This window comes from Nostoc sp. (assembly GCF_036917535.1).
Lineage (GTDB): Bacteria > Cyanobacteriota > Cyanobacteriia > Cyanobacteriales > Nostocaceae > Nostoc.
Genome location: NZ_JBALDA010000061.1, coordinates 1 through 57,671, shown reverse-complemented (window position 1 = coordinate 57,671; position 57,671 = coordinate 1). Strand labels below are relative to the sequence as shown.

The 57,671-nt window shown below is 43.6% G+C and carries 46 protein-coding genes and 1 CRISPR repeat array (1 of these 47 running past the window's edge); of the genes, 31 read left to right on the top strand and 15 right to left on the bottom strand.

Features of this window, described 5'->3' with window-relative positions; genetic code table 11:
• The 3 genes in view from V7K56_RS19860 to V7K56_RS19850 are tightly spaced (each overlapping or abutting the next) and all read right to left on the bottom strand, a layout consistent with a single transcriptional unit that may run on beyond the window.
• Positions 1–2,018, bottom strand: the 5' portion of a protein-coding gene (locus V7K56_RS19860) for a polynucleotide kinase-phosphatase (RefSeq protein ID WP_334912777.1). The gene continues 559 nt to the left of window position 1, outside the view; only the first 2,018 of its 2,577 coding nucleotides appear in the window; its start codon is at positions 2,016–2,018; the stop codon falls past the left edge of the window.
• The gene (locus V7K56_RS19855; RefSeq protein ID WP_334912775.1) at positions 2,018–2,812 is read right to left on the bottom strand and encodes a HEAT repeat domain-containing protein; all 795 of its coding nucleotides are present in this window, start codon (positions 2,810–2,812) and stop codon (positions 2,018–2,020) included. The genes V7K56_RS19860 and V7K56_RS19855 overlap by 1 nt, the downstream gene beginning before the upstream one ends.
• Positions 2,809–4,191, bottom strand: coding sequence for a 3' terminal RNA ribose 2'-O-methyltransferase Hen1 (locus tag V7K56_RS19850; protein WP_334912773.1), 1,383 nt, complete (start codon positions 4,189–4,191; stop codon positions 2,809–2,811). The genes V7K56_RS19855 and V7K56_RS19850 overlap by 4 nt, the downstream gene beginning before the upstream one ends.
• 189 nt (positions 4,192–4,380) lie before the next feature.
• Here V7K56_RS19850 and V7K56_RS19845 point away from each other — a divergent pair, with 189 nt between their 5' ends.
• The gene (locus tag V7K56_RS19845) at positions 4,381–10,263 is read left to right on the top strand and encodes an AAA family ATPase (protein ID WP_334912771.1); all 5,883 of its coding nucleotides are present in this window, start codon (positions 4,381–4,383) and stop codon (positions 10,261–10,263) included.
• A 227-nt stretch (positions 10,264–10,490) separates the two neighbouring features.
• Here the strand turns inward: V7K56_RS19845 and V7K56_RS19840 are convergent, their stop codons facing one another.
• On the bottom strand, positions 10,491–11,618 hold the full coding sequence (locus tag V7K56_RS19840) for an ABC transporter ATP-binding protein (RefSeq protein WP_334912769.1): 1,128 nt from the start codon (positions 11,616–11,618) through the stop codon (positions 10,491–10,493).
• A 308-nt stretch (positions 11,619–11,926) separates the two neighbouring features.
• On the opposite strand from V7K56_RS19840, the gene mrdA reads away from it, so the two are divergent.
• Positions 11,927–13,774, top strand: a complete 1,848-nt coding sequence (mrdA, locus tag V7K56_RS19835; RefSeq protein ID WP_334912767.1) for a penicillin-binding protein 2 — start codon at positions 11,927–11,929, stop codon at positions 13,772–13,774.
• A gap of 37 nt (positions 13,775–13,811) precedes the next feature.
• Positions 13,812–14,861, top strand: coding sequence for a serine hydrolase domain-containing protein (locus tag V7K56_RS19830; RefSeq protein ID WP_334912765.1), 1,050 nt, complete (start codon positions 13,812–13,814; stop codon positions 14,859–14,861).
• A 132-nt stretch (positions 14,862–14,993) separates the two neighbouring features.
• On the opposite strand, the gene V7K56_RS19825 is transcribed toward V7K56_RS19830, so the two are convergent.
• Complete coding sequence (locus tag V7K56_RS19825) at positions 14,994–15,797, bottom strand: M15 family metallopeptidase (protein ID WP_334912764.1); 804 nt, start codon at positions 15,795–15,797, stop codon at positions 14,994–14,996.
• 102 nt (positions 15,798–15,899) lie between these two features.
• On the opposite strand from V7K56_RS19825, the gene V7K56_RS19820 reads away from it, so the two are divergent.
• From V7K56_RS19820 to V7K56_RS19810, 3 genes are all read left to right on the top strand, one after another.
• The gene (locus tag V7K56_RS19820) at positions 15,900–16,817 is read left to right on the top strand and encodes an AEC family transporter (protein WP_334912870.1); all 918 of its coding nucleotides are present in this window, start codon (positions 15,900–15,902) and stop codon (positions 16,815–16,817) included.
• A 171-nt stretch (positions 16,818–16,988) separates the two neighbouring features.
• Positions 16,989–17,348 (top strand): DUF6972 family protein, encoded by a 360-nt coding sequence (locus tag V7K56_RS19815; protein ID WP_334912762.1) that lies wholly within the window; start codon positions 16,989–16,991, stop codon positions 17,346–17,348.
• Entirely contained in the window at positions 17,311–17,568 is a 258-nt protein-coding gene (locus V7K56_RS19810; protein WP_334912760.1) for a hypothetical protein, read from the top strand. The genes V7K56_RS19815 and V7K56_RS19810 overlap by 38 nt, the downstream gene beginning before the upstream one ends.
• A gap of 217 nt (positions 17,569–17,785) precedes the next feature.
• On the opposite strand, the gene V7K56_RS19805 is transcribed toward V7K56_RS19810, so the two are convergent.
• From V7K56_RS19805 to V7K56_RS19790, 4 genes are all read right to left on the bottom strand, one after another.
• Positions 17,786–19,204 (bottom strand): DUF3370 domain-containing protein, encoded by a 1,419-nt coding sequence (locus V7K56_RS19805; RefSeq protein WP_334912758.1) that lies wholly within the window; start codon positions 19,202–19,204, stop codon positions 17,786–17,788.
• A 234-nt stretch (positions 19,205–19,438) separates the two neighbouring features.
• On the bottom strand, positions 19,439–20,098 hold the full coding sequence (gene tsaB, locus V7K56_RS19800; protein ID WP_334912756.1) for a tRNA (adenosine(37)-N6)-threonylcarbamoyltransferase complex dimerization subunit type 1 TsaB: 660 nt from the start codon (positions 20,096–20,098) through the stop codon (positions 19,439–19,441).
• Positions 20,099–20,164: 66 nt separating this feature from the next.
• A CRISPR array of direct repeats spans positions 20,165–20,640; the repeat unit is 36 nt; unit sequence GTTTCCATCCCCGTGAGGGGTAAGTGATTGGAAAAC.
• 304 nt (positions 20,641–20,944) lie between these two features.
• Positions 20,945–21,562: a 6-aminohexanoate hydrolase gene (locus tag V7K56_RS19795; protein ID WP_334912755.1), complete on the bottom strand. Its 618-nt coding sequence runs from the start codon at positions 21,560–21,562 to the stop codon at positions 20,945–20,947.
• A 216-nt stretch (positions 21,563–21,778) separates the two neighbouring features.
• A complete protein-coding gene (locus V7K56_RS19790) occupies positions 21,779–22,027 on the bottom strand; it encodes a Ycf34 family protein (protein WP_190893341.1) in 249 nt (82 codons plus the stop codon).
• Between the two features lie 86 nt (positions 22,028–22,113).
• On the opposite strand from V7K56_RS19790, the gene V7K56_RS19785 reads away from it, so the two are divergent.
• Complete coding sequence (locus V7K56_RS19785; RefSeq protein WP_334912752.1) at positions 22,114–23,418, top strand: CCA tRNA nucleotidyltransferase; 1,305 nt, start codon at positions 22,114–22,116, stop codon at positions 23,416–23,418.
• A 386-nt stretch (positions 23,419–23,804) separates the two neighbouring features.
• Positions 23,805–24,185: a response regulator gene (locus V7K56_RS19780; RefSeq protein WP_334912750.1), complete on the top strand. Its 381-nt coding sequence runs from the start codon at positions 23,805–23,807 to the stop codon at positions 24,183–24,185.
• Here V7K56_RS19780 and V7K56_RS19775 read toward each other — a convergent pair.
• The gene (locus tag V7K56_RS19775; protein WP_334912748.1) at positions 24,166–24,324 is read right to left on the bottom strand and encodes a Na-translocating system protein MpsC family protein; all 159 of its coding nucleotides are present in this window, start codon (positions 24,322–24,324) and stop codon (positions 24,166–24,168) included. The two genes, V7K56_RS19780 and V7K56_RS19775, sit on opposite strands and share 20 nt — an antisense overlap.
• A 16-nt stretch (positions 24,325–24,340) precedes the next feature.
• A complete protein-coding gene (locus V7K56_RS19770; RefSeq protein WP_334912746.1) occupies positions 24,341–24,559 on the bottom strand; it encodes a Na-translocating system protein MpsC family protein in 219 nt (72 codons plus the stop codon).
• Positions 24,560–25,261: 702 nt separating this feature from the next.
• On the opposite strand from V7K56_RS19770, the gene V7K56_RS19765 reads away from it, so the two are divergent.
• The 13 genes from V7K56_RS19765 (at position 25,262) to V7K56_RS19710 (ending at position 42,672) form a co-directional block, all read left to right on the top strand.
• Complete coding sequence (locus V7K56_RS19765) at positions 25,262–25,744, top strand: tetratricopeptide repeat protein (RefSeq protein ID WP_334912744.1); 483 nt, start codon at positions 25,262–25,264, stop codon at positions 25,742–25,744.
• 777 nt (positions 25,745–26,521) lie between these two features.
• Complete coding sequence (locus V7K56_RS19760; RefSeq protein WP_334912743.1) at positions 26,522–26,767, top strand: hypothetical protein; 246 nt, start codon at positions 26,522–26,524, stop codon at positions 26,765–26,767.
• A gap of 509 nt (positions 26,768–27,276) precedes the next feature.
• Complete coding sequence (locus tag V7K56_RS19755; RefSeq protein WP_334912741.1) at positions 27,277–31,518, top strand: ATP-binding protein; 4,242 nt, start codon at positions 27,277–27,279, stop codon at positions 31,516–31,518.
• Positions 31,519–32,230: 712 nt separating this feature from the next.
• Entirely contained in the window at positions 32,231–32,461 is a 231-nt protein-coding gene (locus tag V7K56_RS19750; RefSeq protein WP_334912739.1) for an SDR family oxidoreductase, read from the top strand.
• A gap of 134 nt (positions 32,462–32,595) precedes the next feature.
• Positions 32,596–33,573: a proline iminopeptidase-family hydrolase gene (locus tag V7K56_RS19745; RefSeq protein ID WP_334912737.1), complete on the top strand. Its 978-nt coding sequence runs from the start codon at positions 32,596–32,598 to the stop codon at positions 33,571–33,573.
• A 208-nt stretch (positions 33,574–33,781) separates the two neighbouring features.
• Positions 33,782–34,048, top strand: coding sequence for a hypothetical protein (locus V7K56_RS19740; protein WP_334912735.1), 267 nt, complete (start codon positions 33,782–33,784; stop codon positions 34,046–34,048).
• A 170-nt stretch (positions 34,049–34,218) separates the two neighbouring features.
• Positions 34,219–34,371 (top strand): hypothetical protein, encoded by a 153-nt coding sequence (locus tag V7K56_RS19735; RefSeq protein WP_334912733.1) that lies wholly within the window; start codon positions 34,219–34,221, stop codon positions 34,369–34,371.
• Positions 34,313–34,492 (top strand): BBE domain-containing protein, encoded by a 180-nt coding sequence (locus tag V7K56_RS37170; protein ID WP_442940112.1) that lies wholly within the window; start codon positions 34,313–34,315, stop codon positions 34,490–34,492. The genes V7K56_RS19735 and V7K56_RS37170 overlap by 59 nt, the downstream gene beginning before the upstream one ends.
• Before the next feature lie 9 nt (positions 34,493–34,501).
• The gene (locus V7K56_RS19730) at positions 34,502–34,861 is read left to right on the top strand and encodes a nuclear transport factor 2 family protein (protein ID WP_334912731.1); all 360 of its coding nucleotides are present in this window, start codon (positions 34,502–34,504) and stop codon (positions 34,859–34,861) included.
• 159 nt (positions 34,862–35,020) lie between these two features.
• Positions 35,021–35,497, top strand: a complete 477-nt coding sequence (locus V7K56_RS19725; RefSeq protein WP_334912729.1) for a hypothetical protein — start codon at positions 35,021–35,023, stop codon at positions 35,495–35,497.
• A gap of 95 nt (positions 35,498–35,592) precedes the next feature.
• Positions 35,593–41,568 carry an AAA family ATPase gene (locus tag V7K56_RS19720; RefSeq protein ID WP_334912727.1) on the top strand — a complete coding sequence of 1,992 codons (5,976 nt, stop codon included), beginning with the start codon at positions 35,593–35,595 and terminating at the stop codon, positions 41,566–41,568.
• 33 nt (positions 41,569–41,601) lie between these two features.
• A complete protein-coding gene (locus tag V7K56_RS19715) occupies positions 41,602–41,970 on the top strand; it encodes a four helix bundle protein (RefSeq protein WP_334912725.1) in 369 nt (122 codons plus the stop codon).
• A 42-nt stretch (positions 41,971–42,012) separates the two neighbouring features.
• A complete protein-coding gene (locus V7K56_RS19710) occupies positions 42,013–42,672 on the top strand; it encodes a response regulator transcription factor (protein ID WP_334912868.1) in 660 nt (219 codons plus the stop codon).
• Between the two features lie 143 nt (positions 42,673–42,815).
• Here V7K56_RS19710 and V7K56_RS19705 read toward each other — a convergent pair whose 3' ends face one another.
• Entirely contained in the window at positions 42,816–43,712 is an 897-nt protein-coding gene (locus V7K56_RS19705) for a LysR family transcriptional regulator (protein ID WP_334912865.1), read from the bottom strand.
• Between the two features lie 156 nt (positions 43,713–43,868).
• Here V7K56_RS19705 and V7K56_RS19700 point away from each other — a divergent pair, with 156 nt between their 5' ends.
• The 4 genes from V7K56_RS19700 (at position 43,869) to V7K56_RS19685 (ending at position 47,921) form a co-directional block, all read left to right on the top strand.
• Positions 43,869–45,251, top strand: a complete 1,383-nt coding sequence (locus tag V7K56_RS19700) for an amidohydrolase family protein (protein ID WP_334912723.1) — start codon at positions 43,869–43,871, stop codon at positions 45,249–45,251.
• A gap of 115 nt (positions 45,252–45,366) precedes the next feature.
• The gene (locus tag V7K56_RS19695; protein ID WP_334912721.1) at positions 45,367–46,134 is read left to right on the top strand and encodes an SDR family NAD(P)-dependent oxidoreductase; all 768 of its coding nucleotides are present in this window, start codon (positions 45,367–45,369) and stop codon (positions 46,132–46,134) included.
• Between the two features lie 103 nt (positions 46,135–46,237).
• A complete protein-coding gene (locus V7K56_RS19690) occupies positions 46,238–47,002 on the top strand; it encodes an SDR family NAD(P)-dependent oxidoreductase (protein WP_334912719.1) in 765 nt (254 codons plus the stop codon).
• Positions 47,003–47,054: 52 nt separating this feature from the next.
• Positions 47,055–47,921, top strand: coding sequence for an NmrA family NAD(P)-binding protein (locus V7K56_RS19685; RefSeq protein WP_334912717.1), 867 nt, complete (start codon positions 47,055–47,057; stop codon positions 47,919–47,921).
• Between the two features lie 824 nt (positions 47,922–48,745).
• Here the strand turns inward: V7K56_RS19685 and V7K56_RS19680 are convergent.
• Genes V7K56_RS19680 through V7K56_RS19670 form a run of 3 tightly spaced genes read right to left on the bottom strand, consistent with a single transcriptional unit; the run spans position 48,746 to position 51,497 of the window.
• Positions 48,746–49,396: a hypothetical protein gene (locus V7K56_RS19680; RefSeq protein WP_334912715.1), complete on the bottom strand. Its 651-nt coding sequence runs from the start codon at positions 49,394–49,396 to the stop codon at positions 48,746–48,748.
• 8 nt (positions 49,397–49,404) lie between these two features.
• Positions 49,405–50,280 (bottom strand): hypothetical protein, encoded by an 876-nt coding sequence (locus V7K56_RS19675; RefSeq protein WP_334912713.1) that lies wholly within the window; start codon positions 50,278–50,280, stop codon positions 49,405–49,407.
• A gap of 2 nt (positions 50,281–50,282) precedes the next feature.
• Complete coding sequence (locus tag V7K56_RS19670) at positions 50,283–51,497, bottom strand: AAA family ATPase (protein WP_334912711.1); 1,215 nt, start codon at positions 51,495–51,497, stop codon at positions 50,283–50,285.
• Between the two features lie 569 nt (positions 51,498–52,066).
• Between V7K56_RS19670 and V7K56_RS19665 the strand changes: the two genes are divergently transcribed.
• The 6 genes from V7K56_RS19665 to V7K56_RS19640 all read left to right on the top strand — a co-directional run bounded on the left by V7K56_RS19665 (position 52,067) and on the right by V7K56_RS19640 (position 57,482).
• Positions 52,067–52,624: a DsbA family protein gene (locus V7K56_RS19665; protein WP_334912709.1), complete on the top strand. Its 558-nt coding sequence runs from the start codon at positions 52,067–52,069 to the stop codon at positions 52,622–52,624.
• Positions 52,625–52,856: 232 nt separating this feature from the next.
• Positions 52,857–53,669 (top strand): alpha/beta fold hydrolase, encoded by an 813-nt coding sequence (locus V7K56_RS19660; RefSeq protein ID WP_334912707.1) that lies wholly within the window; start codon positions 52,857–52,859, stop codon positions 53,667–53,669.
• A gap of 222 nt (positions 53,670–53,891) precedes the next feature.
• On the top strand, positions 53,892–55,463 hold the full coding sequence (locus V7K56_RS19655) for a GMC family oxidoreductase (protein ID WP_334912705.1): 1,572 nt from the start codon (positions 53,892–53,894) through the stop codon (positions 55,461–55,463).
• Between the two features lie 216 nt (positions 55,464–55,679).
• Positions 55,680–56,207, top strand: a complete 528-nt coding sequence (locus V7K56_RS19650; protein ID WP_334912703.1) for an SgcJ/EcaC family oxidoreductase — start codon at positions 55,680–55,682, stop codon at positions 56,205–56,207.
• Positions 56,208–56,296: 89 nt separating this feature from the next.
• Entirely contained in the window at positions 56,297–56,560 is a 264-nt protein-coding gene (locus V7K56_RS19645) for a hypothetical protein (protein WP_334912701.1), read from the top strand.
• A 172-nt stretch (positions 56,561–56,732) separates the two neighbouring features.
• Positions 56,733–57,482, top strand: coding sequence for an SDR family oxidoreductase (locus V7K56_RS19640; protein ID WP_334912699.1), 750 nt, complete (start codon positions 56,733–56,735; stop codon positions 57,480–57,482).
• Positions 57,483–57,671 lie beyond the last annotated feature (189 nt).

The window sequence follows — 57,671 nt, the reverse complement described above, 5'->3', positions numbered from 1 at the left end:
GCACTGACGTACTGATGTGCCATATCTGCTCGTTGTTGGTAATGATTGAGTTGGGTGTTAATATCTACGCCGCGATCGCTTGCTTGTTGTAAACAGCTAACAGCATCATTGAGGGCAAGGCGTGATGCCAGGCCAACAGGTGCATACTGTTCTCGTAGTAGTCCCTGTGCTTTGGCTGACCACGGCATCAATTCACAGTCTAAACACACCCAGTCGGTTTGAAATTCTGACCAAAACCCCCTCTGGGAGAGGGCAAGATTCAGCCGTGCCAAAAATTCTGTCTCTAATCCTAAATCATCGAAAAACCTCCGTCCTGTGCGCGTATAGCAGATACCAATTCCCTCATTTACTACACCAAATCGTTTCTCGGCAGCTGCTAAATCTCGGCAAATAATCACAACCGCCCGCGAACCCATGTGTTTTTCTTCGCATACGACTTGTGTAACTCCCGCATTTTGGTAGTAGGCAAAAGCTTCGGCTGGATGTTCCAAAAATCCCGGCAATAAGGATGTTCCTACGGGGGACATCGTAGGGGGTAAATAAATCAGCCATTTGGGATTGGTGGCAAAACGGCTCATCACTTCTAAAGCAGCGATCGCATTTTCTTCCCGAATGGTAATGTTGGACTGAAGTCGGGTGTTAACGATCCGCTTACCCACAACGTCCTCAATGTACAAAACATCATCCAATTCCTGTTGGGATGTGCGTGTTGCGGTGTTTTGTAGCAAAGGTTTCACAGGTTCACAGTAGACGCGGGCAGCAGAAATGCTTACCAGTTCCTTTTCTGGATAGCGGAGAGCGGTGAGTTTGCCGCCAAAGACGCAGCCTGTATCTATATCAATAGTGTTATTTAGCCATTCTGCTTCTGGCACGGGGGTATGTCCATAGACCACCATCGCTTCACCGCGATACTCACCTGCCCAGTTGTAGCGGACGGGTAAGCCAAATTCATCAATCTCGCCAGTGCTTTCGCCATAAAGAGCAAATTCGCGCACAGCACCAGACCCTCGTCCTTGCATTTCCTGTTTCATCCCAGCGTGAGCCACCACTAACCGCCCATCATCTAAGAGGTAATGACTAATTAAGGAATCGAGAAACTTTTGCAGTTCTTTGGTGAAAGGTTCGCGCACCTCATCGGGTAAAGCCTCAATCTCAGTCAAAGTTTGCTCTAACCCATGATTAATCCGAACATTTTTACCCCGTAGTTTCCGCAATAGTTTGTTTTCATGATTACCAGGAACACAAAAAGCCGTACCTGCGGCAACCATGTTTTGTACTAGCTTGACTGTATCCAGGATACGCGGCCCTCTGTCCACTAAATCACCAAGAAACACAGCCCTGCGTCCTTCGGGATGGTGGTAGGTTGGGTAGTCCCAAGGTGGAGCAGAGGGAAATGAGGAGATTTGATAGCCTAGCTGTTGAAGTAATGCTTCGAGTTCATCACAACAGCCGTGAATATCCCCAATAATGTCAAAGGGGCCGTGTTCGTGTTTGAGGTTGTTCCAAAGGGGTTGGCGTTCGATTTCAATGGATTCAATTGCTTCTAAAGAGTTGAGAGTGTAGACATAGCGAAAGCCTTCCTTTTCTAAACCCCGCAGAGAACGCCGCAACATTTGACTATGGCGACGCACTACATGGGGGCCAAAGGAGCGATCGCTTCTTTGTTGATTACGTTCGTGGCATAATTCTTCTGGGAGGTCGAGGACGATGGCGATCGCAAAGCAGTGATACTGCCGTGCCATTTGCAGTAGGGGTTTGCGGTCTTCCATCTGCACGTTGGTAGCATCAATTACTGTTAGTTTACCTGCTGCTAGCCGCTTATCAGCAATGAAGCGCAGCACCTCAAAGGCATCTTTAGTAGCAGACTGGCTATTTTCCTCATTTGACACCAACCCGCGACAAAAGTCGGAAGACAGCACCTCAAAAGGTTGAAAGTGCTTATGAGCAAAGGTCGATTTACCGGAACCAGAAGCACCGATAAGGACAATTAAGGATAGTTCAGGAATAGTCAGCTTCATTAAGTTTGCTCCTGGCAATTATTTATAGCTCTTTCTAGCAAGTCATCATTTTTAGTCCACCACTGTTTTAATTGCATCAAAGCTGGATAAAGTCTTGAATCGGCGAATTCTTCTGCTGCTTCAACGGCAACTACACCAACATAGTCAGACAATAATTCTTCTATCAATCTAGTTAATATTCGTGAGTCTTTTCTTTTGGCTAAACCAACTAATGCTTCTCCATAAATTTCATAGTTTTCATCTGTATTTTCATTAATAAAACGCTGATAAAGTGCTTCTCGAATAGCTGTTGTATCAGTTTCAATTTGCGAACCTAATCCAAAAGTTGCCCAATTTCGCACTTCATAATCTTGATCTGAAGACAATTCAATGAGAGTGCTGATTGCTAATTCATCTTCATATCCCAAAAGACCAAAAACAACTCCATAACGTACAGATGAGCTGGGGTAGCTTTTCAGTCGAATTAATGGGGCGATCGCTCTAGGATCGTGCAGATGTCCTAGTGCAATTCCAATTGAGTTAAGGACATCAGCATTTTGCTCATATTCCAGCAATCTGATTAAAATCATTAAAGACTGATCGGGAAAAGTCCGATGGGGTATTCCAAGCTGACCTAATATATCAGCGCCTAATTGTCTTTCTCGTGGGTTTTGACTGTTGCACAACTCTGCCGCAGCAGCAAAAACTTCCTGATTGCCGCGAAAGTGCAAAATTCCAACTACATCGTCATTTTCTTCCTTGAGAGCCAGTTCTATCAGTTCTTGGGTAGACCGAGAGTCACTTTGCCAGTTCATCTTCTAAACACCGCCATTTGTGTGGGTGAACCGACTTCTGAATCTTCCGTCCCTATAGGTTGAAATTCCACAGTGTAGCCAAAGCCTTCTGCTACTTGGTTTGCCCAGTTTTGAAACTGCGATCGCGTCCATTCAAAGCGGTGGTCTTGATGCCGCAGTTTTCCCGCCGGGAGGTTCTCAAATTTGATATTGTATTCAATATTGGGTGTTGTTACTACCACCGTTTTAGGTTGGGCAAACTCGAACAAAACTCGCTCAAACGCTCCCAGTCGCGGCAAATCAAGATGCTCAATCACCTCAATTACTGTCGCCGCATCGTAGCCACTAAAGCGTTTATCCTGGTAAGTGAGTGCGCCTTGAATCAGTTGTATGCGTTCCCACTGGTTGCGCGGCAGGTGCAGACGGTCTAATCTTTCTTGGGCAACTTCTAGTGCCCTGTAGGAAACATCGACACCTGTAATCTGTTCAAAAAAGCCGTCTTTGAGAAGTATTTTCAGCAGATTGCCTTGACCACAACCTAAATCAATCACCCGCCTTGCATTGCTTCGTTTTAGAGCCGCAATCACCGCATCCAAGCGCTGCTGATTCAGACTAATCGGCTTTTCTACCGCCGCTTCTTCTTTGGCATGACTTTCTTCAACGCTATCGACATCGGCATTGTCTTCTTCTACTAGTTGAGCTAAAGCTAGACGAGTTAAACGTTGCTGTCGTTTCAGGTAACGTCTGGTAATTTGTTCTCGCGCTGGATGGCTAGTTAACCAGCCTTCACCATGCCGTAGTAACTTTTCGATTTCTTCATCGCCTACCCAGTAATGCTTATCGTCATCCAACACCGGAATTAGGACGTAGAGATGACTTAACAAATCACTTAAAGGTAAAGTATGCTGAAGTTCGATGGTAAAGTAATGGCTCTGACCCCAATCAGGGAATTTTTCATCTAAAATATGACCTGCGGCACTGACACTATAGCCCAACGGTTCAAACAATTGCCGCAGAAACTCTTCACCACCGCGACAAGGTAAAACCGACAGTTTTGCTATCAAAGGAATAGGCGTTTGCGCTAATTCTGGTAAGTCTTTGCAGCGACCTCCTAAAGCCGTGCTAAACACCTGAGCGATCGCTACACTCAAAAAAGAAGAAGCAACATAAGGGCGATCGCTGACATACTGTTCTAGCCTTGCACCGCGTCCCCGCACCAACTTCACAGGATCGACATCTAACAACAACGCCGCCGTACATCGCTCTATACTAGCTTCTGGGTAGAAGATGTGCGCCTTTCCAAAACTTAGGGCAAAGGACTGACAACGGTCTGGGTGTTTATGCAACAAATAGCCTAACTCCGTTGCTGGGGAGTGTGTCGTTGTGATTGTCAGTAGCATTTATTTACTTGTAAAAAGGTTTAGGGTAAAGAAATAATTAATAAATATCAAGGATAACTCGGATTTCTCACAAGTGAGAGATCCGGGCTTAGTACCAAAGACTAATGATTAAATTTTTGCTCTTGTTTATAAACAACTTCACTATATATCTGGGAACACTATATCGAGAAGTCTTAAAGATTTAGCAGTATGGTTAGTACGATAGTCAATATTCCCGGATATAAAGTAACCGAAGAACTCTATAACGGTTCTAGAACTCTGGTTTATCGAGGGTATCGAGAGACTGACTTATTACCTGTAGTGATTAAACTGCTGAAAAATCCTTATCCGAGTTTCAGCGAACTCTTGTTGTTTCGGAATCAGTACACCATCGCTAAAAATCTCAACTCACCTCTAATCACCCAAACCTATAGCCTAGAACCGTATCAAAATGGCTATGCGTTGGTAATGGAAGATTTTGGGGGGATTTCTCTCAAGGATTGGGGATTAGGGAATAGAGAGTGGAAAGTTGGGCGAAACCTAGAATCCTTGATGGAGTTTTTAGAAATAGCGATCGCACTGTGCAACACCTTAGATATATTGTATCGCGATCGGATTATTCATAAAGATATTAAACCTGCCAATATTTTAATTAATCCAGAAACCAAACAAGTTAAATTAATTGACTTCAGTATTGCCTCCCTACTACCACGGGAAACTCAAACACTGATGAATCCCAATGTCTTAGAAGGGACACTTGGTTATATTTCTCCTGAACAAACAGGAAGAATGAATCGAGGGATTGACTACCGGACTGATTTCTATTCTTTAGGTGTAACTTTTTATGAACTACTTACGGGTGAGTTACCGTTCCATTCAAACGATTCGATGGAGTTGGTACATTGTCATCTAGCAAAACTTCCATTATCCCTTCGGGAAGTTAAAAGTGAAGAGATTCCGCAAGTATTGTCAGATATTGTAATGAAATTGATGGCAAAAAATGCTGAAGACCGCTATCAGAGTGCATTGGGACTGAAATTTGATTTAGAAATTTGTTTATCTCAACTCCAAGAAACTGGTGAAATTAAGCATTTCCCAATTGCTCAACGGGATGTGTGCGATCGCTTTATTATTCCTGATAAACTTTATGGCCGAGAAACAGAAGTAGAAACTCTACTGCAAGCATTTGAGCGCGTTAGTACAGGTGCGGCAGAAATGATGCTGGTAGCTGGTTTTTCGGGTATTGGTAAAACCGTTGTAGTTAACGAAGTTCATAAACCAATCGTCAAAAAACGCGGTTATTTTATCAAAGGGAAATACGATCAATTTCAACGAAATATTCCTTTTAGTGCTTTTGTGCAAGCCTTCCGCGATTTAATGGGGCAATTATTAACAGAAAGCGATGCTCAAATCCAGCAATTTAAAACCAAGATTTTAGCAGCTGTAGGTGATAATGGACAGGTAATTATTGAAGTCATTCCTGAATTAGAAAGAATTATTGGTCAACAACCACCTGCTATAGAATTATCAGGAACTGCCGCCCAAAATCGATTTAATTTATTATTTCATAAATTTACCCAAGTCTTTACCAGTGAAAAACATCCATTAGTGATGTTTTTAGATGATTTGCAATGGGCAGATTCAGCATCATTGATGTTAATACAGTTATTAATGGCTGATACAAAACATCTTTTCTTAATTGGTGCTTATCGTGATAACGAAGTAAACCCAGCACATCCATTAATGTTGACTCTGAACGATATTCAAAAAACAGCAGCCACAATTAATACGATTACTTTAGTGCCTCTGAGTCAATGGCAAGTGAATCAATTAGTTGCTGAGACACTTAAATGTACAAAAGATTTGGTATTACCTGTTTCTCAATTGGTATTTCAGAAAACTCAAGGTAATCCGTTTTTTGCTATACAGTTTCTCAAGGCATTACACCAAGATGGATTAATTAAATTTAACTACCCGCCTCTGTCCCACGCCAGTTGCTACAACGGGGGAGACCCCCGCAACGTACTGGCTCCCCTTAGTAAGGGGGGAAGTGAAGGGGGGTGGCAATGTGCTCTCACCCAAATAAATCAGCAAGCGGTAACAGATGATGTTGTTAAGTTCATGGTATTTCAATTACGAAGACTACCTCAATCAACTCAAAATGTGTTGCAGTTAGCCGCTTGCATTGGTAATCAATTTGATTTAGCAACTTTGGCGATTGTTTGGGAGTCATCAGAAATTGAAACAGCTGCTAGTTTATGGAAAGCTTTACAAGAAGGGTTAATTTTACCAATTAGTGATGTTTATAAGTTTTATCAGGGAGAGGATAATGATAGATTTGTGCAGTCAAATGAGAATACTAGTAAACAAATAGCCAAATATAGATTTTTACATGACAGAGTTCAGCAAGCGGCTTATTCCCTGATTCCAGACGACCAAAAGCAAGCAACCCATCTCAAGATTGGACAGTTGCTTCAGCAAAACTCTTCAGAAATAGAACGAGAAGAAAAACTGTTTGATATTGTCGGGCATTTAAACTTAGGAATTAAGTTAATCACTCAACCAAGTGTTCGCGAAGGATTAGCGCAATTAAATTTAAAGACCGGACGCAGGGCAAGAAATTCTACAGCATACAGTGCAGCAAAGGTGTATCTGCAAACCGGGATTGAGCTACTACAGACAAACTGCTGGCACAATCAGTATGAATTGACCCTAAACCTCTATGTTGCGGCTACTGAAACTGCCTATTTGAATGGCGAATTCCAGACGATGGAACATCTAGCAGCACAGGTGTTGCAAGCAGCACAGACAATTTTAGACAAAATTAAAATTTATGATTTAAAGATTCAATATTTGGCGACACAAAACCGATTGGCAAATTCCCTAGAATTAGGTTTGCAAATTCTAGATGAATTAGATGTTCAGATTGCCAGTCCAGAATCGGTAAAAAAAGGTGTAAAATTACCTATACTTTCTCAGATTGAAAGTATGGAAGAAATGACCAATTCCTATAAAATTGCAGCAATGCAAATGTTGATCAGTGTTCTGCCAGCAGTATTTTTGACTACGAACAGATTTGGAGAATTTGTACTCACACTGATTAACCTGTCCTTAAAATTTGGCAGGTCAGAACTTGCTTGTTATGCCTATGCTGCTTACGGTTGGCTCAAGTGTGGTCAAGGAGAGATCAAAGATGGGTATCATGCTGGGAAAATTGCGTTAAAACTCCTAGAAATTTATGATAGTCGGGAGTTTAAGTGTAAAGTTCATCTCCTCTTTGCAGCCCATATACAGTATTGGAACGAACATTTAAAAAATACAATACCATCATTATTAGAAGCATTAAAAGATGGATTAGATAATGGTGATATTGAATATGCCGGCTATGCCACAATGCATTTATGTCATCATCCCTTATGGGTAGGTGAATACTTACCAGAAGTTCATCGAAAACAAGAGAAGTACATTCAGATTTCTGGTAAAGAAATCGCACAGGAGTTTAGCAGTGAATTAGGTAATATTTGGAAACAGTTCACGGACAATTTACTGGATTTAGGAAAAGACCTAGTAAGTTTGAACGGTGAGAGTTTTAATGAACAAAAGAGACTACCTCAACTAATCCACGACAACAATCATAATTCTCTGGTTGCAGTTTATGTATCGAAATTAATTCTTCACTATCTTCATGGTGAATATAGTCAAGCTCTCGAAAATGGGAATTTAGCATACCCGCATACCTTGGAAATTCCTGGTGTATTTTCAGTGTTTATACACAATTTCTTTTGGTCATTGTCATTATTGAAATGTTGCGAAATTGTTGATATAAATACACAAAATAATTACTTTCAGCAGATAGAATATAATCAGCAAAACCTCCGCCTTTGGGCAGATTGCGCTCCGATAAACTTTCTGCACAAATTTCATTTGGTAGAAGCAGAACGCCACCGAGTAATAGGTAATAAAACTGAAGCAATAGATTTGTACGATCGCGCCATCTCCCTCGCCAAGGAAAATGAATACATCAACGAGGAAGCACTTAGCAATGAACTGGCTGCTAAATTCTATCTGGAATGGGGTAAAGAAAGAGTTGCTCAAGCATATATGCAAGAAGCATACTACTGTTACGCTCGTTGGGGTGCAAAAGCCAAAATACAAGACCTAGAAAAACGCTATCCCCAGCTACTCCAATCCATTCTGCAACAGCAACGAATCAACCTCAACCCCCTAGAAACTATTAGCTTTCGTAGCATTTCTTCATCTACTCGCACTTCTACCACTGATAGCACCAGTATTTCCGATGCACTAGATTTTACCTCTGTCCTCAAAGCTGCTCAAGCTATTTCCAGTACTCTAGAATTAGATCGACTCATTGTCAGCTTGAGCCAGATTATTCTAGAAAACTCTGGTGCAAAAAAAGCTGTACTAATTCTTCCCCAAGATGATACTTGGCAAGTTAGGGCAATTACTTTTATCAATCATGAAGCAAATTCCCATAATATCCAAACTATTCTTGAATCACAATTAATTGACACTTGTCAAGATATTCCTGTAAAAATTATTCATTACGTTAAAAATACTCAACAAACAGTTGTTATAGACAATTGCAAAACAGATATTATTGGGTTGATTGGGGAATATATGCACCGAACACAACCCCAAAGTGTATTATGTACCCCGATTATTAATCAAGGGCATTTAGTAGGGATTCTTTACCTAGAAAATAAACTGACGCAAGGGGTATTTACTAGCGATCGCCTTTCTATTATAAATTTCCTCTGCACTCAAGCCGCGATTTCTTTGGAAAATGCCCAATTATATAATCATCTTCAGGAGCGAGGAAAGTTCCTTAGCAGTATTTATGAAGGTGTTGGCTGTCTAATCTTTGTGACTGATATTCGAGATAATGGTAGGCTTGAGTACACAGGATGGAGTAAATCTTGCGAATTAGCAGTTGGTATACCTGCTTCCCAAGCACTCGGTAAAACTCCGCAAGAAGTAATAGGTGCTAATGAAGGTGCAGCAGTAGAGCAAAAATATCTGCATTCTTTCCAAACCGGAATACCCGTCACTTATGAAGAATGTCTAATATTTAATGACCAGAAAACTTGGTGGTTAACCACGCTCAGTCCATTAAAAGATGAGACGGGCAAAGTTTATCGCATAGTCGGGACAACTATTAATATTAGCGATCGCAAACAAGCTGAATCAGCGGTTACAGAAAAATCTCAAGCACTCGGAACAGCCTTAGAAGATTTACAACAAGCCCAATTACAAATTGTTCAAAATGAGAAAATGTCTGCACTGGGTAATTTAGTTGCTGGGGTAGCCCATGAAATGAATAATCCTTTGGGCTTTATTGCTGCAAGTCTCAAACAAGCTAAACCTACTATTGCTGATGTTGTGCAACACTTGAAACTTTATCAAGAAAGTTTACTTAATCCGGGTGCTGAAATTATTGACCATGCAGAAGAAATTGACTTAGATTATAGTTTAGAAGATTTACCCAAGGCAATAGATTCAATGGTAATGGCGTGCGATCGCCTCAAAAATATTAGCACTAGTTTAAGAACTTTCTCCCGTACCGATCAAGATTACAAAGTGCCATTTCAAATTCATGAAGGGATTGAAAGTACGATTTTAATTCTCAAGCATCGCCTCAAAGCCAATGAGCAACGTCCAGCAATTGAAGTAATAACTGATTATGGTAGTTTGCCCCAAGTTGAATGTTTTCCTGGACAATTAAACCAGGTATTTATGAATATCTTAGCGAATGCCATTGATGCCTTAGATGAGTCGAATACTGGGCGAAATTTTGCAGAAATCAAAAAAAATACTAACAAAATTACAATTCAAACCTCATTGAAAGATAATCAGGTGGAAATAACTATTGCTGATAATGCTAGAGGGATAAATGAAGAAGTAAAACAAAAGATATTTGATCATTTATTTACTACAAAATCTGTGGGAAAAGGAACGGGTTTAGGATTAGCGATCGCCCGTCAAATTGTTGTGGAAAAACACGGGGGTTCAATACACTGCAACTCTTCCCCAGGAAAAGGTACAGAGTTTGTGATTGCAATTCCAGCGCGGTAATAAACAGTGCTGAGTAGACCAACTTTAGCCAAGAAGATTCTCTCACGCTACTTGCTCATCGGCGTGTATCGTTCGCGCAGGAAAGGCGTTTTTTCTACCAGACGCTACACGTTGGCGGAAGCCTCTTGCAGAGAAGGCGGTTTGAGAAATAAAGTAAATCGGAGTTGAATGCCTGACTTTTGACTTTTGCCTGGCGGTACTGGTTTGTTACCGCGTATGACCATTAACTATTGACTAATAGCTAAACAATCAGTTTCTGCCCACCAGGCGTAAATAGGTGTGTCACGGTCAGGTAAAGTACCAAAAGTATTAGGTTGCAACACATTAATACTAATGCCATTTGTTAATTCCATAACATAATTAACGTGTGTGCCCAAATACATAACGTTGACAAGCCGTCCTTCAAAGCAATTAACTGGCAAATTGGGTGGATAAAGCGAAAGCTGTATTTTTTCTGGACGCACACTCACTACAACAGCTTGTGATAATTCAGATGGTGTATCTTCAGCGCGGCTAATAACAATTGAGAGTCCCATTTTTGTTGAGATTTTAATACTAGAGGAGTCTACCGCAACGATTTCACCACTAAATAAATTAGTATCACCAATAAAATCAGCAACAAAGGATGTGCAAGGACGTTCGTAAATTTGGCTGGGAGTGCCAACTTGTTCAATTTTGCCTTGATTCATCACGGCAATGCGATCGCTCAAAGACAATGCTTCTTCTTGGTCGTGTGTCACCATCACAAAGGTTAACCCTAAGTCTTTGTGTAAATTTGATAACTCAACCTGCATTTCCTTACGTAGTTTTAAATCTAACGCCCCTAGAGGTTCATCCAGTAAGACAACGGTAGGATGGTTGACTAAAGCCCTTGCTAAAGCGACTCGCTGCTGTTGACCACCAGAAAGTTGACTGGGAAAGCGCGATCGCAAACTTTCCATTTTCACAAGTTTTAAAGCTTGTTCGACTCTAGCTTCAATTTTCGATTTGGGTATTTTTTTTAACCGCAGTCCAAAGGCAATGTTATTCCAGACATTCAGGTGATTAAATAGAGCGTAACTTTGAAATACAGTATTGACGGGTCGGCGGTAAGGAGGCACATTAGTCATGGACTGACCCTGAATAAACACCTTACCAGCGTCAGCAATTTCAAATCCAGCAATTAAGCGTAGTGTTGTTGTTTTACCACAACCGGAGGGGCCTAAAATACTAAAAAATTCTCCTTGTCTGACATCCAAATCAATGCCATTTACTGCTGGTTCTTGGTTAAAAAACTTGAAAACGTTACGCAGTTCAACATCAAGTGGCTGAAAACTTTTTATCCCCCTTTGATTTTGCATGACAATTTGAGCCATAATCCTTAGTAGAATGCCGCGATCTTACATTATTTTGTCAATTGCTCTAGTCTTTTGGGCAGACTATATTTGACACTTTGGTTTATTGTATCCGCCAAAAACAATTGTTCAAGAATATACTCGCCTGATTATTTCATACTCAGTAATAAAATAGAAATTTAGTAAATTTTTATACTTGATGTATTATTTAAATAATCTGTGATTAAGTTAACATGTCTTAAAATTGCATATTAGCAATTACTAAAAGGCTGGCTGGAATTGCATTTATTCATTTTGAATTTTGAATTTTGAATTTTGAATTGATACCTATGTCTTTATTCCCATTACTTGGCAACAAAAAAGATACACGTACAGTTGGACGTGGTTTCCAATCAATATTTTTAATCGTATTTACCCTATTAATGACCACTGGGATTGAGGTTCGTTTGGCTTACTTGCAAATAGTTGAAGGACCAAAACTCCGAGAACGAGCCGAAGCAAACCGAATTCGGATGATTCCCAAACAACCAGAACGGGGCAATATTTTTGACCGGAATGGCAAACTTTTAGCCAGTACTCGCTATCCTAGCTCTGTATACTTGTGGCCGATGGCACATACTAAGCCTTCCTGGTCTGTAGTCGGCCCGCGTCTAGCACAAATTCTCAACATTCCCCAAGATGAGATGGAAAAGAAATTAGAACAAGCAGGTGCTAATTCTTCTTCACTCATCCGGGTTGCTCGCGATTTAAATGAAGCAGAAATCACGGCATTAAAAGAGTATAAAAATGAACTTCCAGAAGTGGAAATAAATACAGATTCTGTACGTTATTATCCCCACGGCAAGGAATTAGCGCACGTATTAGGTTATACGCGGGAATTGACTGCCGAGCAGTTAAAGGGCAAAAAGGAGGAAGGCTACCGACTGGGAGATGTAATCGGCCAGATGGGCGTGGAAAAGGCTTATGAGAAAGCTCTACGGGGCGAATGGGGTGGTCAGCAGGTAGAAGTGGATGGTGCGGGTAGACCAATCCGGGTTATCGGAGAGAAACAGGCAAAAGCTGGTAATGATTTGCACCTAACTATAGATTTAGATGTGCAAAAGGCAGCCGAAAAAGCTTTGGGAAATCACCGAGGTGCGATCGCAGCACTCGATCCGAATAATGGTGCTGTTTTAGCGTTGGTATCTTATCCCACTTTTGACCCGAATATCTTCTCTAAACAAAAACTCTCTCAGAAAGATTGGGAAAGCGTGCAAGGTAAAGATCATCCCTTGGTTAATCGTGCCCTGAGTGCCTTTCCGCCCGCCAGTACTTTCAAAATTGTTACTACAACAGCTGGACTTGAATCAGGTGAATTTTCTCCTGATTCAATACTACAAACCTTTGGTTCTCTTACCGTGGGTGGGGTGACATTTGGTGAGTGGAACCACGCTGGATTTGGGCCATTAGGATTTCCAAGAGCGATCGCTATGAGTAGTGATACTTTCTTCTATCAAGTTGGTAGAAAAGTTGGTGGCCCAACTTTAATCAAATGGAGTCGCAAATACGGGTTTGGTCAAAGAACTGGTATTGAATTTCGTGATGAAGAATCAATAGGCTTGGTTCCAGATGAAACATGGAAGCAGAAAGTTTTGAAAACGCCTTGGACTGTTGGCGATACGATTAATATGTCCATTGGTCAAGGCGCTTTGCAAGTGACACCTCTGCAATCGGCGATTATGTTTTCTGTTCCTGCTAATGGCGGGTATCGAGTTCAGCCACATTTGCTTAAAGATAACGAAGAAGCAAAAAGTTGGCGAGAATCCTTAAATATGAAGCCGACAACTATCAAAGTTCTCCGCGACGGACTGCGGAAGGTGGTGAGTGAAGGCACTGGTAAGCGCTTGGACGTGCCGACAATTGCCCCAGCGTCCGGGAAGAGTGGCACAGCCGAAGCTGGTGTTGGTCGCCCAAATCATACATGGTTTGGTGCTTATGCCCCCAGTAATAAACCAGAAATTGTGGTTGTGGCCTTTGGGGAAAATACTGGCGAACATGGCGGTACTATTTGCGGCCCGATGGTTTTACAAGTACTAGAAGCTTATTTTCAGCACAAATATCCAGGTAAGTATCAAAAACCTCAGCCTGACCCATCAGAAGCTAAAACTCAAAGTTCAGGACATGGCACTGGAGACTAGAAGAAGGCAGGGGGAAGGAGGCAGGAGGTTGGAAATCGTGATTGATGACTATATTCGAGCTGCAATGACTAAAAACCAGATTCCTGGACTTTCTGTTGCAGTGGTGCAGTCAGGTGAACCTGTTTTAGTTAAGGGCTATGGACTGGCGAATATTGAACACTCTGTTTTAGCGACTGAACATACAGTTTATGAAATTGCCTCTGTAGGTAAAACTTTCACCGCTACAGCCATAATGATGCTGGTGGAACAAGGGATAATTTCGTTAGAAGATGCGATCGCAAACTATCTCGATTGTCTACCCCTAACATGGCAAAATGTCACAATCGGGCATATTTTGTCTCATCAGTCTGGAATTCCCAGCTATACCGATGCCCCAAACTATTGGGAAATTACCCATCTTGATTTATCTAAATCTGAAATTTTGGCTTTAGTTACTCACCTACCCCTCAAGTTTCAACCGGGTGAGTTTAGCGCCTATGACAACACAGGCTACTATTTACTGGGTTTGCTCCTAGAAAAGGTAACTGGACAATCTTATGGAGATTTGTTACAAGAGCGCATTTTTGCTCCTTTGGGAATGAATGCAACCGTGATGAATAATCCCAGTGATATAGTGCCAAACCGGGCTGCTGGCTATCGGTTGACAAACAGCAAACTCGTTAACAAACCTTACTACAGTCCTTCTGTTACCTATTCGGCTGGAGGTCAACTTTCCAGTGTAGAAGATATGGTGAAGTGGGAACAGGCACTTTGTGGTGCAACTCTGTTAAAACAATCAACCCTGGATTTGATGTGGACTCCTCATCCTCCAAATCAGGGTGATGATTGGGAAAAGTTAAGATATGTTGCAGGTTTAGGCTGGTGGGTATTCAATTATGGCGATCGCCGAGTAGTTGGTCATAATGGTTCAATATTAGGATTTGCAAGTAACATTACCCGCTTTATTGATGACAAAATTACCGTGATTTTACTTTGCAATTTAGATAAAATTTCTCGACCAGATGCGATCACTAAGAAAATTGCTGAATACTATTGTCCAGTTCTTACAGAACTAGTTCTTCAGCCTCCATTAGCACAGAGAGAGTAAAACTAATTACTTCTGATCGAATTATTTTGACCAAAACAGACTTATGATACAAGTCCCTAAATTTATGAGGATAAGAATTTTGAATTTTGAATTTTGAATTTTGAATTCCCCAAAGGGGCTGACTGCTGTCTTTTATGGCGATATCTTAGCGGGTTTCAAGTTTCTGGCTTTGTAAAACATTTCTAAACTATCGCGATCGCCTACAAAACGCCAGTGCCAAGGTTCATAACTTACACCTTGAACATTATTTTTGGGAAAAGACATTTCAAAGCTAAAACGCGCTGCATTTGCTTGCAGCCATCGATAAGCCTTGGTATTGTCAAAGTTAATTTGGAGATTAGTTGCTGGTACTGCTCCGTCTCCAACATCCACAGCATAGCCTGTGTGATGTTCACTATGACCAGGAGGAGCGCTGAGAGCAGCTCGTACTGCTGGCGTTTGATTTCGCTGTGCGCCGACAGCAAAAAACAACTGCTCCTGGTCTTTGATGGAGCGAAAGCCAGAAATCGGCACTAAAATTATACCTGAACCCCGCGCTGCTGCTACCATCTCCTCAAACTTTTGGGCAGCAGCTTTTCGCATTCTAATGCCCCTATTTGCGGAGATGGTTACTAGTTCTGACTCAGGGGCTTCTGGGTATGGAAAATGCCCTAACACAGTATCGCTGGAATTATTAGATGCTGTTGGAGTTGTAGGAATAGAAGTAGCTGGTAAAAGTTGAGAATCGGCAGTTTTTTTGGATGCTCTGACGAAAAACAAAAAACCGCTAATTAAAGCCAGCAAGACAAATCCTGCAATTCCCCCAATAAAGATAATTCGGGGTTGCAACCAAATTTTAGGTGCTGCAACAGGGGTATCGCGTACAGCCACTGGAATATCATCGTCAAGGTCATTCGATGAGTTTTGCGGTTTTCCAGAAAACCCTGCCTTATTCAAAGGTAAACTCCTGTTTTTGTGGAATAGCCATAACAGATTTTGCACTGGACAAAAGTAAACGTAACAGGTAGCATTTTACATCTGTGGTTCTTAGGCACAACCTTGACAAACCTTTTAGAACTATACGTCAAGCTGGGAGGATTAGTCCTAGTAGGTTTTATTCTGGGACGCAAACTACCTGTAACAGTTCCTACACGTTTAGGACAGTTTCTTTTTTGGGTGGGAGTACCCATAAGCATAGTATCGTTTTTGCGTCAATCTAGCTTGTCGGGGCAAATTTGGATTGCACCTGCGCTCGCTTACCTGGCCATTTTACTAGGAGCATTTTTAGCTTGGTTAGGGATTAAAGCACAAGCCTATTTTAAAAAGACTGTTCCTCAACCACCAACTCAAGCTAGCTTGATATTAGCTGCAATGTTGGGTAATACTGGTTATCTTGGTTTTCCTATTACCTTAGCAATGGTAGGCAAGGAATACTTTGCTTGGGCGCTATTTTACGATTTGCTAGGTTCATTCCCAGGAACTTATGCCCTGGGTGTGTTGCTAGCAGCTAGTTTTGGTGGCAGTATCCAGAATTATTGGCAGATTACTAGGGCGATTTTAATTAATCCTGCGCTGTGGGGTTTCGGATTTGGCTTGCTGTTTCGGCAGGTGACAATTCCCACAGTTGCGGAATTCTGGTTAGAAAAATTTGCTTGGAGTAGTGTAACTTTATCCCTGGTGTTAATTGGAATGCGACTGGCGCTGCTCAAATCTTGGCGTAGCTTACCACAAGTAGGGATAAGCTTAGGAATCAAAATGCTGCTAGTTCCCTTGATATTGGGTAGCATCTTACCCCTATTTGGATTAACTGGAGCAATTGCAAAAATAATCGTCCTACAAATGGCCATGCCTCCAGCTTTCGCCACACTGGTAATTGCTGAGACATTCAATCTTGATCGCGATCTGGCAGTTACTGCCTTAGCTGCTGGGGCTATAGTATTGTTGGTTACTCTCCCGGTTTGGCTGTGGCTGTTTTGATTTGGGATTTATGCACTGTGATGCAATCTTTAAGGACGTAGGAGGCAGCTATGCTATCTTGCTGGAGGGAAGAGGTAGAAACTCTTTATATCTGATCATTATCTTGCCAGTTATAAGCACAAGCGATCGCTTACAATAGCGATTTTGATATAGTGTGGGATCGCCCAACCTATGAGCGGAATTGACCGAGATATCACCCTAGATCCCCGACCAAGCTTAATTGATCGCCATTTGCCTAATACCCCTCAAGTCCAACGACTGCTGCACAGAGAAGGCAGAGCGCACATATATAATGATCGCGAAACCCTAGAACGAGTCACACAAGCTATTATTGCAGGGGGAGAGCGAACTGGAATAGATGATGAAGAGGACGATTACGAACGATATGGACTCTACTTTTCAGAGCCTATCGGTTACATAATTAAAGCAGATGGGAGCCAAATCCCACTTTACTACGGTGAGATCAAAATCGTGAAGACAACAGGTGAGTATCATGCAATCCCACGCACCAGACCTCGCAGAACAAGCTAAAACCTGGAAGTTTCTAGAACTGTGGGTTGATCCAGTTCTTTTTCCACCTAAGATTCTCATGTTAGTTGGCGATCAAGATGGCACTTGTCGTATTTTTAACCCTGCATCTGACTATAAACTTATAGTCACTCACTCTAACTATCAAGCCGCCCAAGAATGGCTTCTTGAAGATGAATATGAACGAGTCAAGGGGCAACTTTTGGCTAAAGAAGTTCTTTAATCATGGGCGAATGGTACTAAGAAAACTCGAAAAACTTATGAGTTAAGCCGTTTGCAATTGTTTGCGTAATTCATGCCGGGGTTTTGTCGGCACAGCGATACCTACGGCGGCAAGCTACGCAGCAAGATTAAAAGCTTGATGGACAAAGCTCTTGACTCGCCAAGTCAGCGTCTACGCAATTAAGCAAAAATTCTTGACAGTGCTGAAGAAATATCTCTCACTTTTCTAAAGTTCTTACACTCAGTACTTGCGGTGGTGTTGAATCTGGCGGATAAATCACATCTACTAGTACTATCCGCTTAGTCGAAGGTGGAAGTACAAGCTGCACCAATGGTTCTAATACCTGACCAGTTCTGTGCCATAGATGTATGTAGCGCGTCTTTTGTTGACCTTGGTCATCGAAATAGCGTAGCCGCACTGTACCACGGAAGAAAGGAAAATCTAGGGATGGTTTGCGGAAACGCACACCACCTTGGGATAATTTATCTTCCTTCAAAGGTGTTTCCAAAGTAACAGTCACAGTCTGGTTTTGGTTGGTATTGTTGTTTAAGGGTAAGGTGAGTTTATATTCCACCCCATAATTGCCATGTGCTTCGTATGCCGTATCGGGATAACGTACCAGCATTTTGGCTGTTTGGATTTGTTGAGTGCCCAATCGACCACTTACCAATGTGTCTAAAGCATAGGAAATAGCTTTGCCACGCTGGGGAATAGTCAGATTTGTGGTTTGGGGATTATCCACCAACTTTGCTCGCCACTCGGAACCACTAGACACACCAGCTACACGTCCATAAATCAGTGCGCCACTGGTAGCATTTGGAAGACTAGGGGTTTTATCTCGCGGACCGGCGAAGTTCCTGGTATCTAGTAAAGCTTGCCATTCTGCAAGAGTCGGTGGGCGTTCTGTATTATCAGAATTTTTCTTGGCAAACATTGCTAAACTTGCTGCATAAACTTGATCGCTACTACGCAGCCGCATAAAGGTAGAGCGACCATTCACCGGCTTTTCTAGATTTCGTACAGGAATCGGATGATTTAGCAACATCTGGCTTTGTCCTGGGGGAATTATCAGCTTTGCCTGAATATCAGCTTGTCGAACACCTCGGAGTACATCACCAACAGCGCGATCGCCTGGCCCTGAGTAAGCCTTACCATCGTTATTTTCTATGTAAGGGGGTAAGGTGACAAAGGGTGCATCCTGCATCAAATAACTCGCTGCTTGCAATACATCTACTGTTACAGGTTTTTTACCAGGGTTATGCACAATTACACCCAGGTATAGGGTTTGTAAATTCTTAGGAGTGTGGGTGTAGTGGTGGGCAAATAAGTCAAAGCGCCCCTGAAAGGGAAAATTGAGGTGCGCTGCTGGAAATTTTTTCCGATTTGCAGGAAAGGTAGAAAGTAAAATACCCTCAGTTTTAATCCATTCTGGGCTATTGCTGTTAAAAACGGGTATTGTATTCAACTTGCCTGGTAAAGCCAGAACTTCTCCTGATTGCACGATTTCTTGGGGTGCTGGCTGAGATGAAGTTTGAGCGATCGCTAAATTATCTTTATGAGTTGTGCATCGAAAGGTTTGAGTTATGGCAAGTCCTAATATAAGTATGAATACAGATGATGGTAATTTAACTAGCATAAATTTGAACAAAACAAGCTGTGGTGTCAAATATAACTTACAAGTTCCTAGAAGCGGATTTCTAAAAATGCGTAGGCATAGCCCGCCGCAGGCATCGCTGTTTGTAGTATTTGTTATGCTCGTCCTTGGTCATTTGTCCTTTGTCATTTGCAATTTACTTAGGACAAATGACTAATAATAGCCAACTCCAAAAATATTTCACAAATGATTTAGGACTGCTATAGTTTAGAAGCATTATGCACCCTGCACTGGATGCTGCCCATAATATGGCAAAGCCTCTGACCAATTAGGAAATTTGCCCTCTTGCCAATCGAGATTAGCTAGTTTTAAAATACTTGTCACCGTCGCTGCTAGCCCAGATTGAGCTTGAATCAACTGATAATCAGTGTTCCAATTCGCTAAAGTTTCTTGCCATGCTTCTGGTGTCAACACTCTATCTGAAAAACACACTTTTAGTTTATAAGTATCTGGCTCAAACTGATAAATAGCAGTACAAATTTGACCTCGTTGGGCTGGCATTTCCACAGCAATAGTTTTTGGGTTTTGACTTTTGCTTGCTTCTGACCAAGCTACCGCAGCTAAAGTTGAAATCGCAAATACAGGAATATCTAACTGTTGTCCTAAAGTACGAGCAGTAACAACGCCAATACGAGTTCCCGTGAAGCCGCCAGGGCCTTTTGCAACTGCGATGAAGGACAAATCTGCCCAAGTTTGCGGTTTGATAAATTCAATTAAATATTGATGCACTAAGCTAGATAAATCACGCCCCAAGTTCCAAACTTGAGAGCGAGTATCGTCTGCAAAATTACTAATTGCTAGTCCTAATTCGGGAGTGGTGGTGTGTAGTGATAGAGCGTATTTTGTTGTTGTGAGGTTTTTTAGTTCAGTGGTCAAAGTTAATTAAAATATTGATTTTTTTAGAGTTGACTTAATTTATCTATTCAACCATATCATAGTCAAGTTTCCATCCCCGTGAGGGGTAAGTGATTGGAAAACAAGTTCTGTAATGAAGCACTTGAGTATGCTTGATGGAGTTTCCATCCCCGTGAGGGGTAAGTGATTGGAAAACGTTTCAGGCAAGAGGGTTTGAGTTTAGGCGCGTGAATGATAAAGTTTCCATCCCCGTGAGGGGTAAGTGATTGGAAAACTTCAGCTGCTACTCGTTCAACTATTTCTGCCAAGTGTTTCCATCCCCGTGAGGGGTAAGTGATTGGAAAACACAATTAGAAACTTATTATATTGACCCAGACCTAGAGTTTCCATCCCCGTGAGGGGTAAGTGATTGGAAAACAATTATCAACGAGAAATGGAAATTCTTTATGCAAAACGTTTCCATCCCCGTGAGGGGTAAGTGATTGGAAAACCCAAGCATCGGAAGGTATTTGAAGCTTTGGGAAGTAGTTTCCATCCCCGTGAGGGGTAAGTGATTGGAAAACCCCACCCTTCTACAACCCTTACTGAGACTGACCTTGAAGGGTCATTTTCGAGGGGTTATAATTTACTTGTCAATAAGCCAAAATTATTGATAAAAATATAAAAGTAAACCCCCTCAAACGCTTACACAGCAGCTTTTCGAGGGTATCAACGAAAGAATAAGGGTTTGAGCGATCGCTATAATCCCTCGCAAAACTTACATGTGCAAAGTCAAAATAAATACTTTTGCTTTCACTAGGAAACTTGGTATTGAATTGTCAAGGTTCTGTTATTCGCTTGCTGTTGACTCTCTAATAGCGATCGCGGCTAGGATGAGGGATTTTGATTACCGCCTTGCTGTCTCAGTAGATAGTCTAAAACTCGGTCAATTCGCTCCAAGGCAGCACCCGTAGTAAGTTGAAACTCCTGAAACTGAGATTTTTGTTCCTCAAAACTTCGGTCAAGCTTTAGCATGAGTGCTTCTAATCGCTCAGTTCGTGCCTTTGTTTCCTCGATCTCACTGCCTGCCTTTGTAAATAGGCGTTGCGTGTGAGTGATAAAATTATCAACCCTATCAGAAACTTGGTCAACCTTTGTCCCTACCTGGTCAATACGTGCCCCTAGTTGATCGAGGTGAGATTGAGTATGGTCTTGTTTTATGGTCAACTCATCAAGGTGAGATTGAGTACGGTCTTGTTTTATGGTCAACTCATCGAGGTGAGATTGAGTACGGTCTTGTTTTATGGTCAACTCATCAAGGTGAGATTGGGTATGGTCTTGTTTTATAGTCAACTCATCAAGGTGAGATTGGGTACGGTCTTGTTTTATGGTCAACTCATCAAGCCGCCTGTTTGCTGATTCGGTATAGCTAGCAGTAGACACTAGCAATCGTTTTACAGTTTCGAGTTCATCTTCTACATGGTCTAGTCGCTGTGCGTTGGTCATGCTGTTTTCTCTTGGCTAGCTTTTTTATCTTCTGCGATCGCTTTCCTGACATCTCCTCCCTTTACCATGAATTTGCGATCGTTGAAGGACAAAATCTCATTACAGTAATTTTCATGTATTTAAAGCACATCTGTTGTAAGGGCACAGCATTGCTGTGCCCCTACCGTGTGGTCTATTTACCTGAAAGTAGCTGTAAGATACACCAATCATTTTTTATCAAGTAGGCACTAATTCACCAGGACGCAATTTTGACCACTTACCTGTTTCCCGCTTAAAACTCAGACAACCAACAACATCCCATTCCATTTCAATCACATCCTCTTTAGTCCGAATGTTGACATTGATAGAAGGTTCATTCGGATCAAAATTTGGTGTTTCGGTCAAGTGAGGCTGTTGGTGCTGCCCTTCTACGGCATGATAGGTAACACATCGGTCTACATAGTGGCAGTTCACGCAAATACACATAATAGAACCAACTCCAGGGGCCTTTATTGTTAATCTAACTTAAGCCCAACTGTTATTCATGAGTTGCTGGGTTGATTTTTATTACAATGCACGAATCAATTCCTTCTACCCTCGCTCCCGAAAATTGGCCTTTCAGCTTGGAATTCTTGCCAGAACCAGCTTACATAGTAGGTGGGGCTGTCCGAGATGCTATCCTTGGCAGAACTCGCGAATATCTGGATCTAGATTTTGTTATACCATCCAAAGCGGTAAAGGTAGCAAGAGCGATCGCTGATCATTACAAAGCTGGTTTTGTGTTACTCGATGCCGAACGACAAATTGCACGTGTGGTTTTTCCCCACGCTACAGCTGACTTTGCCCAACAGGAAGGAAATAGTTTAGAAGTTGATTTGCACAGACGGGACTTTACAGTAAATGCGATCGCCTATAATCCCCATACGCAAGAGATTATCGATCCTCTGCAAGGTTATGTAGACTTACAACAGGGCATTTTGCGAATGATATCATCCGCGAACCTAGAAGATGACCCTTTGCGGTTAATGCGAGGTTATCGCCAAGCCGCCCAACTAGGTTTTACTATTGAACCAGCTACCCAAGCCGCAATTCGTTCTTTGGCATCGCATATCAGCAAAGTTGCAGCCGAAAGAGTTAGGGTAGAAATTGGCTATCTACTCAGCAATTCTCAAGGTACTCCTTGGATCACAACAGCTTGGGAAGATGGTTTACTTACTCCTTTCTTCAAAAATGCCACCCGTGAAAGCTTACTCAAACTAGCAGCAGTTGACACAGCCGCCGCCTTACTCACAGAAAAGTGGCAACAACTGGGTGTACAACTGCAAAAATATGTCCGCGATAGTATTAAAACTACTTGGCTAGCTATTGCCAAACTTGCTTGTCTTGTCAACCAAAATTCAGAATTAGCAGAAATAGAGTTACAGGAACTAACTTATAGTCGTGCAGAAATCCGAGGTGTAACTACTGCTCTGAAACTGTTACCGCAATTTCAAGTAGTTGATATGTCCTTGCGAGAACAATACTTTTTGTTTCATGACGCAGATATTGTGTTCCCCGCTACCGCAGTGCTAGCTGTAGCAATTAATAATTTGGTAGAGGTAATATTTGGTGACAAACCACTACACACAGCAGTGGAAACTAAAGCAATGAGCTACCAAGTCTTAGCACCTTTGATCGACCGCTACCTCAACCCTGATGATGCGATCGCTCATCCCACTCCACTAGTAAGCGGGAAGGAGTTGATTATAGCATTGGATATTCCAGCTTCGCCAATCATCGGTCAACTGTTGACAGAAATTGCCGTAGCACAAGCTGAGGGGAAAGTTTCAACATTTACAGAGGCGATCGCTTATGCACGTCAGTTAATTGATGGTTAAATATACTTAATTAATTTATGGTAATGTAACAAAGGCAATATCTAAGTAATTTTGGCACTCCTGCCTAAGGCTGGTAAATCTGCAACTTCAAGTACTTTAAGTATCCCCTACTTACCATAAAATACCGATCTTTATAATAAATCCTAGCAATTACATTCATCACTTATGATAGTATTTGCTTGATGTTATGACTGCTTTGCTATGTTATATCCTAAAATTTAGCGCCGATGGATAACCGAATGAACTATACACTAACCTATTCATTTTTATGCCTGAGTTGGTCGTTCGTATATTGAATTAAACACATATTATAAACAAAGACTTTCAGGTTTTCCTGATGGATAGAGTTTTTATGCCCAACTTTTCTTGGACAGGACTAACTGCTTATGAATGGACAGCCTTTAATTTTGGTTGTAGAACAGAGTTTACATGATTTAGAGCTACTTAATTCTCATCTAGGAATATTAAATTTTTCATGTATTTGCACCAAACAAGGGGTGAGGGCTGTGATGTTGGCACAAACTCATCAACCAGATTTAATCCTGCTAGATATGAAGCTATCTAATTTGAGTGCGAACCAAGTCATTGACGATCTCAAACATGACTCAAAAACTGCTACCATTCCAATTATTGCAGTCACACCTCTAACAACGGTACAAGATGATCGCTCCACGATGCTCACAGCAGATGATTGCATTACTAAACCTTATGATTTTAATCAATTAGAAGTAGTAATCAGTCGCCACATCAGTCAGCTAAATTCCTAACATTTATCTTGGAAATAGATTCGGGATTACGAACTTCAGATAATTCCTTGAGAATTACAACAATCCCAGAACGATCTGTTGTTAGATTTGTGTTTGTCATCAGGTAGAGGACAGGTTGACCAATAATTTCCTCAATCAAATTTTTTAAATCTGATTTAATTATTTTCTCTAAATATAATCGTACTTGCTTCAGCTAAAGTATTATAACCTCCTTTTAATAAAGTTTGTTCAGCTTGGGTAACAGAGTTTTCTATAGAAATTACGATTTCAGTATCAAAAAAATGACAAATGATTTGGCTAGGGGATTTTCCTAGTCTATCATTATATAAATTTATAATCTGCTGTGATATTTCTGTTTTTACAGCAGTTTTCATTTGCATGAAGTACAAAGTTACGGGTTTTGAAGGCAGAAGGCAGGAGGCAGGAGGGAAGAGGTAGAAACTCTTTATATTTGATAAATCAGTCCTGGATTTTGTACCTCACTTACTTGCAATCTACTGTAATTGTCCGATAGTCGGTTGTATCATTAGTACTTACTATGTAATATTTATTGTTCTCATCGGGGAATTGAAGCATCCAACATTATAGTAGATGATTATGGAATAGCTGAGAAATTTAATCACTATTTTATATGATGTATTTAGTATGTATTTATTTAAAAATATTTCCAAATTTGATGAAGTAAAATTTGTTAACTCACAATTTGTGCAGTATTAAGTTAATAACTGAATTTGATTGTCATTTGCTCATGGCTAATCGGCTTATTTTATGCTACATCAGCTTAGGCGTAGCCCACCGTACCTGTATTTCACAATCCAATACTTAATTAGCCATGTTCATGCAAATGGTCATCAATGACAGACGCATACAGTGCCACATCAGAATGTAATGTACATTACAAGACTCTCTAAACCTCCCGGTGCAGCTAGTAAGCAGATAAATTTAGGTTCTAATAAAGACTATGTTAGCCACTAAGACATTAATCACGCCTAATTTAAAGATGACTTTAAAAATGATTTAATCGATATATTTTGTGAGAAAGTTAATACAAAGGTATATTCACTGATCTTAAATTCATGGATTCTTTATTTATCAATTCCTTACTTGAAGAGTTGAAAAACCCAGATCCTACAGTGCGCGACAACGCAACCAGAAAAATCTGGCGAATCTGGTTTCAGCAAAAGGGAATCTATGGGCTGGAAATAATTGACCGCAGTCAAAAGTTACTGGATGCAGGTGAAATTGCTGAAGCTGAAATAGCGCTGACGGCATTAATTAAAGACCAGCCAGATTTTGCCGAAGCTTGGAATCGTCGGGCTTTCCTCTATTACAGTATTGGTGATTATCAAAAGTCTCTGGCAGATTGTCAGATGGTTATACAGATAAATCCAATACATTTTGGGGCGCTTCATGGTATGGGCTTATGTTATGCAGCAATAGGAGAGTATGGTCAAGCTATCCGAGCTTTTCAACGTGCTTTAGAAATTCAGCCCTATTCGCTAGTGAATCAAAAGTTGATTCTAGAATGTACATTTAGATTCAGCTACAACCACAGATAGGAGAGAGCATCATACTGTTTTATGAATCCGTTATCATCCTCATCAACAACAATTCATCGCCTTAGTCGTCATAGTTTTTTTCAATACGCTTCTATCTGAATTAATAGCAGCGTCATTGCTGCTTGTATTAACACCAACCAACCGTCAACTAGCAATTCTCGGTTGAATAAAGCTAACTTTAGTACAAACTAGATAGCACAAGCTGAACACGGTGGATTTTACGAAGCGATGTCTACGACGGGCTGCGCCTACGTTACTGATATTTACAAAGACTACAGTTTAGATGTAACTATCAAGGAGGAGTGGTTTTTAGGTTCTCAGTAGTACTCAATTGTTGATGGGGGGTACGGTAGATTTCTTTATGATTTATGGCATAGATGCCGTAAATGCCATAGCCACAGTTACTGCAATTTTCAAGAAAGACCCCTGGTGTCTGATTGCACATCCCAACTCAGCAATTAAAATTCTTGCCGATTTTATTTTTTACTCTCTTAAACTAAAGGTTTTTCTAATACCAATTCAATTAATGATTGCAACACATCCTTGGGTAAAGACGCGATGAATCGCGTCTCTACGAATGGTCTATTTGTCGCATTCTTTTTTCAAATTGGTATAACTATAGCAAAGTGCTGTTAGCGGAAGCGGGCGTTTAGCCCGTGCTGAGTGTTGAGCAAAGCCGGAGACTCCGAAGCTCCGGTCTGAATATAAACCCACTGAAATCAAGGCTTTGAGCAATCAACATTGTCCTAACCTATGTAACTACGGCTATATAAGCCATTGGCACGGCTGACAGGGGTAAAAACAGAATTGCCAAAGCTGCTTGAGAAGGGCAATACAAACAATCTCAAGGAAGCATGTATAGTTGCACAGAACCATATCAAAGATTTAGAGGAAGCTGTCATTAGCGGACAGTTTTTGCAAGAAACATACTATTTTGAACCTAGCCTTGTGAATAAACCTCCCTTCTTTACCCCTGAAGAAGAAGAGTTTGCCCGAACGGGTATGTTTACAGAAACGATTTAAATAACTAGGTGGGTGTAAATATTTGTCGTTGGGATAAGGCAGGATAGCGCCGCGTTAGCGAGTCCGCGTACTCTGTAAGAGTTGCAAGCTACGCGCAGCGTCTCGTAGAGAGCGTCGCCAGAAGGCAGGAGAGAAGAGGGTTTTAGCCTTATTCATTATACCAGTCCCCAGTCATTCTTTCATCCAAAGCTTTTGAAACTTGTTTTATAGAGACTGCCTCCTGCATTTCTTCGGATATCCCTAATGAGAATCGCCCTTGGTAGTTTGAAATATCGATGATATAAAGGAGACTATAAAAATAGCAAAAATAGAAACTTGCCCCGAAAAGGCAGTTTCAATGCTTTGAAAAGTCACAGCAGAGTTGGCATCTTACACTGTATGTATGTGCCTTTGAATATCCTCTAAAATGAATGTATATAAGCGTAAAGGTCTAATTTATAGAGGATTTTTCCTAACAGACAACCACCGATGTAGCCTGTAACCAACACATGACCAATCGAGAGGAATTAATGAAACACGAATCAACGTTAGCAAGCAACGCCGACGTAAATTTCCTTATCGGTGGCGGTGAAATGGGTGCCAGGATGCGAGAATATGATTGGTTAAAAACGTCCCTTGGCCCAACACAGCAGTGGCCACAGAGTTTGAAGACTGCCGTGCGAATTATGCTAACTTCCCGTCAACCTATGTTTGTTTGGTGGGGCAAGGAACTGATTAACCTTTACAATGACGCTTACAAAGCAATTATTGGCGGCAAACATCCAGAAGCGCTTGGGCAGCCAGCTTCCTACGTATGGCGGGAAATATGGGATCAGGTTGCACCTCGAGCCGAATCGGCGATGCTGAAAAACGAGGGGACTTACGACGAAGCCCTGCTGCTAATTATGGAGCGCAACGGCTATCCAGAGGAAACCTATTATACTTTTTCATATAGCCCGGTTCCTAATGACCAGGGCGACACAGGTGGGATCATCTGCGCTAACACAGACGACACGCAGCGGATTATCAGTGAGCGTCAGTTGGCACTTTTGCGCGAACTTGCAACGAGGACGGCAGACGCGCGGACATTCGATGAAGCCTGTACGTTGAGTGCGAGTTGTCTGGAGAGTAACCCTTACGATCTCCCTTTCGCCATGATTTATCTGGTCGATCCAGATCAGCAGCAAGTTTTTTTGGCTGGAACGTGCCGCATCGGGCAAAATCATGTAGCAGTTCCAGAAACAGTGGCTCTCGATGCTGATTGCGTTTGGCCCTTTGCGGAAGCGATCAAAACCCATCAGCCAAAACTGATTTCTGATTTGGAAATGTCTTTTAATAATCTACCTTGTGGTGTTTGGCAGCGATCGCCCCATCAAGCGATCGCAGTACCCATCGCCCCATCTGGTCAAACTGGAAAAGCTGGTATATTAATCGCTGGTTTGAATCCCTTCAGGCTATTCGACGACAATTATCAAGGATTCATTGATTTAGTTGCGGCTCAAATTGCAGCCAGTATCGCTAACGCCCAAGCTTACGAGGAAGAACGCAAACGCGCTGAAGCCTTAGCAGAAATTGATCGCGCGAAAACCGTCTTTTTCAGCAACGTCAGCCACGAGTTCCGTACCCCACTTACTCTCATGTTGGGGCCATTAGAGGACACCTTAACCACTTGTGCTACTCTGCTTCCAGCGAAAGAACGAGAGCAGCTAGAAATGGTGCAACGCAACGGACTTCGGCTGCTGAAACTGGTCAACAGCCTACTAGATTTTTCACGCATTGAAGCCGGAAGGGTTGAAGCATCTTATGAACCCACCAACCTTGCCACCTTCACCGCAGAACTAGCTAGTGTATTTCGTTCAGCGATAGAACGGGCACAGATGCAGTTATTAGTTAATTGTCCTTCCCTGCCAGAACCAGTGTATGTAGATCACCAGATGTGGGAAAAGATTGTTCTTAATCTGCTCTCGAATGCCTTCAAGTTCACAATGGCTGGAGAAATTGCGGTTAGTTTGCAGTGGTCAAATGACCATATTGAGTTTGCAGTCAAAGACACAGGCATCGGTATCCCAGCAGAAGAAATCCCCCACCTTTTTGAACGATTCCACCGCGTTAAAGGGGCGCAAGGACGCACTTTTGAAGGGTCAGGAATTGGATTATCACTGGTGCAAGAATTGGTGCAAATGCATGGTGGAAGAGTTGATGTTACCAGTCTTCTCGGAGTAGGCAGTTGCTTTACTGTGTCAATTCCAACAGGATATGCTCATTTGCCTCCAGACCGGATTAGTGCCCCGCGAACTTTAGCTTCAACCGCATTAGGGGCAACACCCTATCTAGAAGAAGCCCTGCGGTGGCTACCACAAGGAGCAGGGGAGCAGGGGAGCAGGAGAGCAGGGGAGAAGGAAGTATTTTCTGCTTTGCCCCTTTGCTTCTCTGCATCTTCTACTCGGATTCTCCTGGCTGACGACAATGCAGATATGCGCGATTATGTCAAGCGATTATTAAGTCAGCAGTATGAAGTGGAATCAGTGCCGGACGGTTTAGCTGCTTTGGATTCTGCTCGTGAGCGTGTTCCAGACTTGGTACTGACAGATGTAATGATGCCTGGATTAGATGGCTTTGGACTGCTGCAAGCATTACGAGCCGATCCGCAGACGCAAAAAGTTCCAATCATCCTGTTGTCAGCACGGGCAGGGGAAGAAGCACGGGTGGAAGGGTTAGAAGCGGGAGCCGATGATTATCTAATTAAACCGTTCTCTGCCCGTGAATTGTTGGCGCGGGTAGAAGCAGCCCTAAAAATGGCTCGTCTCCGCCAAGAAGCAATGGAACGTGAGCAAGGGCTGCGAATCGAAGCTGAGCTAGCAAAAGCACACCTAGAGACTGTCATCGCTGGTATCCAAGACCAGTTCTTTGTGTTGGATCGAGAGTGGCGTTATATCTTTGTCAACGATCAAGTAGCGGAAGTTGTTGGCATCCCAAAGGAAGAGTTGCTAGGTAGGATCGTTTGGGAAACACTTCCCGATCTGGTTAACAGCGAGTTTGATACCCAGGTTCATCGGGCGTTTGCACAAAACACTGTTGTTCAGTTTGAATACTTTTATGCGCCTTGGCAGCGCTGGTTTGAGAATCGCATCTACCCCTTTGCAGAAGGAGTCAGCATTTTTGTTACAGATATTAGCGATCGCAAACAAGCAGAAAAAGCACTTCGTGAAAGCGAAGAAAAGTTCCGCAACATGGCTGATAATGCCCCCTTTATGGTTTGGGTAACAGACACCAATGGCCACTGCACTTACCTCAGTCAAAGCTGGTACGATTTTACAGGTCAAAGCGAGGAAATGGGTCTAGGATTTGGCTGGTTAAATGCTGTGCATCCAGAGGACAGTAATTATGCTAAGAATGTTTTTCTGGAAGCTAATAGGAGTTACTCGGCCTTTTGTTTGGAGTACCGCTTGCGGCGCAAAGACGGTAAATATCGCTCTTGCATCAATGCCGCTAATCCGTGGTTTGGGGTGGACGGTCAGTTTAAAGGTTACATCGGTTCAGTAATTGACATTACCGAACGCAAAGTAGCAGAAGCCGAACGCGATCGCCTCCTAGAACTTGAGCAAGCTGCCAGAACTGAAGCCGAAAGAGCCAACCGGATTAAAGATGAGTTCCTGGCGGTACTTTCCCATGAATTGCGATCGCCTCTCAATCCGATTCTTGGTTGGGCAAAACTCTTGCAGACTCGTGAGTTTGAACCAACAGCGCTGAAGAAAGCGATCGCAACTATCGAGCGGAATGCTCAATTACAAGCTCAACTAATTGAAGATTTGCTCGATGTCTCTCGGATCTTACAAGGCAAGCTCAACCTGAAGATGTTACCTGTCAACCTAGTACTTGTGATTGAGGGGGGATTGGAAACAGTCCGTTTGGCAGCAGAAGCTAAAAATATTCAAATTCAGACGCTGCTGAATGCTTCTTTTGGGCAAGTTTTGGGTGATTCCGGTCGTTTACAACAAGTTATTTGGAATCTCTTATCGAATGCTGTTAAATTCACTCCTGAAGGAGGAAAAATTGATATTCAATTAGAGTGCGTTGACGCTCAAGCTCAGATTACCGTCAGCGACACAGGTAAGGGAATCAGCCCTGAGTTTCTGCCTTATGTGTTTGAATATTTTCGTCAGGCTGATAGTACAATAACCCGAAAATTTGGTGGCTTGGGGTTAGGGTTAGCAATTGTTCGTCATTTGGTAGAATTACATGGCGGCACGATTCGGGCAGAAAGTTTAGGTGAAGGGCAAGGAGCTATTTTCCGAGTCAGGCTACCATTAATTAAAAAAGATTTAACTCCAAAACAAAACATAGAGATTGCGGCATTAAATACTTCTCCTGGGGCTGAAATCCTTGCAGGCATCCAAATCTTAGTTGTAGATGATGACAATGATACCCGTGACTTCCACACATTTGTACTAGAACAGGCTGGAGCAATGGTGACAGCAGTGACATCAGCAAAAGAAGCATTGCAAGTTTTGGCAGAGTCAGAACCAAATATGCTCCTCAGTGATATTGGGATGCCAGAGATGGATGGCTATATGCTAATGCGCCAAGTTAAAGCATTGCAGGCAAACCAAGCCAAACAAATTCCGGCGATCGCTTTAACTGCTTATGCCGGAGAAGTCAATCAGCAACAAGCACTTGAATCAGGGTTTCATAAGCATCTGTCCAAACCTGTCGAACCAGATGAGTTAGTCAAGGCAATTGCAACTCTAATTGGTAGAAGTGGGAATGTCTGAGTATTCAGTTGCACAGTTGCGGTGCATAAACTGTATAAACCTGAGTTCGACGTAACTGGACTTTAATTTTGACTTTTGACTTCCCCGTTCGCATAGCGTCTCGCAGAGAAGGGGCTGACACGTGGCACATGGACTTATTTACTATTCATGCTGAAACAATAAGCAAAGGGGCTAGGAAGTTAGGTTTGAGACCCTTAAGTGTTAGCAAAAAATACTTTTCAAACATCCTCTAGATTCCAATGCCCTGAGATTTCCTGAATAATTCTCAGCGATATGCCAGCATTACTCATCTGGCTCGATTTAGCTCGCGATGACGACAGCCGCGAAATAGACTTCTGCCGTATTGTAGCAAGCATAGCGATTCGGATTGAAGGCATTGTATTTGTCTGCACAATTTGTACGCATGTCTGCAAGGAGGCGCGCATCGCATACCTTTTTGTCCGTCGGGCTGTCATAACAGAGATCGTGACGAGCACACGGTCCACGGAAGTTGGCATTCCCGCCGATTGGAGCCGGAAACTCGTCGGGCGAGTTGGTGCAGTTTATCTTTTCGTTTATCTTTCCAAGTCGTAAGCCGCAGCTTTACATCAACTATGTCTGGTTTTGCCGCACTAGAAAGAGGGGGCGCGATCGTTCCATTCTTGTTTGAACGGCGGGCGGTGCTGAAGTTTTGTTGCAACTAATATTCAAAGTAAAAAGGAGAACAATCACTATGTCAACTACAGAAAACAAAGTCATTGCGATCACAGGTGCGAGCAGCGGTATTGGTGAAGCTACTACTAAGTTACTCGCTCAAAAGGGTTTACGGGTTGTATTAGGGGCACGGCGCACCGATCAACTTGCAGCGATCGCCTCCGAAATCCGTGAGCAAGGGGGCGCAGCAGAATATCGTGCTCTGGATGTCAACGAAATCATTGTTCGACCGATCAAGGAGAGTGGCTAAGGCGTTTATTCTAGAAACCAGAAGAAATTGTGAATCATCATGTACAGTGACAAATTAAATGGCGTTGGATCAGCAGCACAGTATTAATCACAAGGTAGCTATCATGATGCTTAAAAATAAGGTAGTTTTAGCTTATGAAACTTAGCAATGACGTAAAAATGAATAACTATCTAGACTATTCCGGTCATGACGATATGCTGAGCGGTGGCGTAAAGATGATTCCGGTGGATACGCCGAAGGGAACCTTTCGCGTTTGGACTAAAAGGATCGGCAACAACCCTACAGCTAAGATGCTCCTCTTACATGGCGGACCTGGCTTGACGCATGAGTATCTGGAAGCTTTTGACAGCTATTTTCCCATCGCACAAATCGAATATTACTACTACGATCAACTCGGTTCTGCTTATAGCGATCAACCGGATGCCCCAGAATTGTGGGAGCTGCCGCGCTTCGTGGAAGAGGTCGAGCAGGTTCGTCAGGCGCTCGGTCTTGACCGTAATAACTTTTACCTGTTTGGTCAATCCTGGGGAGGGTTGCTGGCGATCGAGTATGCTCTCAAATACCAGCAGAACCTCAAGGGCTTGGTCGTCTCAAATATGATGTCCAGTATCCCCGCGTACAACGAGTACGCGCAGAAGACATTGATGCCCGCTATGGATCAAACAGCATTGGCCCAAATCAAGTCCTTAGAGGCAGCAAAAGATTACGAGAACCCACGCTACATGGAACTCTTGATCCAATATCACTATGTTTACCACGTATTGCGGATGCCGTATGAACAGTGGCCCGAACCAGTGAGCCGAGCGTTCAACCGCCTCAATTCGGCTGTCTATGTCCCCATGCAGGGGCATAGCGAACTGGGTGCGAGTGGAAAGCTAGCCAACTGGGATCGGACGGCTGATCTGGGAGAGATCGAGGTGCCGACCTTATCTATCGGTGCCCAGTACGACACGATGGATCCGATGTACATGCAGATGATGTCGCAACGGATGCAGAAAGGACACTATCTCTATTGTCCGGATGGCAGTCATCTCTGCATGTACGATGACCAGAAAGTTTACTTTGAAGGGCTACTCCAATTCGTTCGTAATGTTGAGTCCGGTCGCTTTTAATACCATTTTGCTAACTAGAGCGTTAAGTACTGAACAGGGTTAATGCGCTGCATAAGTGACAAAGCTACGCGTAGCGTCTGGAGAAAGAGAAGATTTAGCGAGCAACTGCGATCGCCTTCGGTGCTGCTGGAGCAAAAGTAGTGTTCTCAGGCAGACGCGATGCAGAAGGAGAAAAAACCGCCAAACTGATTCGCGAAACGGGCGCTGAATGTTTATATGTTCATTCAGATGCCTCGTTTACAACATTTATCTGTCTCTCGATCCAACAAACCGAGGATGGTTAGACAAGGGAGAAAATTACCTCCCGCTTGTAGCTACGGGTGAGGTGATACGGGGTTACGGCATCGGTGTCGTTGAACAATCTCGCAACGCCAACTTCTCAGAGGGAACCTTGGTTCAGGGGTTTCTGAGGTGGCAGGACTATGCGAGCGCTAAGCCCACGGACTATATACCAACCCTGTCTCGTCGTCCCTGACCCCACGTTCGCAACGCTGTCCTATCTCCCGAACTCACCTAGCAACAGATTTAACGCAGTCGAGCCGAACACACAACCGTACACGGTGCAATCAGCGCGGCGGTGACAACTTTGGCGTTGTCGTTTCCCTGGAGTTTCGCCTGCATCCCCTCACAACAGTGCTATCTGATATGCTGCTGTATCCTGTAGATCAAGCCAGAGCAGTGTTCCGACAGTTCAACGAGTTCGTTGCCACGGCACCCGATGAATTGACGGTAACAGAACATCTCACAGGCACTGGCACCATTCGCTTTCAAAGGGGGATATATTGGTCTCCTAGATGAGGAAGAGCAGGAGCGCATTCCGCTTGCCTTCGGGTCTAACTATGAGAGATTGCTCGACCTCAAACAGAAATACGATCCGGAGGATGTGTTTCATTCGACGATCAGACATCTCGCACTATAAGGAGAAATCATGAAATTTAGTCAGAGCAATGTCATAGAGCGACTGCAACAAGCACAAAACGCCCATGACTTAGAAGCGTTTTTAGCCTGTTTTGCACCTAATTTTCAGGGCAATCATCCACTCCACCCAGAACGGGGTTTCCAGGGAATTGAGGATGCCCGTAAGAATTGGGCTACCATGTTTTATGACATCCCAGACTTTCACTCAGAGTTGCTCCGTTCGGCAGTTGAGGGTGATACGGCCTGGGCAGAGTGGTACTGGTTCGGCACCCATCGTGATGGTACGCAGTTTGGGATGCGCGGGGTGACTATTCTTGGCATACAAGCGGATCAGATCGAGTGGGCACGCTTGTATATGGAACCTGTTTAGGTGTCCAAGCTCGCATGAACATGGACGATCATGACTTAAATTTGGACATCATCAATTCAAAGGAAGAAAATTATGTCTGAACGATACTAGCGGTTTATACGTGCTGGAATATGATGCGAATGGGCTTTTGAATGAAGGTGACGCAGGTGCGTATGATCTATGTGTCTCCCGATCAGTAAAACTCGCACCACGATCGCAGACGATAAACTAACGAATCCGACGGGTTTAGAAATCGGTGCTGACAGTGACATTTACATCTCTAATAAAGGCTTTGTTGCCGGACTCAGCGCGGCACTTCTTTTGGGCAGAGGTCGCCGTCGAGTGTTAGTCTGCGACAAGAGGCAATCCGCGCAACGCTTTTGCACACGAGTCGCACAGTTTTTTCACCCGCGACGGCATCAGCCCGCACGAACTTTTGAGCATCGGGCGCAACCAACTCAAACCCTACAAAAGCGTCGAATTTCAAGCGATCACCATCGAACTCCTAAGAAAACGCAGTTTTCTTGCACCCTTCCCGTAGGCGCGCCTTCGTTGGAGACTTACGTTATCTTAAGCTCTCACGGATGGTCTGTGACCCTTTTATATGTGGACTCAGAGGAAGGAACCTCAGGAGGAGACAATTCCTTAGTAAAATAGGCTACTCCCTCTACGCACAAGTTTCACGTCGCGTATCTCGGCTTAGTACCATATAATTTGCAGTATGCTTATGTCCTACCTCAGGAGAGAGTTGGATGATTGCCCTGCCTGGAGTTGCCATTCAATGCAAAATCTATGAGAGTTCAGCCTCTTTAGTGTATCGAGGTAGGCGAGTGCAAGATGGTCAGGCGGTCGTCGTCAAAATGCTCAAGCAAGATTATCCCTCACCTCAAGAAATCAAGCGCTATAGACAGGAGTACGCCATTACCCGCTCTTTGAACATAGAAGGTGTAATCAAGGCGTACAGCCAGGAGGACTACCAACGTACGCTAGTCATCCTCCTTGAGGATTTTGGTGCAGAGTCCTTGGACTACTGGATGCGGCAGCACCCAGAAATTTTCTGCCCGATGCCTGTATCCACTTTTCTTTTGCTTGCCGTCAAGCTCACACAAATTCTAGGTGAGATCCATGCCGCGAATATTATTCATAAGGACATTAATCCTGGCAATATCGTTCTCAATCCTAATACGGGTGTGGTCAAGATTATCGACTTTGGGATTGCCACTCAATTTAACCGCACCAATCCAACCTTCACAAGCCCTCATGTTTTAGAAGGAACCCTTGCCTACCTATCGCCAGAGCAGACCGGACGAATGAACCGTTTGCTCGATTACCGCACCGATTTCTATTCGCTTGGTGTGACGTTCTACCAATTGCTCACTGGGAAAGAGCCGTTCGCGACAACGGATATCTTGGAGCTAGTGCATTGTCATATTGCTAAACAGCCGATTTCTCCGTGTGAAATTAGGGGTGTGGGGTGTGGGGTGTGGGGTGTGGTGGATGATTCATCACCGATTAACAGTGTAATTTCTAAAGATGTTTCAGACATTATTATGAAATTGATGGCGAAAAATGCAGAAGATCGCTATCAAAGCGCTTGGGGCATCAAAGCAGATTTAGAACTTTGTGTAGCCCGACTTACACAAACAGGGCAAATTGGCAATATCCAACTGGGTCTACAAGATGTTTGCGATCGCTTTCACATTCCCCAGAAGTTGTATGGACGAGAAGCAGAGATTGCAGCATTATTAGCAGCATTTGAGAGAGTGGCAGGAATAGGAAATCAGAAAAATGCTCAATGCAATATTGAGATGATGTTGGTGTCTGGTTATGCTGGTATTGGCAAATCAGCCTTAGTACAGGAACTCTACAAACCGATCACAGCAAAGCGCGGTTATTTCACGTCGGGTAAGTTTGACCAATTTGGGCGCAATATTCCCTACAGCGCAATTGTGGATGCAGTACGAAAACTGGTTCAACAATTGCTCAGTGAACCTGACGAGCAGGTGCGACAATGGCGATCGCAATTTCTCACCGCATTAGGCAGCAACGGACAACTGATTATTGATGTCATTCCAGAAATTGAGTTAATTATTGGCAAGCAACCACCCGTAGCAGAAGTTGGAGCGACTGAGGCACAAAATCGGTTTAACCTTGTCTTTCAGAAGTTCATTCGAGCCTGCTGTTCTCCTGAGCATCCTCTGGTCATCTTTCTGGATGATTTACAATGGGTAGACTCTGCTACGCTTAAGCTTATCGAGTTAATTTTGAGCGATCGTAGGATACAAGCCCTGCTTTTAATTGGAGCTTATCGGGATAACGAAGTCACTCAAACACATTCGCTGATTGCAACCTTAGAGAAGCTAAAACAGCAAACTGTTACTATTAGTCAGATAATGTTAGCTCCGCTAAGACTAGGAGCGGTGGCTCAGATGATTGCTGAAACCTTGCACGCACATACTGAGTCGATTGCACCTTTAGCAGAACTGATATGGCGGAAAGCGAACGGCAATCCCTACTTCACCAATGAATTTCTCAAAGCGCTGTACATTGAAGGTCTTATTGTCTTCGATATTAATCAACTACGCTGGCAATGGGACATTACTCATATCAAAGCCAAAAATATTACCGACAATGTAGTAGAGTTAATCATTGCAAAGCTGAAACAATTTCCAAAGCAAACTCAACAGATTTTATCCTTAGCTGCTTGTGTTGGTGCTGAGTTTGATTTAGCGACACTCTCAGTTATCTGTGAACGACCAGCGGTTGAAATTTTTGCAGAACTCACAACCGTAATTCAGTCAGAGTTGCTTCTTGCAACCTCAGAGTTAGATGAGAATCTGCTGATTCAGAATTATAAATTTTCGCACGATCGCGTTCAGCAAGCAGCTTACGATCTAATTGTTGATGAGTTAAATAAACAAATAGTTCATCTTCAAATTGGTCGCAATTTGCTTAAAGAAGCGTTGGCAGCTTGTCTATCAGATCGACTGTTTGAAATTGTGGATCATCTCAATCATGGGATCGAACTGATTACTAATCAAGCAGAACGAGATGAAATTGCCAAATTGAACTTGATAGCAGGTCAGAAAGCAAAGGGATCGATCGCTTATAGTGTGGCTGAAAAATATTTAGCAACAGCTAGAGCATGGCTGGATACTTCTAGCTGGCAAACCAACTATGACCTGACCTTAGAGTTATATGTAGAAACAACAGAAGTCGCGTATTTATGTGGCGATTTTGAAGATGTAGAACAGTGGGCAGGAGTCGTTCTACAAGAAGCCAAAATAGTTCTCGACAGCGTGAAAGTTTACGAAGTCAAAATTCAAACCGACATCGCGCAAAACCAATTTTTAAAAGCAATCAATACGGCATTGCAAGTGTTGCAGCAACTGGGAATCAGTTTTTCCGAAACGCCTAGTCAGTCAGATATCCAACTTGAACTAGATGCCATCACATCCCGGTTCAGCCAGAAACCAATCGGGGACTTAATTCATCTGCCGGAAATGATCGAGCCGAACCAATTAGCGGCAATGCGAATCCTATCAAGCATCATGATTGTTGCCCGATTTGCTGCTCCCTATCTAATGTTTCTACTTGCGTCTAAACAGGTCAACTTATCAATCCAGTATGGCAATACGTTTGTATCTGCCTTTGCGTATGCCACCTTTGGGTTAGTTCTTTGTTTAAGAGTTGGAAACATCCAGTCTGGCTACGAGTTTGGACAGCTTGCTCTAACGCTATTGTCACAGCCGGATATGCATTCACTCAAAGCTAGGACGTTGTACATTTTAAATTACTACATCATCCACTGGAAAAAACATCTTAGAGAATCACTGGAACCATTACTAGAAGGCTATCAAAGTGGGCTGGAAACTGGGGACTTAGGGTCTGCTGCCTGTTGCGCTTATGTGTACTGCTACAACTCCTTTCGCGCTGGAAAGGGGCTTGTGGAACTTGAACGCGAAATGACAACATATTGTGAAGCAATTCGTCAACTCAAGCAGGAAGCAGTACTCACTTGGCTGCAAATATGTCAGCAGTCTGTCTTAAAATTGAGGGGATCTTCGGTCAATTCATCCCGCCTGAGCGGTGACCCCTACCATGAAGAGAATAAATTGCCACAACACCAAATAGATGAAGACGTGATCCATCTTGTACATTTCGACGAACTTTTCCTATGCTATCTATTTTCTAAGTATGCTCAGGCAGTTGAAAACGCAACTCTAGTGGAAGCTGATTTAAGCAGAGAAAAAGGAACGCTCCTGGCTCCTCTATACCATTTCTATAGTTCTCTGGCAAGACTCTCAACCTATCCCAGAAGCATTGCTCAAACTCAGGTAGAAATCCTTAACAAAGTTGCCCTTAGTCAGGAGAAGATGAAGCAGTGGGCATATCATGCGCCCATGAATTATTTGCATAAACACCATTTAATTGAGGCAGAAAAAGCACGAGTTTTAGGTCAGTTGCTTGAGGCAGAAAAATTCTACGAACAAGCGATTCAAGGGGCTAGAGAAAACGAATATATCCAGGAAGAGGCATTAGCATATGAATTAGCTGCCAAGCATTATCTAGCGCGAGGTCTGGCAAAGTTTGCTCAACTCTACATGAAGGAAGCCCATTACTGTTATGAGCGGTGGGGAGCAACGGCAAAGGTTAAAGATTTAGAAACTCGCTATCCCCAGTTCTTTCCTCAGTCGCCTAGCGTAGACTCTACACCAATCCGCACTACTGCTGGAATGACCTCTAATGCCCCGCAAGTTGCTTTTGATTTAGCGACGGTAATGAAAGCATCACAAGCGATTTCCAGTGAAATTGAACTGGAGCAATTGCTTCATTCCTTAATGCAGATATTAATTGAGAATGCTGGAGCACAAACAGGATGCTTGCTTTTGGAAAATGCAGGCGAATGGAAAATTGAGGCTGCTTGTGAACTCAATGAGGGTAAGCAGGTTTGTCCTACACGAGTAATGCGATCAATTCCAATGTCCGATCGCTTACCTAAATCAATCATTCAGTATGTGATCAGAACGCATGAATCAGTCATTTTAAATAATGCAACTCGTGAAGGTAATTTTATCAGTGAACCATACATTCAACGCCACCAAACCCAATCTATCCTTTGCTTGCCACTATTAAACCAAAGTAAGCTGGTCGGTGTATTGTATCTAGAAAATCAATTAGCAACTGGGGTATTTACACCCGAGCGATCGCAACTTCTGAATCTTCTATCTACTCAGGCAGCGATCGCGATCAAAAATGCCAAGCTCTACTCAAACCTACAAAAGAGTGAAAGTAGAATAGCTCAATTTCTAGAAGCAGTTCCAGTAGCCATTGCAGTATTGGATGCAAGGGGTCACCCTTATTACGCCAATCAACGGAGAATTCAGCTAGTGGGCAAAGGTGTCGATCCTGCCGTAACACCAGATCGGTTTGCAGAAGTTTATCAGTTTTATCGGGTGGGAACAAATGAAATATATCCAAGTGACCAACTGCCAATTGTCCGTGCATTAAGAGGTGAACGCATCACGGTTGATGACATGGAAATTCGCCGAAACGACACAACTATTCCAATTGAAGCATGGGGAACTCCAGTTTTTGACGAACAGGGTGACGTGGCTTATGCAATCGTAGCTTTTCAAGACATTACAGAGCGCAGACGAGCACAGAAACTGTTAACCGAATATAACCTTACTCTGGAACTTCAGGTGGCAGAACGAACGGCAGCTTTACAGCAAAGCGAAGCAGAGCTACGCTTACGAGAACAAGAATTACGACTAATTGCCGACGCTCTACCAGTTCTGATCAGCTATATAGATGCCAATCGCTGTTATCAATTCATCAACCGTACATATGAGGTTTGGTTTAACCGTAGCCGCAATGAAATTTTGGGCAACCCTGTTCGCCAACTTCTCGGAGAAGCGGTTTATCAACGGGTTGAACCGTACATTAATCAGGTGTTTGAAGGGCAAACTGTACCTCTAGAAGCAGAAATCCCTTTTCCGCTTGGTAAGCGGTGCATCAGCGCGACTTTGATCCCTGATTTTGATGACAATTCTCAAGTCAGAGGCTTCTACAGTCTGATCACAGACATTAGCGATCGCAAACTCGCTGAAGCAGCTTCCATTCTGGAAGAACGCAACCGGATGGCGCGAGAAATTCATGATACACTTGCTCAATCCTTCACAGGTATTCTGCTTCAAGTTGGAGCTGCAACACAAGTAGTGGCGGATGACCCAGAAGCAACCCAGGTACATCTAGAAATGATTGAAGAACTAGCACGCGCTGGGCTGGCAGGGGCACGGCGATCCGTATCAGCACTCCGTCCGCGGCTACTAGAAGAAGGTAATTTAGAGAGTGCCATGCATCGTATTGTAGCTCAAATGCGATCAACAACTGACACGGCTGTGATTTGCGAAACTCAGGGTACAGCCTATTCTTTACCAACCGAAGTCGAGAATAACTTACTCCGAATTGGGCAGGAAGCATTAACCAATGCGATTAAACACGCTTGTGCCAGCGAAATTCGGGTTGAGTTGGTGTACAAAGAGACACAGTGTATCTTACGAGTTAAAGACGATGGCAGGGGCTTTGGAGTAGGTTGCATTCCTTTGAGCGGTGGGTTTGGCTTATTAGGGATGAGCGAACGAGCAGAGCGGATTAGCGCACAACTAGCGATTCAAAGCCAACCAGGTCAAGGAACAGAAATTGTGGTGATAATTGGGGTGTAGGGTGTGGGGTGTGGGGTGTGGGGGATGTAAGCTATGGGTAAGTTGGAGAGTTACCGCGATTTAGAGGTTTGGAAAGTATCGATGCGATTAGCAAAGCAGGTTTATCAGGTAACAGAGGTAATGCCAAAGCATGAAATCTATGGGTTAACTTCGCAGATTCGCAGAGCTTGTGTTTCTGTGCCTGCTAATATTGCTGAGGGATATGGAAGGAATCATCGTAAGGAGTATCTTCAGTTCCTCGGTATCGCCAATGGAAGCCTCAAAGAGTTGGAAACCTTGCTTCTTCTTGCAAATAGTTTGAATTACATTGATAGCATTACTGAATTAATGAATTTATGTGACAGTATAGGACGCTTACTGAATCGTCTACGTCAAAGCCTTCAAAGAGGGATAGACAATTGACTCACCCCAATGGCTTCTCCACACCCCACACCCCACACCCCAATGGCTTCTCCACACCCCACACCCCACACCCCACACCCCTACACCCCAATTCGGGTGCTGATTGTTGACGACCATGCCATAGTCAGAAAGGGTCTAGCAACCATCATTAACCGTGATCCAGAAATGACAGCGATCGCTCAAGCTGAAGATGGGCAACAGGCGATCGATGCATTTCGAGAATACCAACCTGATGTCACGCTAATGGATTTACGAATGCCCAAAATGGGAGGTGTTGAAGCTATTATGGCGATTTGTGCTGAATTTAAGCAGGCTCGAATCGCGGTACTCACGACCTACGATAGTGATGAAGACATCTATCGCGGCTTGCAGGCGGGCGCTCAAGGCTATCTGCTTAAGGATGCTAAACCTGGTGAACTTTTAAATGCGATTCGCGCCATTCATCATGGTCAGAAATATATTCCGCCAGAAGTGGGCGCAAAATTATTGCAGCGAATGAGCAATCCAGAACTGAGCGAACGAGAGTTGGAAGTGCTGCGTTTGATGGCACAAGGAATGAGTAATCAGGAAATTGGGACTGCTTTGAGTATTGGTGAAAGCACTGTCAAATCGCATGTGAATCGCATTTTGAGCAAACTGGGAGTGAGCGATCGCACACAAGCCGTGATTACTGCTGTTAAGCGTGGGATTGTCAGTTTGTAATATCATGTCCCGCTAATTAGTTATAATTACCTTTCTCTATGCAGAAAGTCCAAAAATCCCTCCCTTCTGCTCCCCTGCGGTCTTAATGATAAGTCTTTAACCGGACATAATATAAGTGGGGGAAAAGGACAGGTTCGTAATTTTCAATCAACAACATCAGCGTGCTTTAATGCAACCACCAACTCTTTCATAAACTCAACAAAAACGCGAACTTTAGCCGAGAGATAACGTTTTTGTGGATACAACACGGCGATCGGTAATCCAACTTGAGGCACATAGGATTGAAGAATCGATTGTAAATCTCCTCGCAAGATCGCTTTCGCTGCAATAAACTTAGGCAGTTGAACGATACCTGCTCCTCCAATAGCCGCCTCTAAAATGACTTCTGAATTATCGAATAGCAGATAACTGTTAATGCAAAGATCAATTGTTTCTCCATCTTGTTCAAACTTCCAGTTCGCAGCTCGGCGGGTCTGTGAAAAAACAAAGTTAACGCAGCGATGCTGCAATAGGTCTGCCAGCGTTGTCGGCGTACCATACTGGGTAAGATACTGGGGTGAGGCACAAGTGATGTAGCGTGCATTTGCCAAGTGGTGCATGATTAAACGCCTATCGGTGCCCATGCCAATTCTCACAGTTGCATCAATGCCCTCCTCAATGAAATCAATCAAGCGATCATTAAATGAAACATTCAGGTTTAGTTCAGGATATCGTGCAGCAAATTGCAGCAGCGCTGGAGCAATATGCAGTTTGCCAAACGTAAAGCTCAGATCAAGCCGCAATGTTCCGCTCGGTATCGAGTGCGACTGTTTGACTTCGAGTTCAGCTTCTTCTAAGTCGTTAAGAATGTGCTGACAGCGTTCATAAAATCGATTACCATCTTCAGTCAGTGTCAAACTGCGCGTCGTTCGCCCAAGCAGGCGCACGCCCAATTCATCTTCTAGGCGCAATACGGCTCGACTCACGGCTGAAGGAGCCATGCCTAACTGTCGGGCTGCCTCCGAAAAGCTCCCATGTTGAGCGGAGCGCATAAAAATCATCAGGCTTTTCAGCTTGTCCATTTACACAGACGCATTTTTGAATTTTTTACATAACTGTTTTGAATCTTAACTACTTTTTCTCTTTTTCTATACAAGTTACCGTTAAGACAAGATGAAACTTTAAAAACACAAACAGTATAAAAAAGAAGAATCAACATGACTGAGATACGAAATCAGAACGTTACTAGTGCACGTCCTACGCTGATCAAGAGAGCCGCCATCATTACGATGGATGAACGGCTCGGCGATCTGATCTGCGGAGATATCCTGATTGAAAATGGCCTGATCCGGGAGGTCGCTCCAGAGATAAGCCACCCTGGTGCGGACACAATCGACGCAGATGGCATGATTGCCATCCCAGGTTTCGTGGATACTCACCGCCATCTGTGGGAGGGACTGATCAGGAACGGCTTACCGGATGGTACTCTCAAAGACTACTTTGAAGTCCTCAATGGCAAGTTTGGTCCAGCCTACAGCCCATCCGATGTTTACGTTGGGACACTACTGAGCGCCATCGGTGCCTTGAATGCTGGAGTGACTACCGTTCTTGATTGGGCGCATATCCAGAACACACCAGAGCATACCGATGCCTCAATCCAGGCGCTTCAAGATTCCGGCATCCGGGCAGTATTCGGATTTGGATTCCCTACAGCGATGGATCAGGGTCATCGCTACCCAGAAGACCTTCTCCGGCTTCGTAAAGAAGTATTCACCAGCGACGATCAACTGCTGACGTTGGCGCTGGCGACTCAGAGCCCAGAGCACGTCTCAGATGAAGAAGCGAAGAAGTGCTGGAATACGGCGCGCGAGGCTGCAGCACGCATTACCGCACATGCCGGGCTGGCTGGGATTGGCAAGCTAAATGAGATCGAAAGGTTTGGACGGGAGGGAATGCTTGGGTCCGATGTGACGCTGATCCATTGCGGGTCTCTCACGAGAACCGAGTGGCAAATCATCGCAGATACTGGCACTACGGTATCGATAGCGACGCAGATTGAAATGCAGATGGGTCACGGATCGACGCCGATCCAGGCAGCGCTCGACGCCGGCATTACACCCAGTCTCAGCGTGGACGTAGAGACCTCTGTCCCAGGTGATTTTTTCACACAGATGCGCGCGACACTGGCCCATCAGCGCGGGGAGGCATTCGCGCGAGAGCATCGAGGTGACGCCGCGCCGAAGTTGATCGGCATGCGCGATGTTCTAGAAATGGCCACGAGGGCGGGGGCCGAGACAAATGGCCTTAGCCGAAAGGTCGGTAGCTTAACGGTAGGCAAGCAAGCGGACCTTGTTCTGTTGCAAGCTGCAAACATTAATGTGATGCCCGTCAACGATCTCGTAGGCGCGGTCGTCGGTGGCATGGACGTGAGCAACGTTGATACAGTGCTGGTAGCAGGACAGGTGAAGAAGCGTGGCGGCAAGCTTCTCGATGTCGATCTACCTAAGCTTTGTAGCCAAGTGTATGAAGCACGTGATTGCGTGTTTGCCAGAGCAGGTATAGTCTGCTCTTGCCCGCGCCACATCAAAATGCGTGTGTAGTTCGCACCACACGCCCACTTAGGCGTCTTGGCTACTGAACTCAGCATTAGGATGAGAAATGACGGACCTAAAGTGAATCACTTCTATTGCAGATACATCGACGAAGGAGTTACCAGTGAAAAAATTGGCAGGAAAGGTTGCGATCGTAACTGGATCGAGCCGTGGAATTGGCAAAGAGATTGCGATGAAATTGGCGCACGAAGGCGCTAAAGTGGTCGTCAATTATAGTCGTAGCCCTGAGAAAGCTGAAGCAGTGATTAACCAAATTCAGCAACAGGGCGGCGAAGCCATAGCAATCCAAGCAGATATGAGTCAGGTTGACCAAATTCAGGAGTTGGTGACAACAGCAGTTGAGCAGTACGGTCAACTCGATATTCTGGTCAGTAATGCTGGGATTGAGCACTTCAGAAAGCTAGAGGAGATCACCCCGCAAGATTTCCAGCGGGTGTTTAGTGTGAACGTTGCTGGTCAACTGTTTGTGACACAGGCTGCCGCTCGCTACATGACCTCCGGTGGGCGAATAGTGCTGACTTCCTCAGTCAGTGCCCGGATTTCTGTCTTCTATCATACCCTCTACGCCGCAAGCAAAGCTGCCGTTTCAGCCATGGTGCTCAACTTAGCTCCTGAATTGGGCGAGCGTGGGATCACCATCAATGCCATTGCACCCGGTGGCACAGCGACGGACATGGCACAAGAGAATGCCAAGCGCTACACACACCCAGCTCTACAGAGCGCACCACCCGATGCTTTACTCTTGAGTAAGACGTCACTGCAGCGTCTGGCTCAGCCAGAAGAAATCGCCGCAGCTGTCACATTTTTAGTGTCTGATGACGCTTCCTATATCAGTGGCAGCACGCTCGCGGTTGACGGCGGCAGGTTCTAAAGCTGGTTAATCCGGATGCAGAAGATATCACTATGACAAAGTTTGCAGGCAAGGATTTAGTGACTTAACAAGTACTTTAGTAGTTGAGGCAGAAGGTGTCCTTATGACAAAGTTTGCAGGTAAGGTGGCGATCGTAACGGGTGCCGGATCAGGCATTGGCGAAGCGGTAGCCGGTCGCTTCTCGCGCGACGGTGCTGCAGTGGTGCTGGTGGGGCGCACGGTAGCAAAACTGGAGGACGTGGCACGGGAGCTAGACCCGACTCGCACCCTGATCTATACCGCCGATATTTCCGATCAGTCCGCAGCAGAAGCGATGGTAGCAGCTACCCTGGAGCGCTTCGGCAGGCTGGATGTGTTGATCAACAATGCTGGCGTGGGACCTGTGGTTCCGTTCCTCGAAATCTCGGCTGAAGACTGGCACAAAGTCATGGCGATCAACGTGGACGGTGTGTTCTTCTGTACCCGCGCAGCGCTGCCTAGTCTGCTCGAAACCAAAGGCAACATCGTCAATGTATCCTCGGTGTCTGGTCTCGGCGGGGACTGGAACATGAGTGTCTACAATGCGGCCAAGGGTGCGGTGACCAATCTAACTCGTTCGTTAGCCGTGGAGCTTGGATCGAAGGGGGTACGGGTCAACGCGGTCAATCCTAGCCTCACCTTTACGGCTCTGACCCAGGGCATAGAGTCTGACCCAAAGCTGATGGCCAAGTTCACCGAACGCATTCCACTTGGACGGGGTGCACAAGCTGCCGAGGTCGCTGACGCGATCGCCTTTCTCGCAAGCGTTGATGCCCGCTTTGTGACGGGCGTAAACCTGCCAGTGGATGGTGGCCTGTCAGCGTCCACTGGTCAGCCCAGACTAGCGTAAGGTTAGTGTTGCAAAAAATTTGAGAACCACCACTTGTAGAAAGGAGATAACGATGAAAGTATTAATGGTGGGAGCAACGGGCAAATACGCCAACTATGTTGTACCCGAACTGAAGCAGCGTGGCACTGTAATTCGAGCCTTGGTGCGGGACAAGAATAAAGCAGATGCAGTGCGGCAGCAAGGCGTAGATGAGGCAGCGATCGGTGACCTCCAAGACTCAGACAGTCTTCGCGCTGCTGCTAGTGAAGTAGACGGTGTATTCCACATCAACCCTGCCTTCGCGCCTAATGAGGCAGAATTAGGTGTGGCGATGGTTGAGGCGGCTAAAGCGGCAGGGGTGCAAAAGTTTGTTTTTTCGGGTGTGATTCATCCATCGATCTCGAAAATGAGTAACCATGCGGCAAAATGCTCAGTCGAGGAAGCACTGTACGAGTCTGGCATGGAGTTCACCGTTTTGCAGCCGACGATGTTCATGCAAACCCTCGACAATGGCTGGAATGCAGTGCTGGAGCAAAATCGCTTCTCTCTTCCTTACTCCAAACACGCAAAACTATCCTACGTAGACTACCGCGATGTGGCAGAGGTGGCGGCATTAGCGCTGACGAGTGATCGATTAGGCTACGGCACATTCGAGCTATGTGCTCCTGGTATGGTCAATCGTGTGGAACTGGCGGCGATGATCAGCGAGGCGATCAGACGCACCATTGAAGCAGGTGAACCGTCGTTCGACGAGTGGGTACGGGCAGCACACATTCCAGAAGGTGCTCTGCGTGAGGGCATGAGAACGATGTACGCCGACTACAACCAATATGGGTTTCCGGGCGGCAATGCGCTGGTGTTGCAAGCGATTCTGGGACGGGAACCCCGCACACTGCGGCAGTACATCCAAGAACTTGCCAGCCGTAAAGCGTCTTCGTAATGCACGAAAACCTCAGCAGTAGCTTGATCGAACCCTGAATGTGGTGTCCTTTTCGAGCGCGGTTGGTAGTTGCGATCGCATCGAATGACAAAGCGGCAAAAGTAATTGTGCTGAAGGGGTGACAAAGGGGCTAAAACGGAGGAAATAGGGGAGTGTGACCGTTCTGAGGTAAAAAATGATCGGCTCAAGGGGTGACAAGCATCCGGTAAACCAAACAGAGCAAGCTTTTTAGCCCAATTACCTTCAAAAAGATTGTCTGGCTGTTGTGCTATAAAACTGGCACATTTAACCAAAGTATGGAATGAATCCATAAAGCGATGGCTGCGCCAACGCCTGCCTTAGGATGCCCGAAGGGCTGTAGGGCAATCGCTATTTCATTGTCAAAAAACCTGTCAATAAGAATCTATCTATAGGGAGGTCAAATAGATTAAAAGTTTGATGGGCAAAGGTTTTAGCGTTCTTGTCACCCCGTCAGGCAGCTGTCACCTTTTGGCCCATCAAGATGAATAGCACAAATTAGATAAGGATTATGAGCATACAGCAGACAGCGGTAGCATTCAGGTATTTTAAGGATACTACCAGTTATACACCCTGCTTTTGCTTCTTCAAAAAAACAGTCTACTTAAACGGTTGCCCCCATCTCTCCCAGTTCTCTTTGTTAAATTTATATTGTACGCACAACGTACACAAAAGATTTTAATCAAGTCTTATCTTTTATAGAAAAGTTCTATAAAAGTTAGTTTATCACTCTATTATTTAGTAGGTAGAGTTAATCAACTATTTAAATGGCTAATTCCATAGGTAATATTTACATCTTAAAACTATTACTTCTTTTCTAGTTTCTGTCGAAGTACGCCTGCCAAAGGTATACCTGCATCAACTAATTGATATACAATTTCAGAATATTTATTTAAAATAACATTATTACACCGTATCTGTTTTTCAAAATTGTTCCATATTTTTTGAGGTAATTCGGTAGTTCTTTCTCCGTTTCTACGTTCTTGCCAAAAGTTATTTATTTTAGGGTTTACACACTGACTTAACCATTCAAGTGCTTGCTCAGGTACAAACTGCCAACCCAAACCATTTAACATAGTAACCAAATGACCATAAGCATCAGGATTATGTCCTATTACCTTAACCCATTTATTAATAATATTAGAAAAAAGATGGGCGTGCGGCCACTCATCTATTAAACGAGAAGTAGAATGTCTACTAAATAGTATTAGTTGTACGACATCTTCCATTTCATTACTAAGCCAAGAGTAACTCGCATATTTATCAAATTCTGGACTATCAAGTATACAATTACAAATTTCTGACCATCTTAACTGTGCCTCTTCGGTTAAAGGCTCAAGATACCCAATTTGAAAACTTATATAGCCATTCAATAAATCAGCCGTCATCTCTGGCGTTTTTGACCAACATTTTTGAATAGGAATAAGGATATGAAAGCGTATTTCATCAAAAGACATATTTTGTGCTAATTGTGATAAACCTCTGATGAAAAATTGATTCCATTCAGATGGTTTTGGTGAATTATAAAATGTCTCTCATCTCCAACAGGTGTATTTTTATTAACTGTCAAACTCATCAGTTCATCAGTAATTTGAAGTATCCTTTCTTTATTTACAGGATTTGGTACTAATTTTGAAAAAGGCAGAGCATGAAGAACACGCTCTGCTAAATTATAATCAAATATTATTTCATCTTCTATTGATGGAATGCGTGGAATATCAGGAAGTATGTTTGTGTTTAAATTTGTCAAATGTGTATTCAATAATTCTTCTTTCCATTCGACTATTTTTACTGAATTGTCTTCCTCAGTCCAGTAAAAACGATTAAGCTGGTTAGAAAATAAACAAAGTGAAAGTCCAAGACTCAGAGCATTCCAACATAAAACTTCATCAATTGTCCATGCTTCAAAAAGTCCACGAAAAACAGCTTCAACTACTTGTCTTTGAGAATCAGTAATAAGTCTTAAAAGTTGTTGGCGTATATCTATATCTGCTACACTATTAGCAACTAATACTCCAAGTCCACGTCCGGCAGATACTTTAGGGTCAAAAGCAAATTTATTATATTCGTAACCTTGATAAGACATACGAGCGGCAGCAAGTAAAATTTCACGACTCCACTTAATTAATTCGTGAGCTTTTGTCCATTCAAAATCCGCAATTAAAATAGCTGCTGCTACACCAACAATTGCTTGTAATCGTTTATTGTCTTGATAATATTCTGGTTCATTTTTATCAGAGAAATCATCAGTTTTTTGAAGCAGTTTAACAGCATTAACTGCTTCTTCAAGCGTCATTCCTTCGTCTACTTTACCTTCTTCTATAGTTTTTACTGCCCACATAGCTATCTTAAACCAGTGTTGCCAAGAGACTGCTGTCGAGTACGACCTTCAACACTATTTTTCCCAACAAGGTTATCCCACCAAACTTGACTAACTTCTATTTCCGTAGCAATAGAAGGTAATAATTCTACATTAGGAATCATTCGTTGATCTTCAAGTAAGCTGAGTATAAATAAGTTACTGATAATAGGTTTAAGATGATGTATCAACAGTAAAGGTTTCAGTCGAGGGCTATGTTCTGCAATGCTATCTAGCTCTTCAGAACTTAACTCTGGTATCGGTAGCTTTTCTGGCTTTCCTAATATTCGCCAATCAAGATTTTTATATAATTGTTCAAGGTTTTCCTCTCTTATTGAAGCAACAACAGTCCAGCGTCGAGAGCCATCTTTACTTAGAGTAATTTCAGCTAAGATACGAATTAAATCATTGATAACTTTACACTTTCCTGAGTCAATAATTTTGTCAATACCATCAATGAAAATAGTAGGGTGGGACGTACCGCTTACTGCTAAAAGTAGCTTTTTTAAAGGTTGAGTTAGTTGTAATGAAGCAGCAAAACTATTCCAGTCATTACCACTAATACGATCCCATGCAATAACAATAGTAAATCCTTCATTTCTATGGGATTCAACTAAAGTTTTTAAAATTGCGGATTTACCAGTACCTGGCGAACCGACTAGCAATAGAAGTGATGTTTTTTTCATCATTTCTCTAGCAGTATTCACGATTTTAACACGGTCAAGGACAAAACCACCAACATCACAGCGAATGTCTCTCAATATAAAATCTATATGCTCTTGTAATCGATTTAGATCATCACTACAGTCATGAGACGGAAGCAAAGCAAAATTATCACTTAGTAGTTTTTGAGTCAGAATATCTGAATTAAAAGCCCCTGCACTTATATTAGCTTCCGCAGCATATTCTACAAGTTTTGTAAAAACATTTGGTGCTTCATTTTTTTGATCATGAGGAAGCAAGTAGCTGACAGTTTGTATGGCATAAGTATAATCTCGTGAGCCTTCTTTTTGAAAATCAAAATGTAGAATAACCATCGAGCGCAAAAAATTCCATAAATCATCATCACTGATGTCACTGCCTTGACAAATGTTCAATTTATCGCGGATAAGTTCAACGAAACTACGTTGTGTTTGGTTCGTAAGTTTATTTTGAAAAATTCTGATCAAGAAGTCTGTAGAATTAGGACTACTACGCATAATCTATCCACTCTCTAGAGTTTTCTTGAACTAATATTATCCCATTTTCCTCTTTACTACCAATTACAATTCCATAGGCTCTTGCTAATTCATACCATTCATGAAACTGAGATTTTTTATGTCTATCTCAGTTTCATTAGGCTCCCAGTTTTCTACGCACTTCTGAACAAACCTACTTTTGACTTTACTTTCCCTAATGCTAGTCTTTCTTTAACTACACCCAGAGTATTTAAAACTTGTTTTCCAGTAGAGAAATTAATAATTTGAATTAGGTTATTGTTAAGTTTAATTCCCAATTCAGATATTTTAATTTTACCGTTTTTTCTCTTTTTAAAGTAACAAAAGAGGGATGAACCTTTACCTTTTCCCCTTTAGATTGGCTTTAGACTCCAACTAAAGTTGGAGACAACCTTCCACTGCAAGATGGACAGGTTCATCCATCACTCGATTGTACAAAAATGTCAACCCAGAGTGGACGACAACAGAAGGTCAATTCTCTATATTAAATTCATAGCGATGTTGATGCAGTTGGTTTGTGAGGCTTAAGTTTGCTTAATACAAACCGAAAGATGACTTACGACCATAATAATCGTTCTCTATTCGTTCCGCCTTCAACCCAGGATCATATCCAAGGTGTACTGAATGCTGCTGTAGTATTCGTCATTTATGGAGATTATGAATGTTTTCAAAGTGCCAACGTCTATCGATTGATTAAAGTTGCTCAACAGCAATTGCAGGTTTCGTTTGGAGAAAACAATTTAGGTTTTCTCTTCCGTCATTTTCCTCAAGTACAGATTCATCCACATGCTCACCGGGCAGCGGAAGCCGTAGAAGCAGCAGCGGCTCAAGGGCAGTTTTGGCAAATGCATGAGATGCTATTTATCCATCAACAGGAGTTGGGAAATGGCTATTTAGTGGAGTATGCCAATAGTTTAGGACTTGATATTTCTCAATTTTTGCAGGATTTATCCAAGGGAGCGTATGTCAATCGTATCAATGGGGACATCGAAGGTGGACTGCAAAGTGGAGTGGAGGCTGCACCCGCTTTGTTTATTAATGGAATTCGCTATCTAGATCGCTGGACTGTTGAGCAGCTAATGGCAGCCATTGTTGCTGCAAATGATTAAGTTTTTTGATGCTTATCTTAACAAGTAAGTCGGTGTGAATATTTCTCGTGGGGATGAGGCAGAAGGCAGGAGGCAGGAGCCAAGTGGGTTTGAGTTTATTTAATTTTTATTAACATAGTTTGGTTTTTTCACATCGTTCTACTTATTTGAGCAGGGAGTATTTCATAACTTCTATACCGACAACAAGAACCAGAGATTTGAGCAATTTAGCAAGAATACAGAGGCGATCGCAATGATGGTTTTTACATGGAAAAAAGTTCAAAAATTGTTGCTGTGGTTATTTGCATTAAGTGTTGTCGTTGGCATATCAATGCATCCAACATCAGCCACCTCCAAGGAATTACCTCAAGCCTCCAACTCTAAACCTGCGATCGTTCTCGTTCATGGGGCTTTTGCTGACGGTACATCATGGCAACATGTTATTCCATTGTTGGAGCAGGATGGCTACAGAGTGACCGCTGTGCAGATTCCGCTCACCTCACTTGCTGATGATGTGGCAACGACGAAGCGGGTGATTGACAATCAAAAAGGTTCCGTTGTTTTAGTCGGACATTCCTATGGTGGAAATGTGATTACGGGTGCGGCGGCTGGCAATCCACAGGTGAAAGCTCTAGTTTATGTTAATGCTTTCGCCCCAGATGTCGGTGAAAAGACGAGTGATTTGAATAAAAAGTATGCAGCACCTCCGATTAGCAAGGCGATCGCACCTGATGCTGCAAACTTTCTCTATATTGATCGCGGGAAGTTTCACGAATTTTTTGCCCAAGACGTATCGAAGGCTGAGGCGCGAGTGATGGCAGCAACCCAAAAACCGATCGCCAGCGCCGCGTTTGAGCAATCACTGAACGAAATCGCCTGGAAAACGATTCCTTCTTGGTTTCTCGTGACTCAAAGCGATCGCGCCATCAATCCTGAACTTCAACGATTTATGGCTAAACGGATTAATGCTAAGACAACCGAAGTTAACTCCAGTCATGTTCCTTTTATCTCTCATCCAAAAGAGGTTGCCAAAGTGATTGAAGCAGCAAGCACTGCTGTAAAGTAATCCCAATTTAACGATTTGTTAGTGAGCTAAGTTCTGCGAACCAATGAGACGCAAGTTTGGTTTCTGGCAGAACATTTGCTGGATAGACCATTGGTACGCAGTTAAATTCAGCAGATCGGGTGTTGTAAATCAAATAACTAACACTATTTCAGCGATCGCTCTTTAAATGAATTCATTCTTGACTCCATTTATCCATTGTAGATAACAGAGGAAGAGAACTTTATGACTAATTATGACTACATTGTGATTGGTGCTGGGTCGGCAGGTTGCGTAGTCGCCAATCGTTTGACGGAAGACAGTGACACGACCGTGTTACTTCTCGAAGCAGGCAACCCAGATACGAAACCAGAGATTTTCATCCCAGCGGAGTGTGTCAATATAGTAGGCTCAGAGGTGGACTGGAGCTATTTCTCTGAACCAGAACCCTTCTTGAATAATCGCAAAATGTTTTGTTCCCGTGGCAAAGTCTTGGGAGGCAGCAGTTCGATTAATTTCATGATATATGTCCGAGGCAATCATCACGATTATGACCACTGGCAAGAGTTGGGAAATCCCGGTTGGAGTTACCAGGATATCTTGCCTTATTTCAAGAAATCTGAACACCAGCAACGCGGTGCCTCCGCTTACCACGGAGTTGATGGGGAGTTGAGCGTTACCGATCCCATTGCGCCTACTGCAACTTCTCAACGATTTGTAGAGGCATGTGTGGCAATGGGATTTGACTACAATCCTGATTTCAATGGTACGCAGCAGGAAGGAACCGGACTCTATCAACACACTATTAAGGAGGGTAAACGGCACAGTGCTGCTGCTGCGTTCCTTGTACCCATTCTCCAGCGTCGCAATTTGACCATAACGACTGGGGCATTGGTGACTCGATTGTTGTTTGAGGGAACCCGCACCGTTGGGGTAGAATATCTGCACGAGGGAATGCTGCACCAAGTCAGGGTTGAGCGGGAAGTGATTTTAAGTGCGGGCGCGTTCGATTCGCCCAAGCTGCTGATGCTATCCGGTATTGGGGATGCTGCACACTTACAAACATTAGGGATTTCTGTTGTCATCGAGCTGCCAGGTGTTGGTCAAAACCTGCAAGACCACATTTTCTCTCCTGTGGTATACCAGGCAACTCAGGATTTACACTTTGCCAGCACCAGTAGTATTGGGGAAGCTGGATTATTTTTGCATAGCAAGTGGAATTCAGTGGTTGCACCCGATTTACAGTTTCTATTCGGTTCCATTCAGCTCTTACCCCCTGGCTATGCTCCAGCGGCATTTGGATTTACAGGTGGAGTCGCTTTGACCCATCTGCAAAATATTGGCAGTGTCGGTTTGCGAACGCCTGATCCTAAAGACACACCGATGTTGCGGATGAACTATCTGCAAAATGAAACCGATGTGAAGAAGCTGGTTGAGGGAATTAAATTAATGCGGCAATTGTTTCATAGCAACTTCTTTGATGAGTTTCGTGGTGCAGAAATTGCTCCGGGTGCTGAGGTTCAGAGTGATGAAGCCCTTGAAGCTTATATCCGCAACAATTGCAGCACACTGTGGCATCCGGTTGGCACCTGCAAAATGGGTACTGACCCAATGGCGGTGGTCGATCCTGAACTACGAGTACATGGAATTGAAGGCTTGCGTGTCGTGGATGCCTCCATCATGCCCACGATCACCACGGGAAATACAAACGCACCGACCATCATGATTGGCGAAAAAGCAGCAGATTTAATTAAAACGGAGCGTACTTCACAAAGCATTGCCAATAAACTTAATGTCCAAGTTCAATCGCATCTCTAGCGAAATTGGCGACGAAATCCTGGGTGTACCTGGGGATCTCCCTTAGAGGGTGTTATGAACTTCTATAGAACCTAGTCTAAAAGCGAAATTCAGCCCTCATTGCGATTTTTGAGGAATGGTTGGAACTGGCTCACAGAGCCGATGATTTTCAGAGTTCATAACACCCTCTATGCCGCTTGAAAACTGGTCTATCAGTTAAAAGGAAAACTCAAAACTATGAATTCACAAGCAGCTCAAACCACTACTGCTGACGAGTCGGCAATCCGTGCTTTCCATCGCCAGATGATTGATGCTTGGAATCAAGGTAGCGGCGAAGGCTTCGCTGCCCCGTTCAGCGAAACTGCCGATTTCATCACGTTCGAGGGCACGCATCTCAAGGGTCGAAAAGAAATCGCGGCATTTCATCAGCAAGCGTTTGACACGGTTGTCAAAGGAACACTCCTGGAGGGTGAGGTGAATTTTGTCCGCTTCGTGAACTCGCAACTCGCGCTCATGCTTGTAGTTATCAGGGTAATATTGCCCGGACAATCCGAAACTTCACCGTCACGAGATTCGCTGCCGCTATACGTCGTAACGAAACGCGACGAAGGTTGGCAGATCGAAGGGTTGCTCAATACCCGGAAGTTAACGCTAGAACGTCAATTCTTCTTAGACGACTTTGACTCATTGAGCGCAGAGGCTCAACGTCAAGTGACCGACCTCGTTGCAGGTCTCAAGCAGATCAATCAAAGGAGATGTAAGTGAACACTGAATACTACGATGACATTGTTATTGGTGGCGGCAAAGCGTACTTGTCCGCCCGATCAAGGGGCGGGATTGCGTAATAAAGTGTTATGGCTACCGCCAGCAAAGTTTACGAGGCGCTCACTTTCACTCGTCAAGTCGAGAGTGCTCAACAAACATATTTGGAGTGGGACGCGAAAGCGTTCGGCGGACAGCCCCTTTCTGGTGTGACAATCCTCATCAAGAACCCAGATGGTCTAATTGTCCATATTGCTATCCATCATCGTCCCCTCGGTGCAGTGCTTCGCTTCTCGATTGAGATGCGCGAACGTCTTAAGGGCAAGATCCAGCCGGACTATTTCTACGAAGGATAGGGTTAGCAGCTGTTTATCGATGGCGGTATGGCACAGATTTGAGCGCTACTTAACTTGAAGCGTTACCCGAAAGTTGGCGCGACTAGCTTAATTGCTAAAGCCTGTGGGCTAGATACAGCCTCGTCATTGTGCAAAAATTGTATTTAAACCCAATAATTAGAGGATTGGCATAATGGGAAAACTGGAAGGAAAAATCGCCCTTGTCACAGGTGGCAACAGTGGTATCGGTCTTGCCACAGCCAAACAGTTTGTTGCTGAAGGTGCTTATGTCTACATCACAGGTCGTCGCCAAGCCGAACTGGATGCTGCTGTAGAAGCCATTGGTAAAAATGTTACGGCTGTACAGAGTGATGTTTCTAATCTGGCAGACCTTGATCGTCTGTTTGCCACCATTAAGCAAGAGCAAGGACACCTCGATATCATCTTCGCTAATGCTGGCGTTGGACAAATTGCCCCACTTGGAGCAATCACAGAGGAAGACTTTGACAAAACATTCAACATAAACGTCAAAGGTTTGCTGTTCACTGTACAAAAGGCACTGCCACTGTTGCCAGAGGGCGCTTCTATTATCCTGAATGCTTCGACTACTTCTATAAAAGGTACGCCAGCTTTCAGTGTTTACAGCGCTACCAAAGCCGCCGTGCGATCGTTTGCCCGCAATTGGATACTCGACCTCAAAGAGCGCAAGGTCCGAGTAAATGCCATTAGCCCTGGTGTAGTTCCGACTCCTGGTTACGATCTTTTGGGACTGAATGACCAGCAGTTGCAAGAATTCGTGGATACCCAAGCCAGCGTTATCCCACTGGGAAGAGTCGGCAAACCTGATGAGATTGCCAAAGCCGTTGTCTTTCTAGCTTCAGCCGACAGCAGCTTTGTAAACGGCATTGAGTTGTTTGTCGATGGCGGTATGGCACAGATTTGAAGTGCCCTAAAAATATCCATCACCAAAAACCTTGAGGAGTTCGGTGTTATGAATGCAAATAACGGTATCATCAGTCAGCCCAGCCCATATTCAGTAGACTTGTCGGGAAATAAGAGAGAATAGACAGCAGTGGTAGGGAAGGATGATGCTGAATATTGAAGGTGCGCTGAAGCAAGACCGACTGTTGAG

Coding starts and splice junctions, on each gene's coding strand:
- V7K56_RS19855 (WP_334912775.1), bottom strand. CDS start 2,812: ATGAACTGGCAAAGTGACTCTCGGTCTACCCAAGAACTGATAGAACTG.
- V7K56_RS19850 (WP_334912773.1), bottom strand. CDS start 4,191: ATGCTACTGACAATCACAACGACACACTCCCCAGCAACGGAGTTAGGC.
- V7K56_RS19845 (WP_334912771.1), top strand. CDS start 4,381: ATGGTTAGTACGATAGTCAATATTCCCGGATATAAAGTAACCGAAGAA.
- V7K56_RS19840 (WP_334912769.1), bottom strand. CDS start 11,618: ATGGCTCAAATTGTCATGCAAAATCAAAGGGGGATAAAAAGTTTTCAG.
- mrdA (WP_334912767.1), top strand. CDS start 11,927: ATGTCTTTATTCCCATTACTTGGCAACAAAAAAGATACACGTACAGTT.
- V7K56_RS19815 (WP_334912762.1), top strand. CDS start 16,989: ATGAGCGGAATTGACCGAGATATCACCCTAGATCCCCGACCAAGCTTA.
- V7K56_RS19810 (WP_334912760.1), top strand. CDS start 17,311: ATGCAATCCCACGCACCAGACCTCGCAGAACAAGCTAAAACCTGGAAG.
- V7K56_RS19805 (WP_334912758.1), bottom strand. CDS start 19,204: ATGCTAGTTAAATTACCATCATCTGTATTCATACTTATATTAGGACTT.
- V7K56_RS19795 (WP_334912755.1), bottom strand. CDS start 21,562: ATGACCAACGCACAGCGACTAGACCATGTAGAAGATGAACTCGAAACT.
- V7K56_RS19790 (WP_190893341.1), bottom strand. CDS start 22,027: ATGTGTATTTGCGTGAACTGCCACTATGTAGACCGATGTGTTACCTAT.
- V7K56_RS19785 (WP_334912752.1), top strand. CDS start 22,114: ATGCACGAATCAATTCCTTCTACCCTCGCTCCCGAAAATTGGCCTTTC.
- V7K56_RS19780 (WP_334912750.1), top strand. CDS start 23,805: ATGAATGGACAGCCTTTAATTTTGGTTGTAGAACAGAGTTTACATGAT.
- V7K56_RS19770 (WP_334912746.1), bottom strand. CDS start 24,559: ATGAAAACTGCTGTAAAAACAGAAATATCACAGCAGATTATAAATTTA.
- V7K56_RS19765 (WP_334912744.1), top strand. CDS start 25,262: ATGGATTCTTTATTTATCAATTCCTTACTTGAAGAGTTGAAAAACCCA.
- V7K56_RS19755 (WP_334912741.1), top strand. CDS start 27,277: ATGAAACACGAATCAACGTTAGCAAGCAACGCCGACGTAAATTTCCTT.
- V7K56_RS19750 (WP_334912739.1), top strand. CDS start 32,231: ATGTCAACTACAGAAAACAAAGTCATTGCGATCACAGGTGCGAGCAGC.
- V7K56_RS19745 (WP_334912737.1), top strand. CDS start 32,596: ATGAAACTTAGCAATGACGTAAAAATGAATAACTATCTAGACTATTCC.
- V7K56_RS19740 (WP_334912735.1), top strand. CDS start 33,782: ATGTTTATATGTTCATTCAGATGCCTCGTTTACAACATTTATCTGTCT.
- V7K56_RS19735 (WP_334912733.1), top strand. CDS start 34,219: ATGCTGCTGTATCCTGTAGATCAAGCCAGAGCAGTGTTCCGACAGTTC.
- V7K56_RS19730 (WP_334912731.1), top strand. CDS start 34,502: ATGAAATTTAGTCAGAGCAATGTCATAGAGCGACTGCAACAAGCACAA.
- V7K56_RS19725 (WP_334912729.1), top strand. CDS start 35,021: ATGTGTCTCCCGATCAGTAAAACTCGCACCACGATCGCAGACGATAAA.
- V7K56_RS19720 (WP_334912727.1), top strand. CDS start 35,593: ATGATTGCCCTGCCTGGAGTTGCCATTCAATGCAAAATCTATGAGAGT.
- V7K56_RS19715 (WP_334912725.1), top strand. CDS start 41,602: ATGGGTAAGTTGGAGAGTTACCGCGATTTAGAGGTTTGGAAAGTATCG.
- V7K56_RS19710 (WP_334912868.1), top strand. CDS start 42,013: ATGGCTTCTCCACACCCCACACCCCACACCCCACACCCCTACACCCCA.
- V7K56_RS19705 (WP_334912865.1), bottom strand. CDS start 43,712: ATGATTTTTATGCGCTCCGCTCAACATGGGAGCTTTTCGGAGGCAGCC.
- V7K56_RS19700 (WP_334912723.1), top strand. CDS start 43,869: ATGACTGAGATACGAAATCAGAACGTTACTAGTGCACGTCCTACGCTG.
- V7K56_RS19690 (WP_334912719.1), top strand. CDS start 46,238: ATGACAAAGTTTGCAGGTAAGGTGGCGATCGTAACGGGTGCCGGATCA.
- V7K56_RS19685 (WP_334912717.1), top strand. CDS start 47,055: ATGAAAGTATTAATGGTGGGAGCAACGGGCAAATACGCCAACTATGTT.
- V7K56_RS19680 (WP_334912715.1), bottom strand. CDS start 49,396: ATGTCTTTTGATGAAATACGCTTTCATATCCTTATTCCTATTCAAAAA.
- V7K56_RS19675 (WP_334912713.1), bottom strand. CDS start 50,280: ATGTGGGCAGTAAAAACTATAGAAGAAGGTAAAGTAGACGAAGGAATG.
- V7K56_RS19670 (WP_334912711.1), bottom strand. CDS start 51,497: ATGCGTAGTAGTCCTAATTCTACAGACTTCTTGATCAGAATTTTTCAA.
- V7K56_RS19665 (WP_334912709.1), top strand. CDS start 52,067: ATGACTTACGACCATAATAATCGTTCTCTATTCGTTCCGCCTTCAACC.
- V7K56_RS19660 (WP_334912707.1), top strand. CDS start 52,857: ATGATGGTTTTTACATGGAAAAAAGTTCAAAAATTGTTGCTGTGGTTA.
- V7K56_RS19655 (WP_334912705.1), top strand. CDS start 53,892: ATGACTAATTATGACTACATTGTGATTGGTGCTGGGTCGGCAGGTTGC.
- V7K56_RS19650 (WP_334912703.1), top strand. CDS start 55,680: ATGAATTCACAAGCAGCTCAAACCACTACTGCTGACGAGTCGGCAATC.
- V7K56_RS19645 (WP_334912701.1), top strand. CDS start 56,297: ATGGCTACCGCCAGCAAAGTTTACGAGGCGCTCACTTTCACTCGTCAA.
- V7K56_RS19640 (WP_334912699.1), top strand. CDS start 56,733: ATGGGAAAACTGGAAGGAAAAATCGCCCTTGTCACAGGTGGCAACAGT.